Origin of the sequence: Streptomyces sp. S063, assembly GCF_002832675.1 — a bacterium.
In the GTDB taxonomy this organism is placed as follows: domain Bacteria; phylum Actinomycetota; class Actinomycetes; order Streptomycetales; family Streptomycetaceae; genus Streptomyces; species Streptomyces sindenensis.
The window spans coordinates 3978098-4035047 of sequence record NZ_CP021707.1; the positions used below are offsets into that span (position 1 = coordinate 3978098).

Here is a 56950-nt window from a genome sequence, read left to right on the forward strand (position 1 = left end):
TCGATCGCGGTCTGCGCCTGCCCCTGCGCCCACTCCACGGTCCCGGCGAAGGAGTCGAGCGCGGCGGCGGCCTTCTCGAAGGCGTCGGCGGCCTTGAACCACTTGGGCGGCTCGATCGACACGGAGTCCCGGAAGGCGTCGGCCGCCTGCCCCTTGATCGCGGAAGAGTCCACGCCCTTGAGCCCGCCGCCGACCTGGTCGAACGACCCCTGCAACTTCCGCAGATGGGTGGCGGAGGCCCGGATCGTGGACGGGCTGCCGTAGATGAGCTTGGTCTTGTCCTCGGTCTGCCCGAGGTCCATCTCGTCGACCTCGGCGCCCATCCGGTTCGCGACGGACCGGGACTTCTCCCGGACCCAGTCCGCCCCGGACTCCCAGCCGGCGTCATCCAGCCGGTCACCGGCCCAGTTCCCGGCGTCCTCGACCCGGTCACCGGCCCACTCGACACCGTCCTCGACCGCGTCCTCGACGACATCGGGCGTGATGTCGCTGACGAAATCCTTGAACCCCATGTCCTAGTTCCCCCCGCCACCCTGCTGCTGTCGGGCCCGCTCCTCGGGCGATGGCCCGAACATGTCGTCCACGGACCGGTCGAACGCCTCCTGGTCCACGCCGAACAGCTCGTTCAGCTGCTCCGCCTGACGCCCGCCGTTCCCCTCGGTCACCAGCGCCCGCCCGGTGTCCTTCCAGGTCTGCCCGGCCTCGTCCGCCGCCCGCTCGAACGACTCACGGCTGTAGTCGGGGCTCAGATAGTCCGGGGTGAGCACATCGCCCCACCCCTGCTTGACGATCTCGTCCTCCGAGGCATGCGGATTCCCCACGCCCGCGTTCACGGCGATCTTCAGCGTGCCCTGGACGTACTGGTCCTCCTCCCACACGATCCCCGCCGCCAGCCCGAGCTTGGCCGCGATCGCGTTGGCGTCCTGGACGAGCGCTCGCACCCCCCACTCCCACCGCTCGCAGAAGTCCTCGAAGTCCACGGACAGCCCGTGATGCCCGGCCTCCATCCCGGTCATCGACAGCTCGGACAGCCCTTTGCCCAGCACCGCACCCGTGCCGTCGCCGATCTCCTTCAACTCGGCCACGGCCCCGCGCAGCCCGGAGGTGATCTTCTGAACGCTGACCGGATCGACGTTGAGGTCTTCAGCCCCCGTACCGCTCACAGCTCCCGCCCCCCGCCGGGTACGCCGCCATCGACGGCGACGGCATCCGGCACGATCCCCACGACCGGCGGGAACAGCATCGACCCGTCCGGATCGGCCACGTTCACCGCGACCCCGGCCGGCACCCCCATCGCCGGAATGACCTCATCCAGCAGCCGGGCCCCGCGAAACGCCGCGTACTCCCAACTCCCGGAGGCCGCCCCGGCAGTCCCCTCCACCACCGCCCGCTCCTCGGCGAACCGCGCCAACGCCGCCTCATCGGTGAACCCGCACACCCACCGGATCCCCCCGAACTCCGCGGTCCACAACCCGCCCCGGTCGTACGGCACGAGCACGAGAGCCCGCCGCAGCTCACCCACCAGAGCCCCCGGATCCCCGACCCCGGCCCGCCGCTCGGCTATCCGATCCACCAGCGCTGCCCCGTCACCCACTGGAAGCCCTCCCCGCACGTGAGCTCTCGCCCTTCACTACTGCACACGCTAGGACACCACGCACAGCGGGGACCAACGGTTCCGTCCGCCTCACGTCGGCGGCGGTCGGAGGCGGGAGCCGTACGGCGGCACAGGTCGAAGGGGTAGGGGGCGGCGTCGGGCTGTTGTGTCACGTGGCCTGGCCTGCTCCCGGAAGAAGGCTGCCGTTCGTGAATCACTCCGACCTCGAGCCCGGCTCCCGGCTCCCGGCCCCCGGCGCTTCGACCTCGACCCGGCGGGCTGCCCCGGCGGAGGTGATCAGGGGCAGCCTCCGGCTCAGGGGAAGAGGGCGCGGGCGGCCGTGCGGAAAGCCTCTTGCGTCATCGGCGTGAGATCGGAGAAGTCGACCAGTCCGCCGTCGCGCAACGCCGGGTCGTGCGGGATGCGCACCGTGGTCCGTACGCGGCTGCCGAGTCGGCCCTCCGCTTCGGTGAGACCGGACCGCCCTTCGGCCGTTCCCGTCACGTCGGACAGGACGAGGACGGCCTCGGAGACGAGCCGGGCGTGTCCGTGCTGGTCGAGCCAGGTCAGCTCCGCCGCGGTGTCCGCCAGCTGGCCGGGGTCTCCGGAGCAGGCGACCACGAGCCGGTCGACGTCACCGAAGGTCCCGCGCAGGGACGGCCCGGGCGGCGCGAAGCCGCCTGCGTAGTCGATCACGAGGGTGCCCAGCCCGCGCATGCGGGACAGGATGTCCCGGTGCTGCCGGGGCGGGGGCGGTGGCTGTCCGGCGGGAGCGTACTGGTGCACGAAGTCCGCGCCGTTGGAGTCCTTGAGCGTCACCCAGCCCCCCGAGGGGGAGAGGGCCAGGGCGTCGGGGGAGATGGTCGCCGCCACCCGGGGGCCGGGGGAGACCTGCCGGTACCCGACGGCCGTCTCGTCGGTCGCCATGCGGTATCCGATGACGTTCGCCGCGGGACGGAACGGCAGCATCAGTACGGGGGGACGCCCGGGAGCGGGTTCGGCCTCGGCGACGGCGGAGGCGAGCTGCACGGCGACGGTGGACCGCCCGCAACCGGTTCCCCCGCCGAAGATCAGGGCGAGACGGCCCTGGTGGCCCGTTCCGCTGTCGGCCGGCCGGATGACCGCCCGCGCGCCCGCCCTCCTGCGGCGGAGGAGACCACGGCGAGGGACCTGCTCGGGGCGGCCCGGCAACCGGAACCACTTCGTGAGCTGCCGTCCGCGCCGCCCGGGCTCATGGACGTCCGTGTCCTCGTCGTCCGTGGCGAGTTCCCTCCCCGGGACGAGAGGGACTTCGGCCTCGGGCGGCAGCGGCACCGGGTGCAGGAGGTGCGGATCCGGCGCGGCCCGGGAGGACAGGTCGAGCCGGGCGTCGTCGATGAGGACCCTGGTGCTCTCGGGGAGCCACCAGGAGAACGGCTGCAGGAACGCGTCCCGGGGGACGCGGTCCCGGAAGGCGGCCAGCAGGGACTCCGCCGACATCGCCCTGTCACGCGCGGGCAGCGTCAGGAACGGGCGCAGGACGGCGGCCAGGCACGGGTCCGTGATCTCCTCGGCAAGCTCGTGACCCACCGCCTGTGCCCGTGCGTCGTCGTCCCCGGTCAGCAGGGGGGCAAAGTGCTCCCCGCTCGTCGGGTGCCAGTCCGTACGGGCCCCGAGCAGCCCGAGCAGAGCGGCGAGCGCGCGCACGTCCGCCCCCGTCCGGCCGGGTGCGGGGGCGGTCCCCGGGTCGGCGATCCGGGAGCGGTGCCAGCCGACGAGCAGCGGTCCGTCGAGGGTGAGCAGCACGCGGTCCGCCGACAGATGGCCGTGCACGACTCCCGCGTGGTGGCTGTGATCGAGTGCCGAGGCGAGCCGCTGACCGAGCACCAGGATCAGGTCCGTGCCGAAGCTCTCGTGGAGCCGGAGCCCCCGGGCGAGGGTGCGCAGTGTCGGTGCGCCCTGCCCGAGCCGGGTGAGCGCGCCGGTGGCGGCGGCCCAGGGGCCCTTGGCGCCCAGATCGGCGTCGAGGAGCGAGGGGAGGCAGGGGTGATCGAACCGGGCGAGGGCGAGGGCTTCCCGGCGGACCACGGACGCGCCGCGCGCCGTGCTCGCACGGATCACCGCGGTGTGCCGGCCGTCGGTTCCGGCGTAGAGGGAGGGCCCGCCCGGTTGCCTGGCCTGCCAGGTGAGCCGGTAGTCACCGAGGGACTGGACGCCGTCGGTGGCTGACCAGGTGGTGTTCGTCTGCGAGTAGCCCACCATCGGGAACTGCGGGTAGATGCTCCCCGGGGGACTGAACCGGATCTCCCGTGGCAGCGTGGGCTCTTTCGCCCACTCCTGTGCCGAGAGTCCGCTCAGCCCGAGCCGGTCCTGGAGCGCGGGGCTCAGCCAGGCGAAGGCCGTGGTGTCGTCGGCCAGCCGGCTCGTGCCGTCGGGGCGGCTCAGCCACGCGGGGAAGTCCGGTGACCGGCCCACCAGTTCGGCGATGTGCTCGGACACCCGACGGGTGGAGGCGAGCACTTCGGTGGTGGGGACGGCGTCCAGAAGGATGTCCCGGGACCGGCTGGTGAACGCGAAGACCCGCTGCTGGGGCAGGACCGCGGCGGCGGGTGATCCGGGTCCGGCCTCGGCCGGACGGAGCATGCCGCTCAGGAACACCTCGGCCAGATGGGCCGTGGTGACCGGGCGGGGCAGGGAGCGGGCCACCAGCCGCATCACCGGGATCGTCAGCGGTGACACCGCCGCCAGGTGGGCGGCCAGGCGGTAGGCCTCGGGGGAGACGGCGCGGCGGAACCGCTGCACCTGTGCGTCGGGCCGGACGCGGCGAGCCCGCCCCTTCGTGCGCGAGGAGGCCCCGGCCCCGGGCGGACGCTGTTGCTCCGCCGCGTCGGCGTCCCACAGGGCGAGCACCCTGCTGGAGCCTCCGGACGCGGTGACCACGGCCCACTCGGCGAACGCCTCGGGCGACGGCGTCAGGACCGGGACGGGGGTCATGCCGAACGGCGCGAGCGCCTCGGGCAGGACCGGATGACGCACCCGCCAGGTGGCGTTGGCGGCCCCCGGCCCCGGTGACTGCACCGACCAGCGCCGGGTGGGCAGTCCGGAACCGCGCCACATCCGGGGCGGCAGCGTGTGGATCACCGCGGTCGGGCCGCAGGCGGCCCAGCGCGAAAGTACGGCGCGCATGGCACCGGTGCGCCATCCGGGTCCGGCCCCGTCGGAGATCACCAGGGTCATGGTGCGGCCCGACGGGTCGGTGAGGACCTCGGCGGACACGGTCGGCGCGTCGGGGACGAACGGCCGGGAGCTCAGCCGGGGCATCCGGCCGGGCCGCAGCCGCAGTCCGTAGGTGCGGATCTGGCGGAAGGCGCCGAGGTGGGCGAGCAGCGAGTTGAGCTCCGAACACAGCTGCTGCCACAACAGCATCGAGACACCGTCGTCGACGACCACGGTGAGGTCCAGCCAGCGGTCGCGGGCGGGGCGCGTCACCACGTCGAGGAGGCCCGAGTGGGCGATCTGCGCGGCGGTCCCGGCTTCGTCCAGCCGCTCGGCCGAGGGGTGCGGGCGGTACTGCTTCAGGGGGCGCAGCGCGCGTGCCGTCCGTAACGGGAGGGCGAGTGCGTGCGGGTGGGGGATGCGTACGGGCAGGGCGCGGCTCCGGTCCTCCTCGGGCCGCTCGTTCTCCGCCGCCGCCCCGGGATCCGGGGCGTCGGATCCGTCATCGGGGCTCCGGCCCCCCGTGATGCGGTCGTCGGGGCCGGTTCCGTCGCTTCCGTCGGCCGGGGCCGGTTCCGCGGGCGCGGCCTCGGCGGCGTGCAGTTCGGCTCGCGGAGGTCCCGCCGCCGGCGACTCCGCCCGACCGGCCCTCCCCTTCGTCTCCGGCCACGTCGTCACCGGCGGAGCACCGGGTTCCCCGGCGGTGCCGGGCGAACGGGCGTCCCCGCCCAGGAGGCCGGCGGCCAGCGCCAGAGGCGCGTCGGCGGGCATCCGCTCGGCCAGCCACAGGCAGTCGACCAGCTCCTCGGCCGTGACGTCGAAGCCGACGTCCCGCAGCAGGGAGAGCAGACGGTCGGGCATGCCTACAGAGCACCCCCCAGCCGGTGCAGCACCGCTTCCAGCAGTCCTTCGGCGTCCAGATCGACCCCGCCCAGCCGAAGGAACGCGGCGTTCAGCAGTTGGTCCGTGGCCAGCTCGCCGGGGGCCCGCTTGGCCAGGAACGCCCGTACCAGATCGTCGACCTGGGGCAGCGCGTCCGCGCCCAGATGGGCCGCCACGATGGCGCGCAGCCGCTCCTCGTCGGGGTCCGGCAGGTCCAGCCGCAGGCAACGGCGCAGGAAGGCGGGAGGGAACTCCCTCTCGCCGTTGCTCGTGATGACGACGACCGGGAACTCCTGGCAGCGCACGACACCCCGGTGGACGGTCACGGTGTCGCCGCCCCGCGCGCTGTGGACCTCGATGTCGTCCTCGCCGGGCGGGAGCCGGGAGAGTTCGGGGATCTCGAACTCGCCCTCCTCGAAGACCGTCAGGAGGTCGTTGGGCAGATCGACGTCTCCCTTGTCGAGCTCGTCCACGAGCAGTACGCGGGGAAGCCCGTCCGACACCAGCGCGGTGCCCAGCGGCCCGAGCCTGATGAAGTAGCCGATGCCGGGGGCGTCGCCGTCCCCCTGCCGCCGGAGGTTCGTCTCGCGCAGCCTGCCCACCGCGTCGTAGTGGTACAGCGCATCGGCCAGCGTGGACCGGCTGTTCACCGGCCACCGCAGGACGGGCCCCAGGGAGAGCTCGTGGGCCACCGCATGGGCCAGTGACGACTTGCCGGTGCCCGGGTGGCCGGTGACCAGCAGCGGCCTGCGCAGGTGCAGGGCGGCGTTGACGATGTCCCGCTGGGCGGGCCCGATCAGATAGGGGCGGGGGTCCCCGGGGGCGGTCGTTCCGAGGGCCCCGGTGTGCTGCCGCTCGCCGAACCGCCGCCAGGGCGGCGCCGCCGGCATGTCCACCCGGCGCGGTGGTCCTTCGCCGCGGAACAGCCGCCAGCTGCCGGGGTCCTGCGGAGGGGTGCGTTCTGCTGCCGTCATGAGGTCGCGTCCTCCCAGGACGGGTCGCTCCAGTAGGGCTCGGGCGGGGTGCGGGACGCGTCGTCCCACACGAGTACGGGGGCGACCGCTTCCTCCCCGGCGCTGCCCGGCGTCCGCGCGCGGTGCGCCCGGACCCGTTCGGGCAGGCTGCGGGGGTGACCGTTGAGCATGAGTGCGGTGAGCTGGTCGATCCGGCGCGGTGAGTCGTTGCGGTCCCACAGCGCGACGGGTATCCCCTGCGCCAGGCAGACGACCTGGAGCCGGGGGCGGTGCTCCGGCGAGCAGCCGATGGCGAGCCGGCCCGTCTGCTGGTCCTGGTGCAGGAGCCGGTACACGTGCTCCGGCTCGCTGTGCTCCGGCATGAGCCGGGTGAACGCTCCCGCGGGGAAGCCCACGGACCGCGCCTCCCAGGCCCTGAGCCTCTTCAGCGACTGCGTGCGCAGCTCCGGGCACCGTACGACGACGGCGTACTCCACCCCGAGGACGGAAGGGAAGCCGCCGTCCGCGTCGCCGTCGTCCCAGCGGTCCACCGGGAGGTCGAGGTCCTCCGGTTCGACCACGAACTCGACCAGAGGGGACCTGCGTGCCCGCACGGCGGCGGGGACCTCCCGCAGGAGGACGTCCTGGACCAGCCGGGCCACCTCCTGTGGACCACGCGGCTCGTCGTCCGCCAGCACCTGCCGCACCACACCGTCCTCGCCGGTGCCGGGGTCGTACCAGACGGTGCAGAGGTGACCGCCCGACGGGGACCTGGTCAGCTGCACGGTCAGACGCGGTTCGGCGGGTGTCGTACGGGCCCTTCTGACGTGGGCCCAGTCCTCCGCGTCGGTGCGCCGGGACAGCAGGACCGACTCGTGCACGCCGATCCTCGCGGCCACCGCCGCGACCCACTCCCGCAGCTCGTCCCGTTGCGCGGTGGCCGTCAGGGCGGCGACGTACTCCACCGCCGTGAGCAGGGCGGGCACCCGGTGCGGGGTGTCGGTGGATCCGCTGTCGCCCCAGTAGTTCTCCAGGGCGAGCACGAGACGGCGCACGGCGTCGTCCGGTTCGCCGCGGCGCGCTTCGAGCGGCTCGTCCCAGAAGGTGGTGTTGACCAGTGCGTCGCGCGCCGCCTCTTCGAGCAGCCGGCCGGGCTCCCCCTCCAGAAGGGCCAGCAGGGAGGCGAGTTCCAGTGGTGTGAGGATGCCCGGGACCAGAGCGCCGCGGCACAGCGAGAGCAGCTTCAGCGCCGTCTCGCGCAGGGCGCGGGGCAGTTCGTCGGTGAGGACGGCGGCGGCGCGGGGCTGGGTCAGTACGAGCTCCACCAGCGAGGCGACCGACGCGTCGGCCCTGGAGCCGCCCGGCAGCCCGAGAGCCGAGAGGACCCGGTGGGTGTGGCGCAGCCGCTGGTCCTCGTCCGGCAGGAGGTTCAGGACCACGGTGTGGAGTTTGTGCCGCAGCACCGGGGCGACCGCGCCGGACGGCCTTCGGGTGTCGCCGTGCGCCGGGCCGGCGGGGATCTCCGTGGCGTCCAGGAACCGTTCGACGGCCTGCCACGGGGCGACGATGGCCCGGCGCAGCACGTTCTCGCCGCGGAAGGGACCGTCCGGCGGTGACATCACCCCCAGCACGAGCCCGACCGACGCCTGTTCCTTGTCGCACCACAGGGGGCCTCCGCTGTAGCCGGGGCCGATCGCGGCGCCACGCGGCGCACCGTCCACGAATCCGTGGTCGTGCTGGACCGAGCCGACGCTGCTGTCCGCGTACGTGAACGAGGAGCCGTCCCCGTACCACGCGCGGACCTCCTGACCACGGTCCATGTACCGCCAGGACGCGGCGGCAGCGGGAGCCGCGGGCTCCACCGCCAGCTCCAGCACGGCCAGGTCGCCGCCCCAGAGGGGCTCGCCCAGCACCACGGGAATGTCGGGAGCTCCCGCGCGGTGCGCGGCTTTCCACGCCACGAGCCGTGCGGGGAGCGCGGGCCCGTCGGGCAGGCAGGGGAAGCGCACCCGCAGGGAGGTGTCCTCCGGGGCCCGCCGCGCGAACATGGTGCGGCCCAGCGCCTCGTTGACCACATGGGCGCAGGTCAGCAGCTGCCGTCGGCCCAGGTAGACGCCGCTTCCCACGACCCGGGCCGTGCCGGAGCTCAGGACCGACACCAGGGACAGCCGTGCGGCGTCGCGATCGGACGCGTCACGATCGCCCCGTCCGCGCATCTCAGCGGTCCGTGGCGGTCTGCTGTCCCAGGTGCCAGTTCGCGGTGACGGTCAGCGTCGCCTCGCCCGCCACGCCGACGACGCCCAGCTTGAGGTCGTTCCCGATCCTGACCCCGAAGCTGACGGATATCTCGTCGGGAGCATCGGGCACGGAGGCGGCGGTGTCACGGATCTGCTGAAGGAGGGGGATCAAGGGGGACAGCACCCCCCGCAACGCGGTTCCGGCGACGGCTCCCAGCCGCGATCCTCTCGCCACGGGTACGGACGTGCCGAAACCGGGCGCCGAGGTCTCGTCGGGGGCGGCTGCCGGGAAGACCTGAAGCGCCAGCGACGACCCGTCTTCGAACGCGAATTCCATGAAGTCTGACACGGAGCAATCTTCTCCCAACTGGCCGATCGATAGGCGCGATCAGGCAAAAAAGATCGGCTGGGAGAACGGCCGCGAGGGCGCTCGCCGGAGCCGTCACGGCTGGGGCTCGTACAACCAACCGACCTCCTCCGTGGTCTTGCTCGACGACGCCCGATGATCGACATCGGCCGCCGGACAGGACTGAAGGACTTGATGAACCCAGCCAGACGCATGACCGCCACCGCCCTGGTTCTGACCACGGCCGGCGGAGTGCTCTACACCACCGCCGTACCCGCCTCCGCGGCGGTGAGCTGCACCTCCCCCGTCTTCAAGAGGCAGTTCTTCGCGAACACGACGTTCTCGGGTACGCCGAAGAAGACGGACTGCGATTCCGCGGTCGACCAGAACTGGGGCACGGGCGCGCCCGCCTCCGGCGTACCGTCCGACAACTTCGGCGTGCGCTGGTCGGTGACGCGCGACTTCGGCTCCGGCGGCCCCTTCACGTTCACGGCCTCCGCCCGGGACGGCATGCGGGTCTACCTCGACGGCGTCCGCAAGATCGACGTCTGGAAGAACGGCTCCGCGACCGTCAAGAAGACGGTCAACGTGACGATCCCCCAGGGCAAGCACACGCTCCGCTTCGACTACGTCAACTGGACGGGGGCCGCGAACGTCTCGTTCGCCTACACACCGCGCACCTCCGCCACGTATGACAAGGTCAAGCCCCTCGCCCCCACGGGCACGGCCGTCTCGTACAACTCCTCCACCGGCGCGGCCAAGGTCACCTGGAGCAGGAACCAGGAGATGGACCTGGCGAACTACCGGGTCTACCGGCGGCTGAAGGGCACGCCGTACGGAAGCAAGCAGCTCGCGACGACCACCGCCAGGTCGTACACCGACAGCACGCTGCCCAGGACGGGCGCGACCTACTACTACGAGGTGCGGGCCGTCGACAAGGCGGGCCACGTCTCCGTTGGCAGCGCCGACAAGCCCGTCACCACGATCGACAGGACGCCGCCCGCCGCGCCCTTCCTCGAATGGGACTCCTGCCCGGCCGACCAGCCGTACGCGGCACCGCAGTTGGTCACCACCCCGAAGAACGCGGCCGACATCGCCCGGTACGAGATGCAGCGGCTCGACGCCGCGACGAAGAGCTGGAGCACGATCTACTCCGGCACCAAGGGGGCGATCTGCGACACCGGCTACCGTGCCGACGGCAGCAAGGTCACCTACCGGGGCCGGGCCCGGGACGCCGCCGGGAACTGGTCGGCGTACTCGGCCGCCACCACGTTCACCACCCCCGACCTGACCCCGCCCGCCGCCGTCACGGGGCTCCGCGCCGAGTACCGGTCGGGCGTGCCGCATCTCGTGTGGTCGCCCGTCACCGACGCCGCTTCGTACCAGGTCCTCCAGTACGACCCGGCGACCGGCGGCTACAGCGACGCCCGCCCCGCGGGGACCCCCGGCACCCGGACGGACGTGGTGCCGCGCCAGTCGGCAGCCGTCGCCGACAGCTACCGCTACGCGGTGCGCGCCGTGGACGCCAAGGGCAACGCCGCCGCGCCGGTCGAGATCACGCTGAAGATGGCCGACCGGCCGGAGGCGATCCCCGCGTTCAAGACCACGGCGACCAGGTTCGACGAGGGCGTGATGGTCGCGTGGAGCGGCGTCGACCCGTGGACCGTCGACGAACGCCCCCTCCCGACCTACAAGATCATCCGGACCGACACCGCGACCGGCGAGACCGCCGTCGTCGACCAGTGCAAGCCGTTCACCTCGGTCGACCAGCCGTTGACCGCCCCGGACACGTACTGGACCTGGGCGGACGACGACGCTCCGCTGTCCGCCCGCAAGCAGGTCAACGGCAGCTGCTGGGACGTCAGGGGGAAGTCGGAGACGACGTACGAATACCGAGTCGTGACGACCGACCGCTACGGGAAGGCATCACAGCCCGGCCCGCAGGCCAAGGCGACCACCCCGGACACCCGGCGCCCCGCCCCGGTCGAGAACCTCACCGCGGAACGGGTCCCGCTCGGCGTCCGGCTGACCTGGACGCCGCCGGCCGACACCGACGTACGCGGCTACCACGTATGGCAGGGCGTCACCGACCCGGAGAGCGGTGAGACGGTCTGGAAGGAGAACTGCTGGTTCGGCAGCTCCCTGGCCGAGACGGAGATCCTCTGCCCGACGGTCGCCGACGGCGCCACCCACGTCTACAAGGTGGCAGCCACGGACGACCGCCTGCTCCACGACGACAACCCCCTCGACGTCCTCCATCCCGCCGAGGTCTCGGTCACCCTGCCCGACACCCGCCCGCCGGGCTGGACGGAGACCGACGTCCGCGAGGGCCAGTACCCGAATCTGTACGTCGGCTGCTCCGAAAGCTCCGGCCTGGGGGACTGCTCCCGCTTCACGAACTACCGCGTGGAACGCTGGGACCCCGCCACCGCCTCGTACGCGACCCTGACGGAGGGCACGACGGGCGACGCGGCGTTCTTCATGGACACGACGGTGCACGAGGACCGTCTCGGTCTGTACTACTACCGCGTCGTACGCCTGGATGCGGCGGGCGCCGAGGCCGCGACGCGGTCGACGGCGTACGGCATCTGGGACTCCTGGCTCTGACCGGGCGGGGGCAGGGGAGGGGACCGAAGGCTTCTTCGGTCCCCTCCCCACGCGGCGGACGACGAGAGGCGGGACCGACCCGCAGGACTTCGGCCCGGGCGCGGCCTCCCGCCGCCGTCGGCCGATCGGCGTCCGGATCAGGTGCTCGGCCCTGGCCACCTCGCAGGCCATGGGCCGACGCGGCGGTCGGTCGACGATCACCGGGCGGCGTCGCTGTTCCCGAGCCTGCCGAGTTGAGCCTTCGTCCGATCGGCGTAGCGTGGAACCGGACCGATCCAAGCGGCGGACGGGTCGCGGAGCGGCCGGAAGCGTCGCATCCCGACCGGTGTCGAGGGCCCGCCCTTCCGGAACGCGTGGCAATGGCGCGCAAGGAGTGAGACAGATGGGCAGCTCATCGATCGGAAGTCTGCGGGAACGTGTACGGGGCCCGGTGGTCACCGCTGACAGCGAGGGCTACGACGAGGCGCGCAAGGTTTACAACGCCATGATCGACCGTCGGCCGGCTGCCGTCGTGCAGTGCGCCCACGCGGGCGATGTCATGGCGACGGTCGACTTCGCCCGCGAAAACGAACTGGATCTCGCGGTGCGCGGCGGAGGGCACAGTGTGCCCGGCTTCGGGACCTGCGACGACGGTGTGGTGGCCGACCTCTCCGGCATGCGGGGCGTCCGGGTCGATCCCCGGCGGCGGACCGTGCGTGTGGAGGGCGGAGCGACCTGGGGCGACTTCAACGCGGCGACACACGCGTTCGGTCTGGCGACCACGGGCGGGATCGTCTCCACGACCGGGGTCGGGGGACTCACTCTCGGTGGCGGCATCGGATACCTCGCCCGCGGCCTGGGCCTGAGCTGCGACAACCTGATCTCCGCAGACGTGGTGACAGCGGACGGCACGCTCCTCGTCGCGAGCGAGGACGAACATGACGACTTGTTCTGGGCCCTCCGCGGTGGCGGCGGCAACTTCGGCGCGGTCACATCGTTCGAGTTTCGGCTCAGCCCCGTCGAGGACGTCTACGGCGGGCCCTTGGTCTACGAGCTGGAGGATGCCGGCACCGTTCTGCGCTCGTTCAGCGAACTCATCTCCGATGCCCCGGAGCAACTCGGCGGCTTCCCCGCCTTCCAGATCGCCCCGCCGCTGCCGTTCATCCCGGAGAACCGGCACGGCGACACGTTCATCCTGATCGTGGCGTGCTGGGCCGGGCCGATGGACGAGGGAGAGCGAGCCGTCCAGCGGTTCCGCGATATCGCGCCGGTGGTCGCCGAGCACGTCGGCCCGATGCCGTATCCCGCGCTCAACAGCGCGTTCGACGCACTCGTACCGCCCGGCCTGCAGCACTACTGGAAGGCCAACTTCGTGACGGAGCTCAGTGATGCCGCGATCTCGGCGCACCTCGAGCACGGGCCTCGGGTACCCGCCGTGAATTCGACGGTGCACATCTACCCGATCAACGGAGCCTGCCACCGGGTGGCACCGGAGGACACGGCCTTCGCCTACCGGGACGCCACGTTCGCCACCGTCATCGCCGGAATGTGGCCGGACCCCGCCGACAACGAGGCCAACACCGCCTGGGTGCGCGACTACTACCGGGCCACCGCTCCCCACTCGGAGGAGGGCGGGTACGTCAACTTCATGGCCGAGGACGACCAGGACCGCATCAGGGCCAACTACCGGGGTAACTACGAACGCCTCGTCGAAGTCAAGAGGACGTACGATCCTGGCAACCTGTTCCACGTGAACCAGAACATCACGCCGTAGCAGGGGCAGGCGTCGGCATGGCGCGCGGATGGACGGGCCGGGCGGCGGCCCGACCCGCGCTGCGGGGCGGGTGACGGGAAGCGAACTCGCCCTCCGGGCATGGCAGTCACCGTGGCTCCGGCCGTCAGTATCTCCTCCGGGCTGCGCACACGGATGGCGGCGGTCCGCGCCGCCTCGACGCCCCGCGCGCTGTCTTCGACGACCACGGTCGGGGCGGGGTCGGCTCCCATGCGGGCGTCGGCCTGGGCGCGTGGTGTATCGGGGAGCGCTTGGTTGTCCATCGAATCCGTGCTCCAGGCCGCGGGTGAAGGGGGCCACAGCACATCCGAGTGTCTGGACCCGGCCACTGTCCGGGCCGGTGCCACCTGATCTGACCTGGAGTTTCGGTGGGCCGCGGCCGACGGTCTCGAAGGGCTGGAGGCCTTCCGGGACGAGCGCTTCGACCTCCTGATTCTGGACGTGATGCTGCCCGGACTGGACGGGATCGGTCTGTGCCGCAGAGTCCGGGAGACCAGCTTGGTGCCCGTTCTGATGATGTCCGCCCGTGGCGACGGGCTCGACGTCGTCGCCGGGCTTGAGGCCGGAGCGGACGACTACGTGGTCAAGCCCGTGAACACGTACGTACTGGTGGCGCGTATCCGTTCCCTGCTGCGGCGGGCGACCTACGCGCCCGCACCGGGGGCCGGGCGGGCCGGGGACGAGCTGCCGCCCTCCGAGGGGGACGTGCTGGTGTTCGGGGAGTCGGAACGACAACAGCAACTGACCTGTACTTGGCTGTGACGCCATGCCATCGGCTGACAAGGTTCGGCCGGGCGGGTGACAGCGGCCTCCACAAGCCGCTGCCGGACGAACCGGTGTCCCAAGATCGGTGCCGCCGCCGTCTCCGGCGACATCTGCTCTCCACCGCGCCCGTGCCGTGTGATCGGATCGACCACGGCTGTTCGAGGAGTCTCTCCCCATGCGTTCACGCGTCATCGCCGTGACGGCCGCCGCGCTCGCGGCCACCGCGGTACTCGCGCAACCCGCCCACGCCGCTCCGCTCCCCGACGGGGTCTACCGGTTCGCGGCCCTCTCGGACGGCAAGTGCCTGGTCTGGCCCAAGACACACTCGAATATGGGCGTGGTGTCGCTGGGCGACTGTACGGAGAACGCGTCCACCTCGGCGAACTGGCAGGTGCTGCGCCGCCCCGACGGAATGATGGAGGTCTCTCCGTCGGGCGCGGACCCGCGCACCTGCCTGAGGGTGACGTCGCAGCACAGCGTGTCGGTCGCCGGCTGCGGGGACAGGTACACCGAGTGGACCGTCTCCTACGGCTCCGCCGGGCCCGGCAGCGTGGTGTGGGCCGACATCGAGCACACGCCCGGCGACTTCTCCCCCTCGTACGGGAAGATCGTGGACGATCCCGGCGTGACCGGCCGGATCGTGGTCAGGCGGGCCTCCATCGAACCGCACTACTGGGCACTGCAGCCGGCCGGATAGCAGTCGTCGGGCCGATCGCTGTCCTGGATACCCACTCCCCTTGCCGCCTCGTGCCGCAGGTGGCGCTGCACCCGGTACACCGTCCTGCGGCGGAGCCTCTGGCCGCTGGTCAGCAGCTCCCCGCAGGGCTTCAGCGGCGTCCACCTCCGGCCGGCACCCGGCAGTTCGGGCGACGGCCTCGTGGAGATCCGGCGGCGGGTGCGCCGAGCCCCGCCCCACTTCCGGGTGGGGCTGGGTGTCTCCGCGACGAGCCGTGCCCCGGAGGGCGGGCGGTGGGGCCCTCCGCCCGCGCCTCACCGGGCATGCTGCCATCGCGGTCGCTCCGTCTCCTGTGGGAGAACGGCGGTGAGGGCCCGTGGCAAGCCCGAGCAACTGCGGCGACTGTCATACCGACCCCGAGCGGCGGGTAAACCCGCCGGTCAGCGCGCTTCACCAGAGCCGCTACCACCGTCCAAGGCCGGCGGCGTCCACGACGCATGCTCGTCGGCTCTGGTGAAGCGCGCCTCAACTGTTGCGACGGCGACTGCGGCAGAGACGGCCACGAGGCCGACTAGGAGCGGCAGTCTGACGTTCGCGCCTGTCAGGGAGCCGGCCAACGCCGTTCCGGCGGATCCGGACGTGATCTTCAGTGCCGCGACCCAGATGAAGACCTGGCTACGCGCGCCGCGCGGTGCGTACTCCGTGCGGGCGGCGAGGGTGGAGGCGAAGAAGCAGGAGTTGAGGATTCCGGTGAGCGCGTAGGCCGCGATGGTCGCCGTGAGGGTGGGGCCCGCGGCGACGGCAAGGAGGCTGACGGCGACGCCCAGGGCGAGGCGACGCATCAGCCGGTCCGGACTACCGGTGAGGGGGAGGAACATGACGGCTAGGGAACCGGTGAGATTGCCGAGGCCGTAGGACGCGGTCAGTGCGGCCGCGGTGGCCGGCTCGCCGCCGAGGATGTGCGTCATGTGGACTGCGGTGACGGGCAGTGCGGCGACGCTCAGGGCGACGACCATTGTCAGGTATACGGTGCGCCGGAGGTGGCCGGTGCGGGCTATCAGTGCGAGGGTTGCTCCCGGTTTGAGGATCGTTGTCCTGTCGCCACCGTGGGACGGCGCGGTGAACGGCAGAAGCAGGACGCCGCCTGCCGCCGTGGCCGCCACCGCCGCGAGTGCCAGAGCCGCCGCGGTCGGTGAGACCCACGCTGACAGGGCGGCCACCAGGGAGGGGCCGACGGTGCCGCCGACGCCGTAGGTGGCCACGTCCCAGCCCTGGGCCCGCCGCTGCGTGCGCAGTCGAGGTCCGACGATGGCGGGCAGTCTGCTGCTGATGCCGCCGGTCAGCAACGGACCGCACGTGCCCGCTGTGGCGAGCAGGAGCCCGGTCAGCACGGCGGGGACGTGACCGTAGGCCAGTACTCCTGCGGTCAGCGCGGTGGCGTACAGCAGGCAGGCCGCCGCGATGACCTTCCGGCCGTCCTGGGCGAGGTCCAGCGACCGGGCGACGAAGGGACCGAGCAGGTGCGGGGCGGTGATGCACGCACCGAGTACCCCGGCGAGCGTTCCGGAGCCACCGGACGAGGTGACGAGCAGAACGACGGCGACCACGGCTCCGCCGTCGGCGGTACGGGCGAGGGCCGCGGCGACGACGTAGCGTGCCAGGCCGCCCCTGTTCCTTCCGGGCGGGGGCGGGGCTTTCGCTTTCCTCGGCGTGCTCGCTGTGTGCTGTTGGCTCATGGTGTACGTGTTCAGAAGGTGAGCTGGAGGGCGTCCAGTGCGGCGGCGACCCGGCGGCGTGCGGTCTCGTCCAGTGCACGCAGGGGGCGCGGCAGGTTCGTTGCCTCCGTCAGGCCGAGGTGGGAGGCGGCGGCGGACATGACGCGCAGGCTGCCGTGCTGCCGGAAGAGGGCCCACAGCGGTTCGAGGCCTTCGGACAGTTCCGTGGCCTTGAGTGCGTGGCCGGCCTGTGCGGCGCGGGTGAGGGCGAGGGCTGCCTGCGGGAAGGTGCCGCCGATGACCGAGTACCAGACGTCGCACCCGGCGGTCAGGCCGCGGGCGGCCATCCAGTCGCCGCTTATCCCGATGGTGACGGTGTCGGGTATCAGCGCGCGCAGCGCGTCGACGCGGAGCTCGGCCGCGGACGGATCGTCGGGCACGCTGGGGATCTTGATCGATGCGACGTTCGGCAACTGCGCAATGCGGCCGTGCAGTTCGTCCGTGAAGTGAACGTGTGTGGTGGCCGGGTTGTCGTACACGCACAACGGTACGGAAAGTTCGCGGGTGACGTCCTCGTACAGCCCGAACACCTCGTCCTCGGTGAGCGGCTGATACGTCATCGGGGCGAGCAGCAGCGCCGAGGCGCCGGCCTTCTGCGCATCCTCTGCCAGCTGAAGCACGTGCGAGGTGCGCAGCGCGCCGATGCCGACGATGACGGGTACCCCGCCGGCGGCCTCGACCGCGATCTGCGCTGCGTGAGCGCGCTGCTCTCGGGTCAGGTAGGCGTAGCTGCCGGTGGAGCCGAGCGCGCCGATGGAGTCCACCCCCGTGGTGGCGAGACGGGTGACGAGCGCGGTGTACGCCGCGGTGTCGATGCGCTGCTCTGTGGTGGGGGTGAGAGGGAAGGCGCTCAGGCCGTGGAACACGATGACTCCTCGTGGTGGGTGGGAAGGGTGATGGTCAGGTGGTCGTCGCGCGCAGTTCCGCTACGACCGCGGCGAGTTCGGCCGCGAACGCCCCGGCCTGCGACTCGGTGAGGGTGGCGGTGGTGACCCGGACAGCGCCCCGGTGGGCGGCCGGGTCCGGTGCGAAGAGGTGACCCGGGCGAACCGCCCACCCCCGCTGGGCCAGCGCCTCGACCGCGGCCCCGGCATCGACGTCGAGTTCGACCCAGACGTTCAGCCCGTCCGGACGGTGCGAGACCTCGATGCCATGGTCGTGCAGCCGCTCGACGAGCAGGCCGCTGCGCCGGGCGTAGACCTCACGGGCCCGCTCATGGAGTTCGTGGACGCTCGGATCGAGCAGCAGCTGGCGGGCGGCGTGTTGCAGCAGGCGGCTGACCCACGTGGTGCCGGCACTCAACCGCGCCTCCAGGTGCGCGGTGCTCTCGGCGTCGGCGGCAACGAGCGCGAGACGCAGATCCGGTCCGAGGAACTTGGACACGGACCGCACCAGCGCCCAGCGCGAGCTGCCCGGTGGCGTGATCCGGTGGTACGGCCGGGCGGAGACCGCTGAGAAGTGGTCGTCCTCGATCACGAGGACCTGGGGGTGCTCCGCCAGGATCGCCCGCAGGTCGGCCGCCCGTTCCTCGGTGAGACTCGCGCCGGTCGGATTGTGGGCCCGGGGCGTGCAGACGACCGCACGGGCACCTGCCTCCAAGGCGGCCCGCAGAGCGTCGGGGCGCATGCCGGCGGCGTCGACCCCGACAGGTGCGGAGCGGTAACCGTTCAGGCGCAGGGTGCCGATGCTCGCCAGGAAGCAGGGGTCCTCGATCGCCACCAGATCCCCACGGGTCAGGTGAGCATTCAACAGCCGCTCGGTGGCATCCACGGCTCCGGAGGTCACCAGCGTGCGAAACGAATGATCGATGTCCTCGGCGAAATCGGCACGCGCCCAGGCGTCCAGCCCGGCGTCCACGGCCGGCGCGCCGTACAAGGGCTGGTTGTAGTCCCCGCGCCGGGCGGCGGCCAGAATGTCGGGCAACAGGCTCGGGTCGGGGTTGCCGCTGGCCAGGTCGATGCAGTCGTCACAGGTGCCGACGCCTTCGCGCGCGAGCTGCGGTACCGCCGCGACCACCGTGCCACCGCGGCCCCGCGTCTCGGCCACCCCCGCCTCGACGAGCCGCCGGTATGCGAGGGCAACCGTGTTCCGGTTGACTCCCAGCTCAGCTGCGAGCACGCGCACGGGGGGCAGACTCGTCCGCGGTGCCAGAACACCCGAAGCGACCTGATCGCGCACGCTCCCCGCGATCTCGGCCGCGGTGGCGCCCTTGATGCCCACGTGATCACCTCTTCCCAAACTCAAGATACGTCCTATGCCAAAGATTGTCCTATGCCAATATAGAGTGCAAGTGGCGGAGGCACCCGCATCGCCCACAGGGCTCTGCCGCCGGTCGCCCGACCGCGGGCCGGGCGAGCTCCTGCAGGGCCGTGGCCAGGGCGCCAGCGGCCAGGCCGAGGGAGCACCGGCGGCTGCGGCCTCACCCCAGATCGCCCATGGCCGCCACGCCCCGAGGACCGAGGATCATGGTCGCGGCCGATCACCGACATCGAGGAGGAAAGCCGAGGATGAACGGAATAGTCACGGCCGTCAGCAGCAACGGCGAGTACACGTTCACCAAGCCGAACCGGGACAGCATCACACTGCTCGCCGGGCTTGGCGTGGAGGGCGACGTACATGCCGGCGTGACGGTCAAGCACCGCTCCCGAGTCGCACAGGACCCCACCCGGCCGAACCTGCGCCAAGTGCACCTCATCCATGAAGAACTCTTCACCGAGGTCGGCTCCGCGGGGTTCAAGGTGGTGCCCGGTGACCTCGGCGAGAACATCACCACCAGGGGTATCGAACTGCTCGGCCTGCCGGTCGGCACGCTGCTGCGCATCGGTGACGATGCCGTGCTGGAGGTGACCGGCCTGCGCAATCCCTGCCTGCAGATCGACAACTTCCAGGAGGGGCTTCTGAAGCGGGTCGTCGGCCGTGACGAGCTCGGGAACGTCGTACGCAAGGCAGGAATCATGAGCATCGTGAAACAGGGCGGCGTGGTCCGCCCGGGCGACACGGTCAAAGCGGAGCTCCCCGGCGGGCCGCACCGGCCGCTGGAACGAGTCTGACGTTTCCGCCAGGCGAGGGGGGGCTGGAACGATGTACAGTCCCCGCCTCGGGCCGGCGTGCGCTTCATCCGCCGCCTCGTCTGTGGGCGACGCATCCGGTACGTCAAGCTCGGCAAGCACGTCCGTATCGCCGAGAGCGTCCTGACCGCGGACGTCGAGGATCGGACTGGGGAACCCGTCCGTGGCCGACGTGTCGGCATTGGGCCGGTGGCGTGATGGCGCGGCCCCGCAAGAAGGGGCTGCGCCGCAGCTTCGGGGCGATCCGCAAGCTGGGCCGGATCGACGAGCGCGGCGTCGCCGCCACCACCGAGGAGCTGTGCCGGCGACTGCCTCGCCGCCACCCGGCGCCGGCCTTCGGCGAGCAGCACGTCAACGCCATCAGCCCGGCCATGGGGAGGAGGTGGCGCGCGGAACGGCGCAAGGCGACGGTGCCACAGCGACGGCGAAGACCTGCCGGCTGCTGAAGGCCATCATGCAGACGGCTGTCGAAGACGAGCTGATCCGCCTAAACCCCTGTGCCATCCGCGGTGCGGGGCGCGAGAATGCGGACGAGCGGCCGGTGGCCACCGTCGCGCAGGTCTTCGCTCTCGCCGGGGCCCATCGGGATTCGATGGCGGCTGACGGTCCTCCTCGGTGCTTTCGCCTCCATGAGGCCAGAGGAGCCCGCCGAGCCACGTATCTCGGCATTCGAGCCGCCCTCGCGCGGAGTTGCTCCGAGTGGCGACGTGGCGGCCGACCTGACGCCCCGTGAGGGTGCCTACGGCGCGCGCGAGCCCCGAGAGGCATGTTGTGGCACGGCGTCCCTTCGAAGGGGCGGGCAGGCGCGCTCCCTCAGCCCGGGCGGGGCCGCAGGCCGTCGTGCCTGCGGCCCCGCCCGGGCGTCGGGGTCAGGACGGGTCGCCGTACTGGAGGCCGCGTCCGTTGGTGCCGACATAGACGCGCCCGTAGGTGTCGGGAGCACGATTTCTGGACGCTCGCGGACGCGGCGGTGGACGGGTGACGCGTCAGCGGACCCGGAGACCGAGCGCCAGCGTCAGTTCGAGGACCCGGTGTGGTGATGCGAGATCGGGAAACAGCTCCCGCAGCTGCGCCATCCGGTATCGGACCGTCTGGGGATGGACGAACAGAGCCGCCGCGACCTCGTCCCGCCTGCCCTGGTGCAGCAGCCACTCCCGCAACGTCTCCTCCAGCCGTCGTGCGGTTGCGGCAGGCAGGGCCTGCAACGGTGCGAGGGCCCGGGCGCGCAGGTCTGCGAACGCGTCCGCGTCGGCGCTGAGCACCAGGTCGGGCAGGTGGTCCTCGGTGTCGCGAATGTCGGAGGAGAGGGAGCGCGCGCGTAGGGCTCGTGCGTACGAGGCGGACGCGTGGATCCATGGCCGGGCCGGGCCGACCACGGCGGCGCGGTCGGTCAGCTGCCGTAGGAGACGTGACCGGTCGGCATCGGGGACGAGGAGCACACCGGTGGCATCCGGCAGATCGTCGAGGACGAGGGTGCTCGGGTCGAGTGTCCGATAGGCAGGCCGGGCCTGGGCGGCGGGCAGCAGGACGGCGGTCAGCGAAACCGGAGGCTGCCACCTGGCCCGTTGGCGGGAGGCCAGCAGCACGTCCGGGCTCGCGCCGGCGAGGAGGTCGCGGGCCAGGTGTTCCAGGTGGCGCTCGTGGGCTCTGCCCCGGGCGGCCAGTTCGTCGGCGTGGCCCGCGGCGCTCGCGGCGGAGAGCTCGTCGATGTAGGCGAAGGTCAGCTCGGCGAACTTCGCGACCTCGGCGGCGGGCAGACCCGCGGGTACGGCCCCCGCTGCCAGACACCGCCAGGCCACCCGGGCGCCGACGCGGTAGGCGCTGAGCAGGGCGTCCATCGAACGGCCGTCGCGCACCTCGCCGCGGCCCAGCTCGTAGGCGGCGTCCCCGGCGTCGCCGCCTGTGGCGTTCCCGCTCGCAAGGTCCAGGTAGTGCCCCAGGGCGGTGCGGACGGCTCTGCGGATGGTGGCGCCCATGCGGCCCGACAAGGCACGGGCGTAGGGAGGAACCTCGTCGATGATCGCCTGGACGACTTCGTCCGCGGTGGTCTTCAGTGCGGCTCGGAGGGCGGTGATCGTCGTCTCGTCCAGGGTCAGTTCGCTGGCTCTCCGGATTGCATAGCTCATTTTTTGTTCCCTGCGAACAATTCAGCCGACCAGATTTACGTCCTGTGGTCAGGACTTTACGCCTGGAGGCGCAGCAAGCTGGAGTCATGACGAGTACAGCCCTCCGCGGCAGGGCGTGGAAACTGCTGGAGATGGTCACGACGCCGCTGCTGCCGTCGGACTACCTCGACCTGGTCAGCCCGCTCCGTACGGGCGCTGACCTACGGGGGCGCATCGAGGCCGTGCACCCCGAGACGAGTGACGCCGCGACAGTCGTGATCAGGCCGGGACGGGCGTGGCGCGGCCACACAGCCGGTCAGTACGTGCGGATAGGGGTCGACGTCGACGGAGTGCGCCTGTGGCGTGCCTACTCCATCACCTCGCCGGCAGACCGCCGGGACGGCCGCATCACGATCACCGTGAAGGCGATCCCGGACGGCAAGGTCAGCAACCACCTGGTCCGCAGGGCGAAACCGGGCACGCTGATCCAGCTCGACCAGGCGACCGGTGAATTCGTCCTGCCGCGGGCCAAGCCCGCCAAGGTGCTATACCTGACGGCCGGCAGCGGCATCACGCCGGTGATGGGCATGCTGCGCGACACCGAACTCGACGACGTCGTCATGGTCCACTGTGCGCCACGGCCGCAGGACGTGATCTTCCGCAAGGAACTGCACAGCCTGGTCGTGGACAAGAAGCTCCGGCTCACCGAGGTGCACACCGACGCCGATGGCAAGCTCGACATCGCCCGTCTCCAGGAACTCGTGCCCGACTGGGCCGAGCGCGAGACATGGGCCTGCGGCCCCGCGGGTCTGCTCGACGCCGCCGAAGAGCACTGGACCGAACAGGGCGTCCAGGAACGCCTGCACACCGAACGGTTCCGCCCCGGCGTCATCGTCGCCGGCGAGGGCGGCGAGGTCACGTTCAGCACCACCGGCAAGACCATCGACGCGGACGGCGGCACGCCGCTGCTCGACGTCGGCGAGGAAGCCGGCGTGCTCATGCCCTCCGGGTGCCGTATGGGCATCTGCTTCGGCTGCGTCACGCCACTCAGGGCCGGCGCTGTCCGCGACCTGCGTACCGGTGAGATCACCGAGGCCGAACCGGGCGTCCTCATCCAGACCTGTGTGTCCGCCGCGGCGGGCCCCTGCGACATCGAACGGTAGGAGCAACTTGACCGCCATCGACCCCACCGCCCACCTGACCGCGGAGCAGATCGAGGAACTGGGCCGCGAGCTGGACGCCATCCGCGACGAGGTGATCGCCGACCGCGGCGAGAAGGACGCCGCCTACATCCGCCGGGTCATCTCGGCGCAGCGCAAGCTGGAGCTGGTCAGCAGGGGTGTGCTGCTGTTCTCGATCTTCCCGCCCGCGTGGCTGATCGGCACCGCCGGGCTGTCGGTGGCGAAGATCATGGACAACATGGAGATCGGCCACAACGTCCTGCACGGCCAGTGGGACTGGATGCGCGACCCGAAGATCCACTCCACCACCTGGGAGTGGGATCACGTCTCGCCGTCCGATCAGTGGAAGCACTCGCACAACGAGCTGCACCACACGTACACCAACGTGATCGGCAAGGACAACGACCTCGGCTACGGCATCATGCGCGTCGACGAGGACCAGAAGTGGCACCCCTTCCACCTCGGCCAGCCGCTGTGGAACTTCCTCAACGCCTGCTTCTTCGAGTACGGCATCGCGGCGTACGACCTGGAGCTCGGCAAGAACCTCACCAAGCGCCGCCGCAAGAACCCGGAGTTCCGCGCGCGGGCCAAGGCCGTGGGCCGCAAGATCCGCAAGCAGGTGCTCAAGGACTACGTGATCCACCCGCTGCTGTCGGGCCCGTCCTTCCTCACCACACTCGCCGCCACGTTCACCGCGAACCTGGTCCGCAACCTCTGGACCCACTCGGTGATCATGTGCGGGCACTTCCCCGAGGGTGTACAGGTCTTCGAGCGCCGGTCGATCACGGGCGAGACGCGCGGCCAGTGGTACCTGCGCCAGATGATGGGCTCGGCGAACATCAGCGGCAGCAAGGCCATGCACTTCATGACCGGCAACCTGTCGCATCAGATCGAGCACCACCTGTTCCCGGACCTGCCGAGCAACCGGTACGCCGAGGTCGCGGTGAAGGTGCGCGCGCTGTTCGAGAAGTACGAGCTGGAGTACGTCACCGGCCCGCTGCCCAAGCAGGTGTTCTCCGCGTGGCACAAGGTCTTCCGGCTCGCACTGCCGAACAAGCGGCCCAAGGCCGGAACGCCGGACCGTGAGCATGACCTCATCGCCGCCTGACTCCCCGGGCCGCACCTCAAGCCCTTGGGCGCCGTCACTGCTGCGACCCGTACCTGACCGTGACCGCTGTTGTCCGCTCCGCCGGGCACGGATGGGGCACAGCCGCTGAGGTAGAGAGGCAAACGCAAGACCCGTCCCGCTCACCCGTTCTCGTAGTCCTCGATCAGCCGGGTCACGAGGCGGTGGAGCGCTGCTGCCCTGTTCAGGTCCTCCCGCTGTTCGCGCAGGGCCCGCTCAGTCGTCCGGAGCCGGTGCCAGGCGTCCGGTTCCTTGTCCATCACGGCGTCCACCAAGGGCCGGGTGATCAGCGCGAGGCACTCGGCCAGCCGCAGCCTGGTGGATGGCGCCGCCGGCGCTGGGTCGGCGACGGCGTACCCGGTCGTCAGATACTGGACCGGATCGGTCAGACTCCAGCCCACGACCTCCCCCACCTGGACCACGAGAGCCAGGCCGGGGGCGATGCCGAGCCGGGCGTCCAGCGAATCGTCGAGGACCGCGAGATCCCGCAGGCAGGTCAATTCCGTCGCTTCGGGGTCGCAGTACAGCACCGTTGTCTGCGCGAGGGAGAAATCGCGAACCTCCTGGGCGCGGAGGCCGCTGCGGACGGGCCGAGGCTCGGCGGGCAGGCGGACGCCGACGTGTGGAGGGGCTGACGCGGCGGGCAGATGCAGCCCCACGCCGACCAACTCGCGGCTGCCGTTGTCGAACAGAAGGTCGTCGTTCTCCGACCCCAACCACTCCTGGCTTCCGAAGGTGCGGGGGAGCAGCCGCTCGAATCCCGCTTGGTCGGTGAACTCGCCCAGAATCAACTGGGGGATGTCCAGGGCGAGGCGCGGGCGGGATGTGAGCGTCGTGTCCGTCACCACGGCTCGAAGGGTGTTCAGAGCTATTTCCACAGGAGTGCCCCCTCACCGGATCTGCTCGACGGGCACCATCGTGCCGCCCCGGCGTGCGGAACGTTGCCGTTCGCAACATCGTCATGGGCCACTGGCAGGCCGGGGTCGTCGGCCGAGCCACTGAACGCCTTGGCGCCGCCTTCTCTCTCTGATTCCCGACGGACCGTACGCGGTGAGGGCATCGCCCGCGCCTGCCCCCGGCCACTTGGAGATCACGACGTCTTCCAGGAGTGCTCGGGGTGGGCCGGCGGGCAGAGACAGATGATGCGGACCTGGTTGCCGCAGAGTTTGGTCATCTCGTCGCTTTCGGTGGTCAGGAGGGCGACGCATTTCGGCTGCCGCAGAGCGACTTCGGTGATAGTGGCTGACGGGTACACGATGAGAGGTGGCGGTTCGGGTGCCGAAGCGGCCGCTCAGAGACGACCTTCCAGGAACCGCCGTACCTCGTCGATGGTCATGGGCCCGGCGGCGTGTGCCACCGCCTCTTCCTCCTTCAGCAGGAGGCAGGACGGGGCTCCGGTGATTCCATATCGCTCGGTTGCCGCCGGGCAACGCGAGATGTCGACACGGACGACCGTCAGGCGGCCCGTGTAGTCGGCGGCGATGTCGCCCACGACGAGATCCATGACCCGGCAGGGTTCGAGCGCCTTGGGCCATGCCCCGGTGAAGTACGCGAGGACCGGAACCGCGCTTCTTCCGAGGATGAATCTGAACTCCGCGTCCTCACGGGGCCGGTGAACCAGCTTTGCCATGGAAGCTCCTGACCTCACGTCTTGTATGCCGACCCATGATCCCTCGCGATGTGCCGGGTCGGCCCCGATCGGCCGTCCGGCCGGTCTGGAGAGAGGAAGGCACGGGGCGGTCGCTGAACGGCCTTGGTCCCTGGGGCGAGCGGCCCGGTTCCTCGTACCTGGCGCCCCGGGCCTGCCCGCCCTGACCTGCAGTAAAGCGCTCTGTTGACACTCGTCCCGCAGACCCGTGGGCACCGGTGTCGACCGCTGCTGTCCGTCCTGAAGGGCACGGCTGGGGTGCGAGGTGCGGGTTGCCCGCGGGCCGGATCGTGGGCGTTGCGTACATGAACCACGCGGCGATCGCATGAAGGAGGGCCGGCGTCGGGACCGCGCTGATCCACCTGAGGCAGTCGTCGTCACCGGCCGCTACAGCGGCGTCGGGCCGATCGACACCTCCTGGTGCTGCTCGGAGCTGTCATGGCCGCTACGGGAGAAGAGCGATGAACAACCGCCCCGGGACCAGGTACAGGGTGGCGGCGGCGCTCAGGGTGAAGACCGGCAGCGCGACCAGAACGGCGACGGGCAGCCCCAGAACGGCCCAGGGGCCCAGCACCTTGCCCCCGTCCTCGCGTCCCGGGACGTACCAGACGCGCCGATGCGGCAGGGGCTTCACGGTGGGACCGCTCACCTTCCGTACGTGCTCGTACCGTCGTCCGGAGACGTCGGTGACGACGTGGACATGCTTGTGCTCCGACGAGGTCTTCTCCGAGCGGTCGAAGGCCGCTTCGGTCAGGTGGCCCCGGCGGGTCAACGCCCACAGCGCGGACGCCGACGAGAAGAGCGCGATGCCCGACAGAAGTGCGAAGCTCGCCGGGACGTGGCCCGCAGCGAGGTAGACGACGGCCCACCCCGCGTCGCCGACGGCGAACAGGGCGAGGGCGTACCCGAGGAATGCGGCGATGATTCCCGGCACGGCCAGCTTGTTCCAGTCGGCACGGTCACGCAGCGCGAGCGACGGCGTCGGGGTGGCCGGACGTCGTGCGGGGTGGCCGCTGGCGATCGGAAGCGAGCCCTCGCGCAGGCGTACCTCGTCCGCCGCGCACACCGGGACCCGGCGCGGCGTGCCATCCGGCGGCGTCCACGACACTTCGGCGGTCGACGGCCCGTGCCGAGGGTCGAAGAAGCAGAGCGGGAGCCGCATGGGCAACGGCCCACCCGTCAGGCGGGACTCCAGGCAGCCCATGGCGTGCATGCCGTCGTCCAGATGCCGGAGGACGTCCTCGCGGCCGTCGCGGCGCAGGGCCCGGCCGGCCGCCTCGTACGCGTCGAGGGCGCGTGCCCAGTCCGCTACCGCCTCCGGCGGCGTTCCAGGAGTCCCAGGCTGGAAGGGGTACACGGCCAGCAGCTCACCGAAGGCCGTCACCTCGGCCGCGAGTTCGGGACCCCGCCCTCCCTTGTGCTTCCTGCTGTATCGCACGATCCCTCCCGCGGTCGGTGCGGCACGACGTGCGGTCCGGGACGAGGCCGGAGGGCCGCACTGCGCTCCTGGCCAGCCGGTGTCTCGCCTCCGCGCCGGTCCCCCGCGCTGCTCCTCATGCTCCCCGAGCCCCCGAAAGCACACCATGCCGTCGACCGGCAGGATTCAACCGCTTTCGTTGCCGGAACGGCCGAGGCTGCAGCTCCGCGCAACACCGGACAACACGGAAGCGCCAGGTATCCGACCTGCGCTTTCCTGCGAGAAAGCCCGGTTCGCCATGATCTCTGGATGCACCTGTCCGTTGGTGTCCGCTTTGCTGGGATGGGGCACGGTCGTGGCAGTACTCAAACGGTTGCGGACGGCGGAGACACCTTGTCCAGCACCCTGCGGGTGGTGGTCCCGCGCTGCGCGGCGCGCAGGGCCGCGTAGCCGAGGAGGCCGCCGATGGTGTTGGCGATCAGGTCGTTGACATCGACGGCGCGACCGTTGGCGAAGACGATGTACTGGATCAGTTGTACGGCCTCGATGCCCAGGCTGATGAGCGCGCTGACCAGGACGGTGCGGCTGCGGTCGAGCCGGGGGAGGAGCAGCGGCAGGATGAAGCCGAGCGGCATGAACATGATTACGTTGGGGACCATGGTGAGGTCGGCCATGATCAAGGGGATCGGCTGAATCTGCCCGACCCATTCCGCCTGGTTCCGATAGTCCCCGCCGTAGATCCACAGAGGGAAGAAGGTGAGTGAGGCGACCGCTGCGGCGTAGAGCGCGGTGACGACGCGCAGCACCACCGAGCCGCCTTGCCAGCCCGGGAGGCCGCGTCGGTGGCGTACCCAGGCCACGAGGGCGAAGACGGCGAGCGCGGGCCCGAGAATCGCAGCGGTGGGGATGTGGATCTGAAAGGTCATGGTGCTCCTCAGGCTCGCGTACCGATCGTCTTGAGCGATGGTCGTCCGCTCAGGCGTCGTGGCGGATCTGCCGAAGGACGGAGCCTGCGCGGAGCACTATGACTTTCGGCGGAGGGGCTCCCGGTCCCGGATACGTACGCTGCCCGTATGGATTCCCCGCACTTCGGCAGAGGCTCTTCCCTGATGCGTCGTGTCCTGTTCCGCCTCGGCATCATGCTTGTCGGGGCGGTCTTGGTGCTGGCGCTTGCCGCCGACTACCGCACCGGGGTTTACCGGTCCGTCCTCGCACCCCAGGCACTCCTCTCAGCGGTCGCACCCGTTCTCGCGCTCACGATCGGGGCGGTGCGCCGGTGGCGACGTGATCCGCGGCTCGTCGCGGGGGCCGGCGCCCTGACAGGGGCCGTATCCCTCGGGTGCAGTGCGTGGATGCATGTCGCCGTCGGGTCGCCGGAGGCGACGGCGCGGCACGCCGACGCCTACACCCTGTTCGAGATCACAGCACTCATCGTGGTGCTGGTCCTCACTGTCCGGTACGGTGCCGCTCGGCCTGCAGCGGTGGCGTCTCTCCTCTTGTGCCCGGCCGCGGTTCTGCGCCCGGTAGCGGTGGAGACGACGGAGAACGGCCTTGTCCTGGCGCTGCTCTGCACATTCGCCATCTGTGCCGGATCGACCGGGGCGATCGTCGCCCGGCTGGCAGCCGCCGATCGGCGGCGTCACGCTGAGCAGGTCCGTCTGGAGCAGCGGCTCACCTTCGCCCGGGACCTGCACGACTTCGTCGCACATCATGTGACAGGCATCGTCGTGCAGGCCCAGGGGGCACAGGTGGTCGCGGCATCCGACCCCCAGAGGACGGTTTCGGCTCTGGGACAGATCGAAGGGGCGGCCTCGGAGGCACTCCGGGCCTTGCGGCACATGGTCAGTGGGCTCCGGACGGAGGCACCGCTCGTACCGGCGGGCGAAGCGGAACACCTGCGAGCTCTGGTGGCGACCTTCGCGCTACGAACCGGCCGACCTGCCCGGCTCGAGGAGGAGGGCCCCGTCGACAGTGTGCCGACAGCGCCCATGGCGGCCGTGCACCGGGTAGCCCTGGAGTCCCTGACGAACGTTCGTAAGCACGCGCCGGAATCCCGTCACGTCTCCGTGATGCTGCGAGCCCTCCCCCGGTCCGTGGAGATCGACATCACCAACGATCTGTCCGTGGCCGGAGCAGCGACGGCGGTGGGGTACGGTCTCGTCGGACTTGAGGAACGCGTCACTGCCGAAGGCGGCGTCTTCCAGGCGGGTCCCGATGGCAGCGGACGCTGGCGGGTGTACGCCCGAATCCCCTTGGAGAGCGCGTGGAGGGACGGCCCGTGATCCGGGTGCTGCTCGCCGACGACCAGGAGATCGTCCGCACAGGCATGTCCATGATTCTCTCTGCCGAGGACGACATCCACGTCGTCGCCCAGGCCCAGGACGGCCTCCAAGCCCTGGAGATGGCCGAACTGCACCGACCGGACGTCGTGCTGATGGACATCCGGATGCCCCGCCTGGACGGTCTGGACGCCCTGCGCCACCTCACCCGGCCCCATGCCGCGCACCGGCCTCAGGTCGTTATGGTGACGACCTTCGACGACGAGGACTACCTGGCCCGCGCGGTGGAAGCGGGGGCCAGCGGATTCATCCTCAAAGACTCCGGCCCGCGCCTGCTGGCCGAGGCGGTCCGTGCGGCTGCGGGCGGTGACTCGCTGGTCAGCCCTTCGATCACCGTGCGGCTCCTGAAGCAGCTCCGAACGGCGCCCCGCGGTCCGGAACCTGCCACCAAGCTCTCGCCGCGAGAGAAGCAGGTAGTCGTGTTGCTGGCCGAAGGCATGACGAACGCCGAGATCGCCGCCGACCTGTCCATCACCGTGGGAACGGTCAAGACACACCTGACCAATGTGCAGTCCAAGCTCGGGGCAAGAAACCGCGTGGAGATCGCGGCCTGGGCCTGGCGCAGCGGGCTGATCGGACGCGGGGTTTGAGCGGTCGGCTCTTCGCGCGGTGTGCAGGTGTGTTCGGGCAGGTAAAGAGCCCCGGTGGCTGACCGGGGCTTTTTCATGGAGCGGTGACGAGAATCGAACTCGCGCTCTGAGCTTGGGAATCAGCGGTGCTTAGGCCGTTGAATGGGATCTGACCTGCAACTTCGTGCCAGAAGAGGTGTATGGCTACGGTCTCGGGGAGCCGTACCTGACCGCCGTTGTCCGCTCCGCTGGGCACGAATGGGGCACGTCAATGGCGGGTCATCAGTTCGACGTTCTGTGCTGGAGCGGGTGAGGAGAAACGGAACAGAGGCCAACTATTCCTGCAGACGCTCCGGTGGCGCAGTCGTCAGCCCAGAAGGCTTCGGTGACGATGATCTGTGGGTCGGCGTGGCGCTGCATGAAGGTGTAGATGAGCCAGCCGCGTCCACCGGCCAGGTCCACGATGTGGGGGCCGCCGGGGCTTGTAGAGGCCAGAGGCCAGAGGTCGGATGGTCATGCAGTGCGGGAGCGAGGCATCGGCGTCGATCCCCCGGAAGTAAGGGTCTTCGGCCGTGATCAGTTCCGCACGGGCGCTCATACTCAGGTCACTGCCTTCGGCGGGCATGTTCTGGAACCACGCTACCGCCACGTGATCAGCCGCGCATAGGGATGCATCCTTGCTCCCGACGGTGTAATCACAGATCGTCAGGGGTGCCGTCGACGGCAGGCCCGCAACCGTCGGGAAGGCTGGCGGCGACCAACGCGTAGGCCTCTTCGACGGTGTCGACCACGCCGAGGAGGGACTTGTCGGACTTGCGACGCACTCGGTATCCACCCTCGACCAGCGGGTAGGCCGTACCGACATCGTTCGTCCAGGGCCACCGGGTGCATCGGCTCAGATACAGAACGCCGTGGCTGACCATGGGCCAGAGCTCGCGCAGCGACGGGTGCTGGTAAGCAGCTCGGGGAACGGCCGGATTGATGAGGTCTGTCTCGTAGGACAGGACATCAGACCACTCCGCCGCGACTATCGCGGCCGCGTTTCGGGGCTCTTCGCTACTAGCCGGTGTGTTCACAGGTCGTGAACAGACCCGTCGATGGCCGGCCCGCAGCCTTCGGGAAGGTTGGCAACGATGAGGGCCACCGCCTGCTCCACCGTGTCGGGCTCCCCCAGAACCGTGCCGTCGGACTGGCGGATCACCATGAACCCGCCACCGCCGCGTCGGAACAGGGCGCCCACGTCTCGGGTCCACGGAGAACGGATGCATCGGCTGAAATACAGGGCACCGTGGCTGACGATGGGGAATAGTTCACGCAGGCGCTGGTCCGCATATGCTGCCCGGGGCATGGCGGGATTGATCAAGTTGGCTTCGGAGTCGAGGATGGTTCTCCACTTCTCCGCGACAAGCTCCGCAGCTCGCTCAAGGTCTTCGTTGTTCGTCATTCTGTGCATCATCCCTTCCTGGGCTTGGGAGGCTGTATCTCGGGAATATCAGGCTTCGGGACATCGATTTTCTCATTACCTGAGTACCAGCGGATCTCCTCCCAGGGGCGCCCGAGCGGATCGGACTCGTTGAACATCACATCTGACTCGTACATGCGCACACTCCGCGCGACGACGCTCATTTCCCATGCCGTCCCCAAACCTGGACCCGGCAGGTTACCGGGCATCGGGCTGAACGGCTGCCCGTTCCGTGCGGCGGTCTGGAATGCATCCACGATCGTCTCCGGGGTATTCCAGTTGCCGTACTCGCCTCTACTGTTCGGCATCCCGTCGAGCGTGATGGACAACGTGGTGTTGCGGTCGCCCACTGCGGCCATGACGTTCGTCATCCAGACGGGTCCGCTCTGCTCGACTTCGGCGTAGTCGTCCCCGTTATAGGTGTGAGCTCCTGGATCACCGTTGGCGCGGAGATGCTCGGCCAGTGAGTTCGAGGCGTTGGTGGGCTCCTGATTCACCCCCAGTACCACACTGTGCTTGTGCTCCGCGCTCCGGTGCGGGCACCCCGCAAGACCCAGAGGGTCGATCCACCGCGTCGGGTCGTCGACATAGGTGACCGCGTTCGGGGCCGGGGTCAGACCGAGCGGGTCGGGGGAGAGGTAGCGGCCCGACTCGGGGTCATAGTGGCGGTGACGGTTGTAGTGGAGGCCCGATTCCGGGTCGAAGTACTGGCCGGGGAAGCGCAGGGGGGTGTACGCGTCGGCGTCGCGGTTCCACGACGTGGCTCCCCACAGGGCGGTACGGGTGCGCCACGCCACCTCGCCCTGTTCGTCGACCAGTTCGCGAGGCGTGCCGATGAGGTCGGTGATGATCGCGAAGAAGCGGCTGTCGACTTCCGCCCGGTCCACGAGCCGGCGTTCCACCTGGGTCACCGGCTTCACGCCGTCGTGGTCCCAGGTGAGGGCGACGGAATCCGGGGAGCCCGTCGTGGACGTGGTCTGTTCGCAGAGAGTGTCGCCGTCCCAGGTGAAGGTCGCCTCCTCGACCACCGTCGCCCCGTCCTCGGCAAGGCGCTGCTTGGCCGAGCGCCGTCCCAGGGCGTCGTAGAGGTAGCGCCAGCGCGTACCGTCCGGCGTGGTGACCGAGACGAGGCGGTCCTCCGCGTCCCAGCCGTAGCGCCAGGTCTCGGGCTTGCGGGAGAGGCGGGTCCTCTGACGCAGAATCACCCGGCCTTGGGCGTCGTGCTCGTACCGGACACGGCCCGCACGGGTGATGCGCGTTCCGGCGTACTCGCGCGGGCCGGAGGCGTCGCCCGCACCGGGCCAGGAGGCACTGGTCTGGTTCCCGGCCTCGTCGTAGGCGTACCGCTCCGACCAGTTCTCCGCCGTGACACCGGTGACCCGGCCATCACGGGAGACCTCCAGTCGCTTGCGGCTCCCGGTCAGCTCTTCGGCGGAGGCGAGATGGCCGTCGGGGCGGTACGTGTACGTGCGGCGCTGGAGGACCCGGTCACCGGTCGTCCGGACGAGCTGGTCGATCAGGCGCCCCGCCGGGTCGTACGCGAGGTCGACGGTCAGCGCGTCACCGATCCGGCGGCCGGTCTCGCGACCCGTCTCGTCGAAGTGGAAGCCCAGCCGGTGGCCGGAGGCGGTCAGCTCGGCGGTGCGACCGGCCGGGAAGGACCAGGAGCTGACGGCACCGGACGGGGTCACGCGACGGGTGCGCCGCCCGGTCTCGTCGTAGGTGTTGACCAGTTCGCGGCCGCCGCACACCTCCCGGAGGACCCTGCCCGAGCTGTCGCGGACGAAGGAGAGGTCAGTGTCCGGCCCCGTCGCCGAGGCGAGGCGGCCGTGGATGTCGTAGGCGAAGCGGGTGACGCTCCCGTCGGCGTCCTTGGCGGTGACCCGGCCCGCGATGTCGCGTTCGTAGCGGACCGTCTGACCGAGTCCGTTCGTACGGGAGAGGAGTTGGCCGCAGGCGTCGTGGGAGTAGCGGAGGGTGCGGCCGTCGTAGTCGGTCTCCGCGCTGGTGCGGCCTGCCGCGTCATAGGTGTAGTCCCAGGTCAGACCCTGGGGGTTGGTGACCCGGGTGAGGCGCAGTTCGGTGTCATGGGTGAACTCCTGGCGCGCGCCGCCTGGTGTGGTGCGGGCGGCGACAAGATCGAAGTGGGTGTACTCGAAGCGGGTCTCGCCGCCCGTCGCGTCGGTGTGCACGAGGCAGTTGCCCTCGCCGTCGTACGTCCACGACTGCTGCGATCCGTCGGGGTCCGTCCGGCGGGCGAGCTTGCCCTCGACCGTCCACTCCAGGTCGGTGGTGCGGCCCTGCGGGTCGGTGATGCGCACCGGGCGTCCGAATGCGTCCCGGACGTAGCGGGTGACCGTACCGAGTGGCCCGCGCACCGCCAGCGGCAGACCGGCCGCGTCACAGCGCAGTCGGTCCAGCGCGCCCAGGGAGTCGTCGACTCCGAGGAGCTGGCCCTGCGGGCCGTGGGTGAGCCGGGTGGTGGACCCGTCCGGCCGGGTGAAGCGCGTCGGGTTGCCCCGGTCGTCGTACTCCTGTCGCGATGTCGCGCCGTCGGGGCCGGTGACGGTGGCGAGCTGGTTCAGCTCGTTGTACTCGATCCGGGCGATGGTGCCGTCGGGGTGCTCGACCCGGACCGGGTTTCCGCGCTCGTCGTAGGTGTACGTGGTGGTACGCCCGAGGGGGTCGGTCCGGGACAGCAGCCGGTCGTACCGGTCGAAGCTGCGGTGGGTGACGCCGCCCAGCGCATCGATCTCCGCGACGGCCTGGAGCCGGTCGTTGAACTGGTGGACCTTGGTCGCACCGAGGGAGTCCGTGTACCGGGTGACGCGGTCGCCCGTCTCCGGATGGACGTCGTAGGCGAACGTCGACGACAGATAGCCGTCCGGGCCGACCGTGCGGACCACGCGGCCCTCATCGTCGTACACATAGCGGAACGTGGAGTCGTTACGGTCGGTCCACGAGGTGATCCGGTCGTCGGGGTCGTACGTGAAACGCAGCGGCAGGCCGGACGAGTTGATGACGGCGTCGAGGTTGCCGCGAGGGTCGTAGCCGTAGCGCATGACGGTGACGGGGCCGTCCGGCGTACGCAAGGACAGCTCCCGTATGCGGGAGTCCTCGACGGCCAGGGCGACCCGGTAGCCCCCGGAGTGGACGACGGCGGTCGGACTGCCGTCCCCGAGGCGGGCGAAGTCGATCCGGTTGAGGTTGCGGTCCTCGATCTCCCGGAGCCAGTAGGCGGAGGACGCGCTGTACGGGCCGCCGCGGAAGGAACGCGTCAGCCCTGAACGGGGGTCGGAGACGAGATAGGTGGTTTCGCCGTTGCCCTGGCCTCCGTGCCGGAGCGGCAGCCGGGGGCCTTCCACGGGGAGCACCCCGTCGTCGTCCTCGGGCAGGGGCAACCGCGGATAGACGAGGAGCGAACCGTCCTCCCGGGACCACACCGCGCCCCCGCCGAGGGGGTCCAGCTCGATCCGCTCGTCCAGCGTGGAGGCCCAACTACGCCCGAAAAACTGGCCGTAGCGGTAGCCGGAGAGATGGGTCCGGCGAAGGACCAGAGGAAGAACTCCGGGCAGGGCCAGATCGGTCTGCGGGAGGGTCATCTCGCCGGTGGCGACGTCCACCGGGTCGTTCTCGCAGGTCTTCTTCTCCAGCGAGATGGCGTTACGGCGCGGCTCGTCCTTGGCGTTCTTCAGAGCGTCGGCCTTGGTGCGGGCGGAGTTCCGGGGCGCATCGGGGCGCGGGCCGTCTTCCTTGTCGCCCTTCTGCACCTTGACGCCCTTGGACATCATCTCCTTGATGTCCAGTTCGATCTTCTTCTGGTTGTCGGAGATCTCCTTGACTGCCTTCGGCAGTGCCTTGCCGACGTGGTCGCCCATGGCCTTGTTGGCCTTGCCGAGCGCTTTCATGGCCTTGTCGATCACGGGGTCCAGGGCGCCGGCGATGTCATCCTTGCCGCGGGTGCGTCCGTGGGACGTCCTGGCCTTGGAGAGCTTGCCCGCGGTCCTGCCGTGCACGTTGACGCTGACGAGGTTCAGCTGGGTACCGGCGCGCGTGTGCTCCGCGTGCTCGATGTGCACGCCCTTGCCGGGCGCGGGGCCGGGACCGGAGCCGTCGGCCGAAGCGAGTTGGAGGGAATCCTTGGCTCCCGCCACCCCTTCGTTGAAGCCTTCCTTGCCCGATTGGCCGACCTGGTTCATGTCGACGCCGTCCTGGAGGCCGAGCGCGTTGGCTCCGACCTGTACGGCGAGGTCCGCGGCCATGTTCTCCAGCGCGGCGACGGCCGGCTCGGTCAGGGCGGAGACGATATAACCGACGACCTCCTCCATGCACTCCTTGATGATCCGGCGAATGGCCTGCTGGGCGACGGCGATCGCCGCCCCGCCGATGAGCATGGAGAGCCCGCCGGTCACCGGTATCAGCGCCATGGAGATGCCGGCCTTGCCTGCCAGCACGCCGAGGTGGACGAGTGCGGCGTACTTCATGGCCTCGATCGCCGTGGCCGCGTTGTCCAAGGCGCCGGCGATCGTCCGCGCACCGCCGGCCAGGTCCTTCACGTGCTTTTTCTGAACCTTGCCCCAGTGGCCCTTGAGCGCGTCGAGAGCTTCGCCGCTTCCGGAGGACAGCAAACGTTGCACGTGCTGGTTGGCAAGGTGACCGTCGTCCTCGACGTCGTCGGCGAACTCTCGGAGAGCGTCGGCCATGTCCCGGTACGCGTCTTCGTCGACGTTCGGCCAGTTGATCCCGATGAGGTCAAGCATGGTGTCGGCCCAATCGGGCACGGTGACAGCCACAGTGCGAAATCCCCCCGTACAAAGCTGCGTTCATTGAACGCACGTGCGAACAGGATCTCATTTCCGGGCCGCGTTACCAAGATCGTTCACGGTCGGCGGGCACGGACGAGCGGGCAGCGCGAGGTGAGACCGTGGCTGCCCGGAGCCTGGGCTATCGCAGCGAGATATGGCGGCGCTGGGCGGCGAGGCGGTGGGAGGGAGCCCCGTGGGCGGCTGCGGGGGCGCCCACGGTCGAGGTGAGCTGCCTGGAGGGTCGCCCGGTGGTTGTTCGAGTCACACGAGGGCGCACTGCCTGCCCCGGATCTGGCGCGCGACACCTGGAGTGGACCAGACAACAAACAAGGCCCGGGTCGATGACCTGGGCCTCAGTCGTGGAGCGGGTGACGAGAATCGAACTCGCGCTCTGAGCTTGGGAATCAGCGGTTCCTGGGCTGGTAGAGGGGCTCTGAACTGGGGCTTTGCAGCGGGCAGCGGATGCTCCCCGGGGTCTCTGAGACCGTATCCGACCGCTGATATCCGCTCTGCTGGGCACGGATGGGGCACAGTCGGCGTGGGCTGAGCGCGTCCGGCCTCCATGCGGCCTTCAGTCTTCGTGCGGAGTCTCCAGCTCTTGGAGCCGTTCGCCGATGTCGGTGGCCCATGCCTGTGCCCACTGACGCAGCCCGGTGATCGCTAGTTCGTCGAGTCCGTAGGCGGCAAATTCCGTGTCATCGATCCAATCGGCTCCACCCAGTCGCGCTTGCAGCTCGCTCAGGTCGAAGGAGTCGCGGGCGTGGCGCCGACCGAGTTCTTCGAGTTCGACATGGCTCCAGCGGTTCGCGGCAGCCTGCACGTCGATCAGGTCCCTGGCGAGTCCGCGGTCGAAGAGTGCGCGGACTTTGGTTCCGACGACATCTTCGAGGGACAGCACCAGGCCGTGCTCGGTGTGTACGGGCGGTCGCCAGAGCGCTTCCTTGAGGATGTCGACCTCGCACTCTTCGTGACTGACGGGATCGGTGACGATCAGGCGTGCGGAGAGGGGGTCTGTTTCCAGCGCGCTGACCTGCCACCCGTGTTGTTCCAGGCCGGCGCGCACGGCAGTAGCGATGTCCTCCATGCGACCGGGGTTCTCGGTCGCTACGTCGAGGTCCTGGCTGAGCCGGTCGACCAGGCCGTGTGCCTGAACTGCGTAGCCGCCGGCTAGGGCCAGAGGGTAGGCACCGCCCACGGCGAGTACATCCGCCAGCAGGCGACGGTGCAGGTCGGTGAGGTTCACGCAGCAGCCTGGGTGCTGTGAGCGAGCTCCTCGAAAGAGTGTTCCCAGACTTCACGTACATCACGGCTGATCAGTGTGCGCAGTGTGGGCCACAAGCTGACGAGTAGGCCGCGATTGAGGAACCGGACCAGGTCGTCGTGCTGGCCCTCGGCCAACACGATGCGGTAATAGCTCATCCGCAGCCGGGGCTGGTCGAGGTCGAACGTGGTCAGCCCCGACCATGCCAGGTGAAGGGGCAGGCGCACCGTGCCGTGCTCGGGGCCGACAAGCTCGGAGAGTGCCCTGGGCAGGCGCCGGGCGAACTTGGCACGGCGGAGATCGGAAAGACTGGGCTGTGATGCCATACGTCGATTATCCAGGGAGAGGCCACCGAAGCCGACCGGACGCATCCGAGGTGGTGACCCGAACGAAGAAGCCCCGGGCCGCTGGCCTGGGGCTTTGATGTGGAGCGGGTGACGAGAATCGAACTCGCGCTCTGAGCTTGGGAATCAGCGGTGCTTGAGTTCCAGAAGGGCCCTGACCTGCATTTTCCTGCGAGGAAGCTGGGGTCGCCATGGTCTCTGGAGGCTTTATCCGACCGCTGTTGTCCGCTCTGCTGGGCACGGATGGGGCACGAGGGCTGCGATGAGGCGGACCTTGCCTGGGGGGCTCGGGGTGGGCCGGCGGGTCAGAGAGGGATGATGCGGACCTTGTTGCCGCAGAGCTGGGTCATGTCGTCGCTGTCTGAGGTCAGGAGGGCGACGGGTTTCGGCTGGCGCAGGGCGACTTCGGCGACCGTGGCGTCAATGGCGTACTTGTGCCCGTGCAGTCCGGCACCCTTGAGCAGTTCTGCAGCTGCTTTCGCCGCCTGTTCGGTGACGGGCTCCACCTTGACGCGGGACAGGGCCCAGTTCAGGCGGGGCATGTTGGTGCGGGAGTGAGTCACTTCCACGATGGTGTTGGCCCCGATCACCAGGTCCGCCCCCATGTCATGGAAGACCTGAAGCATCGCGAGCAGCTTGCGGTCCTGCGCGATCCAGGCGGAGAGCCCTTCCGAGTCCAGGACGACGGTCTCGATGCGCTCGCTCACGCGGCATCCGCGCCCGTGGAGGTACCGGCGGAGCCAAAGATCTTCTCGCGCGCCTCGGCGAGCTCCTCGTCGCTGAAGGGTCCGTGCTCCTCCTCGTGACGGCGGAGGTCGTCGCCCAGGAGCTGGTGCCGGATCTGGCGGGCTACGGCTTCCGCCACGTAGCCGGAGACGTTGTCCGTGAGCTTGCGGAGCTCCGCCACCTGGTCGCTGGGTAGCGTGACGGTGATGCGAGTCGTTGAGGACATGAACCCAGCATACTGGAGTATGCACAATTTGGTTCAGGTCACTGCCTCGCCTTGACGACCGCATCCGGATGCTCGGTGTGGAGGCATGAGCAGCGGTCGCTTCCGGCTTCTCACTGCAGGGTGAGGGCCCGGGCCGCTGCCGCTGGTCGGCAAGCCAAAGCCCCCGGCCACCGACCAGGATCTTCATTCATGAAGCGGTGACGAGAATCGAACTCGTGCTCTGATTAGGAATCACCGGTCGGCACACTGCCCCGAGTTTCTGACGTGAGACGAACTGACCACGCCCCAGGAAGAGCGTGGTCGGCGCAGCCTGATTTAGCAAGATTATGAATCTCGCATAGGCGGTCTACGTACTAGCAGCCTTGTTTAGGTTATCTAGCGAAGCGTTTAGACATAGCGAGTGCTTCACTGGTCGTCATCTTACGCAGATCCTCTCCGTTCCGGACATAGTAGTCATCATTGTAACTTGAGAGTTCCGCCTGCTGGGGAACTCTGATGACGACGTACGATCTCCCAGAGTAAGAGATTGTGTCGACATTGGCCAATACCGCCCCTTTGAGAGGGTCGCTGAGAGGAGACCCTTGGATTGCTTGAAGAATCTTTCTTGCGTATTCGCTCAACTGAATTCCCAAGGATCGACATTCGCGGTCGACTCCAACAAGTAGTTGACTACCCATTCGGAGAGGCACTACAGAGTCAATTTGCTGAATCCTATCTGCGTCCATTTCTGTGTCTGCGACGCCAAACACGATGTAGCCGTCTGCTTCTGGCCCGACATTGGCGATGGCCGAGATAATCTTGGGCAGCTTTTCGAGGAACCTTCGATTAATGGCCCGCTTGCCATCCAGAGAGGCGATTCCCTGTTTGAACTCGTACCGTGCGCTCTCGATGGGGGCGCGCCTGATAATATTGGGGAATTCGATCTCCATTGCGGGTCCGTGCGACAGTGAGGGCCGCGGTGCGCTGGCAAAGTGTTTCTCGAGGAGTCCGCGGGCAATGTCGATATTTTCTTGACGCTGCTGCTCGGTCGTGGTGTTTCTACTTGGGGTCAGCTTCGCTGAGATCTTCCGGATAGCGCTGAATGCAGCCTTCGGGGCTACGAGCTGCTTCTGCTGTCTAATCATTAGATCATAGAAAGCCATGAATACGGCATAGAAGGGTGTTTTTGCGGAAGTGAAACTGCTAGTGCTCACATGGGACCTAAACGCCCCGCTGACCCCCGGACGCTCCGATTCAACCATTGTCTTCATGGCGCCGAGTACATCTTTTACGTCTGTAGAGAGAGAATCCGTTCCATAAGCGTTTAGGTCAATATTGAGCGAGTTGCTTTCAGGTGTGGTGAGATCAAAATATTTATCAAGCACATCGGAGCTAACGCTAAATGTGTTACCTCTGACCACGGAAATGCAAATATCCGATAGAAGTTGCTCGTCCTCGCTCTGCTGTAGTTGGCGGGGATTCAGTACTCCCAGACTGCACCAGAAAGTCTCTTCAGCAGCGATTCCGTACCCAAGTCTTTCGCGGGCGGAGTCGATTGATACTACTGGCATCTTGGTGAGGGGGAGAATGTCAGGCGACCCGTCATATCTGAAGTCGGAAGCTAGCCGCCTTACCATTTTTACAAAATCACTTACAACTCCTGCCTGCCGCTTTTCTTGTGCACTAAGTTGACGTCCGCCTGAGTTGATTCGCCGAAACACTTCTGTCACCTGCGTCTCTTCCTTGGAATCGAAGATGGTGACAGCTAGTTGATAGTCGAGCAAATCGGCGCACTCGGTCGCCGAGATTAGGTCGACATCTTCGGGTGCTCTCTCGAAGGCCCCAGCTTCCGAAAATTGACGTGCGCGAGAGAACTCCTGCAAGTCAAAGAATTCCCTTTTATCGCCCCTCGGGATTGCGTACTTGTGCTCAATAAAACCAAAGATGGCGTCTAGTCGCTGCATGCCGTCGATGATTTCAAAATTCCCATCCACCGTTTCCGCGAGGAGGAATAGCGGGATCGGGAAGCCTTTAAGGATGCTATCGATCAGGTGGACCTTTTCGTCAACCCCCCAAACAAGTTTTCTCTGATAGTTCCTATTTACTATCATCTTTTCGCTTCGATACAAGCTGTAGGCTTCTTGAATGGACATACCGCGAGGGGTGATGGACATGGGTGCCCTTTCTCCTGCTGATTGATTTGCGAACCAACGGAGTGTCATCTTCGCAGGGCGCCGAATGACGGATGGCCGGTGTGTGTTCTTGTGGCATTTTGTGAATATGTGGGAGAGAGGTCGATCGCCCTAGCCGCAGCGGGTCCCTCCCCGCCATGGTGCTAGTTCCAGTCGCGTGACTGGCTTAGCCGGGACCAAGACGGGCCAGAGGTAGGAACGGTGGGACCCGGCGGCGCGCGGCGAGCGGAGCGAGTCGCCTTGATGGAGTAGAGAAAGTTCTGCCGCGCTGGGAGCAGGTGCCTGCCGCAGCTTGTGTGTCGGACGTTGCCGTCGATCGCGCTCACCTGAAGCGGTCGACGGCAACGTCTGGAGCCCGTCAGGCTGCCGCAGCGGCCTCACGGCCCCTTCGCGTCCGACGGTGCAGGATGTCATCGAAGGTGGCGTGGGCGCCCATGGGGTCGATGTAGTGCATGGCCAGGAGCGCTGCAATGACGGCGCCGACCAGGTCGTTCTGGACCTCGGACCAGGTGTGGTCGTCGCCGCAGGTGGTGAGGCCCTTCAAGCCGTGGAGGGCGTGCATGGCCTCGCCGGCCTCCTCGGCGACCTTGCCGACCTGGAGGGCTTTGAGCTCCTCGTCGGGGAGGTGGGCGCCGGCTGCTCGGCAGACGGCGGAGAGCTTCTCGATGTTGTCCCACAGGGTGTCCACGTCGGACCTCCGATCGATGGGTTCGGCTATTCCTGTGCGGGTCGTCCGAGCTGGCGTACAGTCCATCCGGCCATGCGCCAGGCGTCGGCGTCGATGAGGTTGCGGAGGTCGACGAGGACCTGGTCCGCGACCAGTGGGGCGAGTGCCTTGGGATCCGCCTCGCGGAAGTGGGGCCATTCGGTGGCCAGGACGATCAGCTCGGCTGCCGCGAGGGAGTCTTCGAGGTCTTCGCAGTAGTCGAGTTCGGGGTGGCGGCGCAGTGCTGTGGGGACGGCGTGCGGGTCGTGGACGGTGACGGTCGCGCCGCGCTGGTGCATGAGCGCGGCGATCGCCAGGGCCGGGGATTCGCGGACGTCGTCGGTACCGGCCTTGAAGGAAGCGCCCCAGACGGTGATGCGTACGCCGTCGACGAGGCGGCCGAGCGTCTGCTCGATGAGCTTCAGTGCGGCGGTGGGGCGGGACTCGTTGACCTCCTCTGCCGCGCGCAGCATGGTCGCTGCCTCAGCGGCGCCCAGGGTGCGCGCGGAGGCGGTGAAGGCGCGGACGTCCTTGGGGAGGCAGCCGCCGCCGTAGCCGGGGCCGGCGTTCAGGCCGCCGCGGCCGATGCGGGGGTCCAGGCCGATGGCCTCGGTGAGCTGCTGGACGTCGGCTCCGGCGGCGGTGCACATGTCGGCGACGCCGTTGATGAAGGAGATCTTCATGCCGAGGTAGGCGTTGGCGGCGCCCTTGATGAGTTCGGCGGTGGCAGGGTCGGTCACGAACAGCGGGATGCCGTTCGCGAGCAGTGGTGCGTAGACCTGGCGTACCGCGTCCTCGGCGCGGGCCGAGGGGACGCCGACAACGATCCGGTCGGGGCGCAGGGTGTCGTCGATGGCGTGGCCCTCGCGCAGGAACTCGGGGTTCCAGACCACCTCCACGTCCTCACCGGCCGGGGAGAGCCGGGCGAGAAGAGCACCGAGGTCGCGGGAGGTGCCGACGGTCACCGTGGACTTGCCGACGATGACGGTCGGGCGGGTCAGGTGCGGGGCGAGGGCGCGGGCGGCGCCGAAGACCTGCCCGGTGTCATAGCTCCGTCCGTCCGCGTCGATCGGCGTGCCCACGGCGAGGAAGTGGACGTCGGCGAACTCGGCCGCCTCTGCGAGGCTGGTGGTGAACCGCAGGCGTCCGGTGGCGGTGTGGGTGCTGAGGAGTTCGGGCAGGCCGTCCTCGTAGATGGGGCACTCACCGGCGTTGAGGCGGTCGATCTTCGCCTGGTCCAGGTCCACGCCGATGACCTCGTGGCCGATCTCGGCCATGGCAGCGGCGTGGGGGATGCCCAGGTGACCACAGCCGATGACGGATACGCGCATGGGTCGACGCTCCTTTCCTTATCCCTCGCCCGCCCAGGGGAGTCCGGGCCGGCCGGGTGCGTCACGCTAGCGCCAACACCCGGCGCGACCCTCTTCGTGCAGGTGGATCAACCAGCGTGCTGTTTGAGCAGGTTGACGAGGGCGGGCAGTGCCTCGGCGGCGGTCGCCCGGCACACCAGGTCGCCGTCCTGGGGGCCTTCCAGCGGGTACGGCATGAACTGGCCGTCGTGCCAGAAGCCCTCCGGGTCCAGGTAGACGACCTGCATGCCGCGAGCGCGGGCGCGGGCCTGGACCTTGCGGCGGTCGGCGTGCAGGCCGACGACGAGAAGGGCCTTGGCGCCGTCCACCCACTCGACGTCGGGTACGGCCTGGTCGTAGCGGCGCATGAAGCACTCGTCGAGCCCGGCGCGCGCCGCGAGCACGTCGAAGTTGTTGGTGATGACCGGGCCGACGAGGTGACCGGCGTCCTTCAGTTCCTTCAGCGCCCACATCGCCGGAGTCGGTTCGGCCAGGAAGCAGGCGCGGAACATCTCCACGAATTCCGCAGTCTTCTCCTCCGGCTCCGTCAGCACCTCGTGGAGGAGCGTGTTCGCTGTCGGGGAGAGAGTGAAGCGGTGTTCCCGAGGCTCGTGGCCCTGGCGGTCGGTCACCCGGTAGATCTCGTGGAGCCGGTGCAGGGGCGGGATACCCGCCTCGACCGACGTACCGCAGCCGATCTCCACCTGGAACGGCAGCAGGTCCGTGAGGACGGACAGGTCTGGGACGCGGGTCGGCGTACCCGGGCGGTCCTTGCACCTGATCCCGGTGGAGAGGACGTTCCACGGCAGTTGCCGGACAGCGGGCGGCGGTGCGTAGGACACCGAGGCGATCTGCACGTCGAGGCTCCGGTAGCCGACGGGGAGGGTACGGCCCGCCGCCGCGTCCTGGGGGTGGGCGTCGTGCTCGGTGATCCGGCACTTCAGATCCCGGCGTGTCCATAAGAATCCGCCAGGAGCCTCCTTCCAGCCGCCGGTGGCGAGCGAGTCCCACAGGGCGTCGTGGTGCGCGTCGATCTCATCCGCTGGAGCGGTAGCGGAGTGGTAGAGGTACAGGTCGGTCAGGCCGATGGCCGGCGCGGCAGTGGTGGGGACCAGGCCGTACCGGTAGCGGTAGTGGATGATCCGCCGCCGAGCGTCGTCGGCGGCCGTCCAGCCGCTCTGTTCGGCCGTGGCCTTCTCCTGCGTACGACGCCAGATGCCTTCCTCGATGTAGCGGGGTCGGTCGGCGTCGCCGAAGTAGGTCTTCCAGACCTGCTGTTGGTCGGGGGTGAGCTGGTCGATGACGATGTACGGGATGTCCACGATCTCTCCCTGGAGAATCACGGATGTTCCGGGTGCATGGCAGGCTCCGTTTGCTGGGAACGTGGGGTGAACGTCCCGGACAGCGGAGCGGAGTCAGTGGTCGGAGGGCGAGCTCGCGTCCGCCGAGACGGCGGCGGGCTGATGACCGAGGCCGTTGAGGAGCGGGTCGGCCTGCTCACGCAGTGCCCAGGCCGGGCCCACCAGGCCGGCGACCGCCAGAAGCGTGAGCGCGATGCCTCCGCCTGCGGGGCGTACGGAGCGCGGCGCGGCTTTTCGGGCGTGGCGTCGCCGAGCCCCATTCACGGGGTGCCGCCGAGGGCCCGTCCGTGTGCGTCGACGAGGCGGCTGGTCTGCTGGTGCAGCCACTCCAGCTCGACAGAGGTGAGGATGAGCGCGCCATCGAGGGTCGAGCCGTCATCCAAGTGGAACTCGATGGGAACCGATCCCTGCCGGGCACGCGGGTCGTAGACCGCGTCCCGTCCGGCCGAGAGCGTGGCGTGGGTGGCCCTCACCGGCACGGGACTGAGCGTCGTCCCGTCAGCGGGCGCGGACCACGGGGCCCCGCCCCCGGGCGGACGCAGGTGGTACGTCGTAGCGGAGCCCTCACCGGGGAGAGCGACCACGACCCCGACACGGCCATCGCGAGCGCTGTCCGTCGCGAGGTCGCCGAGCCGTGGAACGAACGGTGCTGCCGTACCTAACTCGGCTCCCTGCGCGGGAAGATGAGAAAAGCGTCGTCGCGTCATGCCCCGAAGTTAGGGACAGGACGGGCCTCGAATATGAGCCGGAGGAATACGACCCCTATCCGTCCAGGTGAAAGCGGTCGGACATGTGCCGCAGCTTCTCCCTCGTGGCTGCTCGTTCCGCGTAGACGATGCTGCGAAGCGTTGAACGGGCGATGGGATGGTTCCGCACGAGCTGCGGCGCGATCCGCTCAGCCGCCTCCAGCTCGGTGAGGGCCTTTGCCCGGTTTCCGTCCCACAGCCAGGCCCGCGCCACGTCCATGTGGTGGTGGCCCTGACGTGAGTTTGGCAGTGCCCCGACCAGGCTCGGGCTGGTGCGGCGGTTTATCTCCAGAGCTTTGCCCTGCTTGCCCATTTCCAGGGCCACGCTGATCGCGTGGATCTGCACGTTCCCGGCGGAGAACGTCAGCGAATGTCGGTCGTACACCGGTGCCCCGACGTACGCGTCCATGCGTTCCGCCGCGTCCTTCGCGTGCCCGATCCGGTCCTCCGCTTCCGACGGGCGGTTGGCCCGAGCAGCGGAGATGGCCGCCCGAAGCTGAAGCGTGCCCCAAGCCCGCACGGCCAGCGGGTCACCCTGCTCGTACGGCTCAGCTCACGGCCGAAGCCGAGATCATGATCTCCGCGATCCTCTCCGACCCCGATTACCTGCCGAGCGTGGCAGCCAGGGCCTGGCGCTGGGCGCCGGAGATGGAAGAGATCGCCGATACGCTCCGCGCGGCTGACCTGCCCACGGACATGGCCGAGGCCACGGCTCGGGTACTCGCTTTCTGGGAGCAGGACAAGGACCAGTACGGCTTGTCGGTCGTGCACGCCCTCGCTCAGCTTCGGTCAGGGAGGCGCACCTAGACAGGTCCAGACAACAAACAAGGCCCGGGTCGATGACCTGGGCCTTAGTCGTGGAGCGGGTGACGAGAATCGAACTCGCGCTCTGAGCTTGGGAATCACTGATCGGTTGAGAATGAAGAGGGCCCTGAACTGGGGAAACGACTCAATCTAACGTGAGCTGAGTAGTGCCTGAGTGGCTCGTGGTGACCGCTGTTGACCGGTCATTCTGGTGCCAATCTGGTGCGCTACGGTTCGTCCTCGACGGGCTTGGGAGGGGGGCGGTCATGGACGTCGTGGAGCTGATGGAGTGGTTGGCCGAGCAAGGATGCTCGGTGGTCTTCAAGGCTGATGGTGAGCGCACACAAGGGCAGCGTTGGATGGTGATCGTCTCCGGCGGCGCTCTGGGGGCGGAGGGGTTCTTCCGGGTTGACCTGTCGTCCGCCGATGCGTGCGTTAAAGCCACCCTTGAGCACTTGGCGGGACGGCGGATCTCACCCTTCGCCTGAGCTTGGAAAGCCGCAGCACCCTGAGGAGGCTTGCTGGAGTGCTGGACCGGGCAAAACTCGGGCGACGGAAGGCTGCCGTGACACTAGTGTGCGGCGATGATGAATGAGGGAGCACGCCTTGGCGCGGAGGCCGCGCGTCGCCTGGCACAGACAAACCTCTATGAGTTCGAGCCGGGGTTGACGGACGCTGAGTTTGCGCGGATCGAGCGGGAGTACGGGTTCCAGTTCGCGGACGATCACCGAGCATTCCTCGCGGCGGGCCTTCCGATCAACGTTGCTCCCGAGGATGGCCAGACCTGGCACAAGCCTTGGCCCGAGTGGCGCAGCGGCGATCCGGACAGGTTGCGCGATCAGTTGGGCTGGCCCGTTGAGGGTGTTCTCCTCGACATCGAGCACAACGATTTCTGGTACCGGCCATGGGGCGAGCGACCGGGCGATGATCTAGCCGCCCTGGCCACAGCGCGGCGCCGTCTTGCAGAAGTGCCGGTGCTGGTGCCCGTGTACGCCCACCGGTACCTTCCCGCCGGCCAGGGAAGCTTCGGGCATCCCGTGCTCTCGATGTGGCAGACCGACATCATTTACTACGGGCAGGACCTGGTCGATTACATGCACCAGGAGTTCAACGAGGCACGGGGCGACGTCGACGAGAGTTGGAACCCGAGAGCGACCGCCACATTCTGGCGGGACTTTCTCTGACTCCTGGCGCTCACGGAGCGGGCGGGCGCTCTGAGCTTGGGAATCACTGGTGATTCAGCCTCGGGCCGGTGATTTGGGTTAATGGAGGCCGTCCCCCCTCCCCCACCGGGCAGCCCGGCGATGGCCCTTGTCTGACCGCTGCGCACCCCACGACGTGACACGGTTCCTCACTGAACGAGGGAAAGTCGTGGCCTTTCAGTCTCAAGATACCCCGAGTCGCGCTTTTCTCCGCTTCGGATGGTGAAAACTAGGCCGAATACCCAACTGCTCAACTCTTCGGCGTTTACATGCAGCTCTTGGGCCAGATCGCGAAGATTAGTATTCTTGGCCTGAGTTAGTCTGAAAACTTTTTCGAGGAGTTGAGATTTTTCCCTAGCGGGAAGCCCGTTTGGCTCGCCCGTGCGGAACCCCCGCTTTCCGAGGTCGATGCAAGTTCGCCTGTAATGCCAGTCCGACAACATTTCGAGTTCGTGCAACCTGTAGGTCAACGCCATGGCGGAGACCATCCAGATGCTCTTTGCCTTCACGATTTGTGAGACCATCGGTGTCTTTGGCATCCTTGCCACGATGCTCGATTTAGGCATAAGGAATGCGCTGGCGAAGGCGTTCGCATCCCTCTCGGCTTGTGGGCCTACCAGGGAGTGCTCCTCCCCATGTAGGACCAAGTGCGCCAGCTCATGAGCGGCATCGAACCTGCCGCGCTCCGGGGTCTTTAGAGTGTTGAGAAATACGAAAGGGGTGCCATCTCGCCACATCGAGAAGGCGTCCACGTCCTTGTATTCCGGTGGCAAAGAAAAGACTCGGACGCCATGGGCTTCTAGTAGGTGGATCATGTTTGAAATAGGGGCACTGTCGAGCCCCCATCGCGCGCGCAAGACCTCGGACGCGGTTTCCGGATCGAATTGCCCCAAGCTGGGAAGCTTATTCTCTGGCAGCTTGTATCGCTGCTCTATCCAGTTATTAAGTTCTAGGGCTAGCCGACTTGCGGCGAGCGCTCCGTCCCTAGGTCCGGCGCTTAGCTTGCTTCGCGCCCGAAAGGAGACATTTTCGGGCGGGATGAAATCAATTTCTGGCGCCCGGAAGAATGATTCCGGGAACCTCAATGCCGACGACAGGCGGGACAGAGTCTCGTTAGTGGGCTCTGTCCGCCCTCGCTCATAGTTTGAAAGACTTTGGACGCTTACATCTGCCAGGTCGCCAAGCTCCGCAAGCGTGAGCCCTCTCCTCTTTCGGGCGACCGCGATGCGCGAGGATGAGATCATGTTGCCCTCGCCATCCTTGTAAGTGGTCGTTTGTCCTATTTCACCATTCCTCGACTGGCACGTCGAAGTCGGTGGCACCGTCAGCGTAGTCGAACACCTTTTTGAATCGGATGGTGGGCAGAAGGATCCTCTGCTTCCAGTCGTCGATCTTGCCGCGCGGGCCAATGCTACTGGGCAGGGAGAGTTCGCTTCGGACCTCAACGGTGCCGCGCTCGCGCGCCTCGTAGCGGTAGGTGAGGAGGTACCAGGTTGCCAAACGGGCGTACTCATCGTCATTGAGCCGGACCTCGCCTCGCCTCGGGGGCTCCGGCGGGAGCGGGAAGAGCGCAAGGTCCTGGTTTCGGGCCACGAGCGCTTCCTTGGCTACTCCCGCCGGCCGGTGGCTACGGGGCTGCGGGTTGCCGGGAAGGCCGGTGCGAGCGTCACCCAACAGGACCCCGATCGCGACCGTCTTGTCCGGGTTCACGGACAGAGGTGACTGTTGCGGATCGTGCCGAAGCCAGCCTTCCTCGGTCCGAAGGGTTTCCCGCAGTGTCCTTACGCGGGCGAGGTAGTCAAGCGTCCCTGGCGCGTTGTTGGCGTCATCCTGGGTTGCTCCGTCTCGAGCGTCCTCCCCAAGACGAACGGTGCGGTCGAAGTACTCAGCTCTAAGGCCTAGTTCGGCGAGCTGCTGGACGTGATTACCCTGCTCGTCATGCCTGAACGGGACGACCTGGGACACGTACGCCTCCTGCGCGGCTTATAAGAAGGGCTCCTCAAGTGAGGGGCCGTTTTTATAAGAGTAGCGTCCGGCGCTGACAACCAGGCTTGGAAACACCGCTGTTGCTGCGCGGCGTGTCGTGAGCGCACGCCACCAGCCCAACCGGCAGCTCACCCCCAGCTCCCATCCCGTCCGCCTTCGACCCACACACCGTGGAGCGGGCGTGGTGCAGGGCGTCAAGGTGGAGCGCGCCACTGTACGAACGACCTTGACGCCCTGGGCCACGACTGCTCGGCTCTGCCTGGGTCGAAGGTGGTCGGGATGGGAGCCCCCACCACGCTCACCACGAATCCGCCGGCACCCGCAAACGGCGCCCCTCCCATCCCGGAGTCTGAGCGCCCCCGCCGGAGGCATGTCCTTGAGCCGCGGAGGTCTTCCTCGCTTCCGCCCGCCGCACGTAGCGCGCCGCCGGGCGCGGCCAGCCGGGGCGAAGACAGAGGCAGGCCGCGCCGCTGAGGCGGCGCGCGCCCGCGCCGTGCGCGGGTCTTGATGAAGTAGAGAAACTCTTACCGCACGGTGTCTTGCTCGGCGTCGTCGCGTTCGGCGCGGAACTCGTCCAAGAGGCTGAAGAACATGTCCAGGGGCGGGGTGCCAGCTGTTTCAGCTGCCCGCCTGATCTCGACCTCCCAGCCGAGGCTCGAGTGCTGCATGCCAAGGCGCGGCCAGAGCCACTCGCTGAACGGCCCGAGCTGATCGAAGTCTGTCACCGCCGGAACCCCGTGGATCTTGCAGGCGACGCTGTACCCGTACAGGATCGAAGAGAGGTCCAAGATCGAGCGGTTTCGCAAGTACATGCCTGGCCATAGGCGCACGTCGTCAAGGAAGTCGTGCACCGTGTCCAGCTCATGTAGTGGCCTGGGTCTGGGGAGTTCACTCTTCCCGGTCATGCCCACTCGCCCTGGATGTGTCGGCCGTCGTGGCTCCTGACGTGAGGACCTGCTCCGTCCAACGCGTCGAGCAGGCGGACCGCGTAGACCTCGGCCATTCGCTCGCGGACCTCTTCGGGCGTTAGCCAGTCAACTGCCGTCGACTCTGCAGATGTTCGCTCCAGGCCACCTGATGGCTTGCACCGGAACACCAGGGCGACGATGCCGCGCGTTGTGTTCTTGTAGACGCCCGTGAGCTCGTCGACCTCGACGTGAATGCCGGTCTCTTCCCAGACCTCGCGGCTGACGCCCTGCTCCGGGGACTCCTCCAGCTCCAGCACTCCGCCCGGCAGCTCCCATGTCCCGTTGTCCGCGCGGCGAATCGCCAGGAGTCGGCCGTCCTCGCGCACGACAGCCCCCGCCACGGACACACTGTGCTTCGGCGTTGACGGGGCTTCTTGGGCGCTGTTACTCATGTACAGGAGCATAGGAGAGTGAGTAGGTCGATGGGAACAGCAGTAGGAGGTGGCAGGGCCGTACCTCGGTACGTTCAGATCGCCGACGAGATCGTTCAGCAGATCCGGGCAGGTGTCCTCAAGCCTGGTGACATGGTGCCGAGTGAGTCCGAGTTGGTCGACCGCTACGGCGTATCCGGCGGCACGATCCGCAAGGCCATGGTGGAGGTCCGCGCGAGTGGCCTGGTCGAGACCCGGCACGGCAAGGGGTCCTTGGTAAAGGCTCGGCCTCCGGTACGTCATCGGTCTTCGGACCGGTTCCGGCGCTCGCACCGCAAGGGTGGCAAGGCCGCCTACCTCGCGGAGTCGGAGCAGGCCGGGGCGACTGCCAAGGTAAGCGTGCTGTTCATCGGCCCGGCCGACGCGCCCGACGACGTCGCGGAACGCCTTAGCGTGGATCCTGGAGCCAAGGTGCTGGCCCGTCGCCGCCTCTACTTCCGCAACGGCACGCCGGTCGAGACTGCTACGTCCTACCTGCCGTGGGACGTCGTGAAGGACATCCCGGAACTGTTCTCTGAGAACCCAGGCCCCGGTGGGATCTACGCCCGACTTGAAGACGACGGCCATGTCTTCGCAGAGTTTGTCGAGACTCTCCAGGCGCGGCCGGCCTCGAAGGCGGAGTCCTCCGAACTCGCTTTGAGCCCCGGATCCCCGGTCGTTCACCTCATCCGAGATGCCGTGACCGAAGAGGGCCGCGTGGTCGAGGTCTGCGACACCCTCATGGCCGCTGACCAGTTCGTCTTCAGCTACAGGATCCCCGCCACCGACTGACGCGCACTCAACTCACCTCAGCCCGCTGCGATTTCTTCTTCGCAGCGGGTTGACTCATGTACAGGAGTGCTGCACTCTTCTTCATGTCACTCATGTACATGAGTGACAGAGTTGGGCACCTACAGAGGAGTGATCTGCTGTGCGTCAGATTCCCGTCGACACCACGAACGCGACCGTGATGGTCGCCAAGGCCCCGCAGCCGAAGGTCAAGGACCGCCGTACCGGTGAGATCGCGCTGGACAAGGACGGCGTGACGCTGATGACGGTGGAGGTCATGTTCTCCACGCCGGACGAGGTGGAGATCCTCAAGCTCACCGTCCCCCAGCCGGGCGTCTCCGAGGACCTGGCCATGGGCACCCCGGTCGCGCTGACGGGGCTGGTCGCCTCGGCGTGGGAGAACGAGTTCAACGGGCAGAAGCGGCACGGGATCGCGTTCCGCGCGGTCGCGGTCACCTCGCTCGCCAACGCGGCTTCGGCCTCGAAGGCGGCCTGATCATGACCGGCTTCACGGTCGCCCTGGTGCTGGTTGTCGCTGCCGCAGTGATCCTGCGGTGGCGGCGCCCCGCCTCGTACTGGCTGGCCTTCGGCGCGGTCCTCGCCGCTGTGCGGGTTCTGGTCCGCTACGTCTCCGTGATGGACGCGTGCGGACTGACCGTCCCGCCCTCCCGCTGGCGCCTGGCCTTAGCCCGGATGACCAACCGGCCCGTGCCGGAGTCCCGCGCCCCGCGCATCCTGCGCGTCCACCCCACCCGCACCGGCCTGGTGCTCCGCCTCAAGCTCCGCCCCGGTCAGGACGCCTTCGACGTCTCCGCCGCCTCGGACCGGCTGCGGCACTCGTTCGGCATGTACGGCGTGACCTCCCGCGAACTGCGCTCAGGCGTCGTCGAAGTACGCATGACCGGCTACGACGTCCTCAAGCGGGTACAGATGCCCGCGAAGATCGACCCGGCACCGATGCGGGTCCCGGTCGCCCTACGCGAGGACGGTGCAGTCCACTACCGCGACTACCGTGCCGTGCCGCACGGGCTCACCCTCGGTGCCACCGAGTCGGGGAAGTCCGTCTATCAGCGCAACCTGGTGGCCGGCCTCGCGCCGATGGACGTCGCGCTGGTCGGGATCGACTGCAAGCAGGGGGTCGAGCTCTTTCCGCTGGCTCGCCGGTTCTCCGCGCTCGCCGACAACCCTGACACCGCCTTGGACCTCCTCGATGCGCTCGTCTTGCACATGGAGGACGTCTACCAACTGATCCGGGCTGAACAGCGGATCACGGTGAACGTGCCGGACGCGGCAATAGCCGCTGACATCTGGGACCTGCCCGAACACCTGCGCCCGGTGCCGGTCGTGGTCCTGGTGGACGAGGTCGCCGAACTGGCCCTGTTCGCGTCCAAGGACGAAGAGAAGCGGCGGGACCGGATCATCACCGCGCTGGTCCGCCTCGCCCAGCTCGGCCGTGCTGCCGGGATCTACCTGGAGATCTGCGGACAGCGCTTCGGCTCCGAACTCGGCAAGGGCATCACCATGCTCCGCGCCCAGCTCACCGGCCGCACCGCACACCGCGTGAATGACGAGTCCTCCGCCAACATGGCCTTCGGCGATATCGCCCCGGACGCTGTCCTGGCCGCTATCCAGATCCCCACCGAGACACCCGGCATCGCCGTCACCGGCGACTCCTCCGGCGGCTGGGCCCGCATCCGCGCCCCGCACACCTCGCTCCGTACGGCCGTGAACGTCTGCAACCGGTACGCCGACCGCACCCCGGACCTGCCCGTCCTCGCGGCTTTCCGGCCCGTCGTGGGTGCCCTGGCCCCGGCCTCCGAGCCGCTCGCCAAGCCTGCCTCCGTCACAGCCTGACGTCTCCCCGCACCGCCGGTTGGCGCGACCGCATCGCGCCAGGTCCCTACCCGCTCCATGCCTCAAGGAAGGGAGAGCGAATCCCATGTGTGAGCACATCGAGGACTTCCACCGCACCGTGCTGATGCTCGGCGCCCTGGCCCTGTACGCCGAGATCCCCGGCGCCGATGACGACTTCATCGACACCATCGGCCCGTCCCTGGCCGTATCGCTTCCGGAGCCGCCGCCGGGCATGTTCCCGCCCGGATACGACCCCATCGGCGGCGTCTGATGGCCCGCCCCGCCTTCCGCGTGGACGCCGTCCTGGTCCAGGCCGTCATCGCAGGTGCCCTGTCCTTCGCCCACCTCCACGACCTCGCAGCCGCCGCCGGACAGGACGGCTGGAAAGCCTGGGCCTACCCCATCTCGGTGGACCTGCTCCTGGTCGCCGCCTGGCGACGCCTGCGCAGTGAGGGCCCGTCCCGGCTGGCCTGGTGCTGGTTCCTGATCGCGCTGTTCGCCTCGCTCGGCGCGAACGTCGCGACCGCCGGATTCCTCGACCTCGCCCACCCGCCGGCCTGGCTGCGGTTCGGCATCGCGGGATGGCCCGCCCTCGCCTTCCTCGGCGGCACCCTCCTCGCCCACTCCCACACCACCGAGGAGCCGGAGCCCGAGCCGGTTCCGCCGGCACCCGCAGCCCCGGAGCCCACTCCGGAAGTCGAGCGAGAGACCGCCCCCGCTCTGCGACCGGAGCCTGAGCCCATCGCCGCGGCTGCCGAGGACGTCCCGGCACTCGCTCCCGCTCCCGTCGCTCCGGCTGGTCCGTCGGTCCCGGCCGCGCTGGTCGACCACGCCCGCAAGCTCGCCGACGACCACCACGCCCGCACCGGTGCCCGGATCGACACCGACACCCTGCGCGCCCGCCTCGGCGTCCCGCCCCAGCTCGCCGAGACCATCGCCGCCCAACTCGCCTGACCAGAAGGGAGAACCTCCGCCATGCCCGCTCGTGACCACTTCCACTCCGTGATGCGGATCGGCCCCGTGCAGATCGGCACCCACCGCGACCGCCACGGCCACACCAAACACGCCGCCGTCTGCAGCGCCGACCGCTGCGGCTGGTCCGCCGACTACTCCAGCCAAAGCGCCGCCCAGCTCGCCGCCCGCACCCACCGCTGCACCGCCCGATAGGAGACCCACCCGTGGATGTCCCGCTCTGGCTCGCCCTGATCGTCGTCGGCGCTCTCGGCATCAAGCTCATCCGCCCGCCGCTGTGGCTCGTCGCCGTCCTGCTCTTGGGCGGCTACCTCCTCGCGGACAGCTTCCTCGCCCCCGCCATCGACACCGTCACCAAGTAACCGTCCGCGAAGGGAGATCCACCATGTTCAAGCCCGAGGTCCCCACCATGCCCCAGCCCACCGGCCTCATCACCCCGCCGGCCCTCATCGAGCCGACCACCGTGCTCCAGCACACCCCGCAGAGCCCCACCCCGCTGGCTACCCAGCCCCCTACGACTCGGCCGACCGTCCAGCTAACGCCCGGCTCCGTCCTCGCCCTCGTGGGTGGTGGGGCGGCTGTCGTCCTGGTCGTCGGCGCGGTCCTGGTCTCGATGCTCCTCGCGGTCGCCATCACCGGCGCATCCGTCGCCATCTGCGCCCTGGTCATCCGCTCGCTCATCGCCTCCGACAACCAGCACCGCTGACCGGCCTCCGGGCGGTGCCACAAGCCGCCAAGCATCGCCACTGCCCGGACGGCCCACGCACTCCCTTCCAACCGCATCGAAGGAGAACCGTGGACACGCAAGCGCTCGCCCTCGCCTTACCGCTCATCGGCTGGGCCTCGCACACCGCCCTGCTCACCCACCGGCTCGCCACCGCCCGCCGGGACCCCCTCACCGGCCTGCGCACCCGCGCCGGATGGACCGCCCTCGCCGAGCGCATCATCCGCCGGCACCGGGACGCCGTCGTCCTGCTGCTCGACCTCGACGACTTCAAGAACCTCAACGATTCCCACGGCCACGCCGCCGGGGACTTCGCCCTGGTCGTCACCGCTGAACGCCTCGCCGCCTGGTGCGGCCGCAACGGCATCGCCGGACGCCTCGGCGGAGACGAATTGGTCGCCATCGCCCGCCAGGCCCCCGACCTGGACCTAGAGAGCCTCCACCGCGCCCTGAACCAACCCGTGGCCTACGCCGGGCGTCGGCTCCCGGTCTCCGTATCGGTCGGCTCCTGCCACGTGAAAGACCTGCCGGTCCGCAGCCTCTCCGACGCGCTCGCCACCGCCGACAGCGCGATGTACGCGGCCAAGGGAACGTCAGGCCGACGCGGCCCCCGCACGCTCAACCGCTGATCTCAGCACTCTGACCGGCCTCCGGACGGCGCACAAGCCGCCAAGCATCGCCGCCGCCCGGACGGTCCGGCCCCTTCCAACCGCAATCGAAAGGACCACCATCATGGCCCAGCACACCCTTGTCCCGACGCGCATCTGCCCGGACTGCGACGGCTTCCCCGCCGTCGCCATCGACACCGGCACCCTGCTCGACGACGGCACCCGCGCCACCCTCACCGTCACCTGCCGCCCCTGCCACGGCACCGGCACCACCCGCACCACCGCGGCCCCGGCTCCGGTCGTCCAGCGGGAGCACGCGTGACGGACACGATCCTCACGGGCCTGGACCCGGCCACCCTCGGCGACCTGCTGCGGGTGGCCGGGTCCACCGGCTACGACCGCTGGCAGGACCAGATCCGCCGCACCGGCGGCTGCTCCAACCCCATCCACCTCTCCGGCTGGACCCTTACCAAGGACCGCACCACCGGCCAGACCCTGCACCGCTACTCCACCGACACCGAGCCCGGCGGACGGCTCCGCGTCGCCTGCGGCAACCGCCGTGCCTCCCGCTGCCCGGCCTGCGCCTGGATCTACTCCGCCGACACCTACCATCTGATCCGCGCTGGACTCGCGGGCGACCAGGACAAGGGCGTCCCCGCCACCGTTCGCGACCATCCCCGCGTCTTCGCCACGCTCACCGCCCCGTCGTTCGGCCCGGTCCACAACCGCCCCGACACCGGCCGCTGCCGCTGCGGCACTACCCACCGCCCCGACGACGACACCCTCGGCACCCCGCTCGACCCCGACACGTACGACTACGCGGGAGCGGTCCTCTTCAACAACCACGCCGGGAACCTGTGGCAGCGCTTCACCAACCGCCTCCGCCGCGAGATCGCCGCCCGCGCCGGCCTCACCCAACGCGAACTCAAAGAAACCGCACGCGTCTCCTATGGCAAGGTCGCCGAGTTCCAGAAGCGCGGCGCCGTCCACTTCCACGCCGTCATACGCCTCGACGGCCCGGACGGACCCGACAGCCCGCCACCCTCCTGGGCCTCCGTGCAGCTGCTCGACGACTCCATCCGCGCCGCCGCCGCGCATGCCTACACGACCATCACCGTCCCGGCCGCCGCCGGCCAACCCACCCGCCCACTGCGCTGGGGAACCCAGCTCGACATCCGCCCCATCCGCGCCTTCGACGCCGGGACCGATATCACCGAACAGG

The 56950-nt window shown here is 68.9% G+C and carries 54 protein-coding genes and 4 pseudogenes (2 of these 58 cut by a window edge); 25 read left to right on the forward strand and 33 right to left on the reverse strand.

Annotated elements, in window-relative coordinates; all coding sequences use genetic code 11:
• The 7 genes from CCZ36_RS36525 to CCZ36_RS18310 all read right to left on the reverse strand — a co-directional run.
• A protein-coding gene (locus CCZ36_RS36525) for a putative T7SS-secreted protein (protein WP_128818126.1) crosses the window boundary here: on the reverse strand, positions 1 to 512 show its 5' portion. The gene continues 4264 nt to the left of window position 1, outside the view; only the first 512 of its 4776 coding nucleotides appear in the window; it begins with the start codon at positions 510 to 512; its stop codon lies off the left edge, out of view.
• Positions 513 to 515: 3 nt separating this feature from the next.
• A complete protein-coding gene (locus CCZ36_RS18285) occupies positions 516 to 1163 on the reverse strand; it encodes a hypothetical protein (RefSeq protein WP_128818127.1) in 648 nt (215 codons plus the stop codon).
• Positions 1160 to 1594 (reverse strand): hypothetical protein, encoded by a 435-nt coding sequence (locus CCZ36_RS18290; RefSeq protein WP_128818128.1) that lies wholly within the window; start codon positions 1592 to 1594, stop codon positions 1160 to 1162. The genes CCZ36_RS18285 and CCZ36_RS18290 overlap by 4 nt, the downstream gene beginning before the upstream one ends.
• Positions 1595 to 1909: 315 nt before the next feature.
• Entirely contained in the window at positions 1910 to 5650 is a 3741-nt protein-coding gene (locus tag CCZ36_RS18295; RefSeq protein WP_128818129.1) for an SAV_2336 N-terminal domain-related protein, read from the reverse strand.
• Between the two features lie 2 nt (positions 5651 to 5652).
• Complete coding sequence (locus CCZ36_RS18300; protein ID WP_128818130.1) at positions 5653 to 6645, reverse strand: AAA family ATPase; 993 nt, start codon at positions 6643 to 6645, stop codon at positions 5653 to 5655.
• On the reverse strand, positions 6642 to 8840 hold the full coding sequence (locus CCZ36_RS18305) for a VMAP-C domain-containing protein (RefSeq protein ID WP_128818131.1): 2199 nt from the start codon (positions 8838 to 8840) through the stop codon (positions 6642 to 6644). The genes CCZ36_RS18300 and CCZ36_RS18305 overlap by 4 nt, the downstream gene beginning before the upstream one ends.
• Position 8841: 1 nt before the next feature.
• Positions 8842 to 9210 (reverse strand): CU044_2847 family protein, encoded by a 369-nt coding sequence (locus CCZ36_RS18310; RefSeq protein ID WP_234427871.1) that lies wholly within the window; start codon positions 9208 to 9210, stop codon positions 8842 to 8844.
• 192 nt (positions 9211 to 9402) lie between these two features.
• Here CCZ36_RS18310 and CCZ36_RS18315 point away from each other — a divergent pair, with 192 nt between their 5' ends.
• The 4 genes and pseudogenes from CCZ36_RS18315 (at position 9403) to CCZ36_RS18330 (ending at position 15047) form a co-directional block, all read left to right on the forward strand.
• Entirely contained in the window at positions 9403 to 11814 is a 2412-nt protein-coding gene (locus CCZ36_RS18315) for a PA14 domain-containing protein (protein ID WP_128818132.1), read from the forward strand.
• A 382-nt stretch (positions 11815 to 12196) separates the two neighbouring features.
• A complete protein-coding gene (locus CCZ36_RS18320) occupies positions 12197 to 13567 on the forward strand; it encodes an FAD-binding oxidoreductase (RefSeq protein ID WP_128818133.1) in 1371 nt (456 codons plus the stop codon).
• Positions 13568 to 13957: 390 nt separating this feature from the next.
• Positions 13958 to 14308: pseudogene (locus CCZ36_RS18325) on the forward strand (response regulator transcription factor); the annotation flags it as partial.
• Positions 14309 to 14525: 217 nt separating this feature from the next.
• On the forward strand, positions 14526 to 15047 hold the full coding sequence (locus CCZ36_RS18330; RefSeq protein WP_069737632.1) for a hypothetical protein: 522 nt from the start codon (positions 14526 to 14528) through the stop codon (positions 15045 to 15047).
• Positions 15048 to 15466: 419 nt separating this feature from the next.
• Here CCZ36_RS18330 and CCZ36_RS18335 read toward each other — a convergent pair whose 3' ends face one another.
• The 3 genes from CCZ36_RS18335 to CCZ36_RS18345 are packed head-to-tail and all read right to left on the reverse strand — an operon-like array spanning position 15467 to position 19021.
• Positions 15467 to 16762, reverse strand: coding sequence for an MFS transporter (locus tag CCZ36_RS18335; RefSeq protein WP_128818134.1), 1296 nt, complete (start codon positions 16760 to 16762; stop codon positions 15467 to 15469).
• A gap of 11 nt (positions 16763 to 16773) precedes the next feature.
• Complete coding sequence (locus CCZ36_RS18340; protein WP_128818135.1) at positions 16774 to 17667, reverse strand: dihydrodipicolinate synthase family protein; 894 nt, start codon at positions 17665 to 17667, stop codon at positions 16774 to 16776.
• A 34-nt stretch (positions 17668 to 17701) separates the two neighbouring features.
• The gene (locus CCZ36_RS18345; RefSeq protein ID WP_128818136.1) at positions 17702 to 19021 is read right to left on the reverse strand and encodes an aminotransferase class I/II-fold pyridoxal phosphate-dependent enzyme; all 1320 of its coding nucleotides are present in this window, start codon (positions 19019 to 19021) and stop codon (positions 17702 to 17704) included.
• Positions 19022 to 19308: 287 nt separating this feature from the next.
• Here CCZ36_RS18345 and CCZ36_RS18350 point away from each other — a divergent pair, with 287 nt between their 5' ends.
• From CCZ36_RS18350 to CCZ36_RS35820, 3 genes and pseudogenes are all read left to right on the forward strand, one after another.
• Positions 19309 to 19851 (forward strand): MOSC domain-containing protein, encoded by a 543-nt coding sequence (locus CCZ36_RS18350; RefSeq protein WP_069737629.1) that lies wholly within the window; start codon positions 19309 to 19311, stop codon positions 19849 to 19851.
• 57 nt (positions 19852 to 19908) lie between these two features.
• On the forward strand, positions 19909 to 20067 hold the full coding sequence (locus CCZ36_RS35815) for an excisionase (RefSeq protein WP_128818137.1): 159 nt from the start codon (positions 19909 to 19911) through the stop codon (positions 20065 to 20067).
• A gap of 62 nt (positions 20068 to 20129) precedes the next feature.
• A pseudogene (locus CCZ36_RS35820) lies at positions 20130 to 20528 on the forward strand (tyrosine-type recombinase/integrase); the annotation flags it as partial.
• Between the two features lie 327 nt (positions 20529 to 20855).
• On the opposite strand, the gene CCZ36_RS18365 reads toward CCZ36_RS35820, so the two are convergent.
• Entirely contained in the window at positions 20856 to 21995 is a 1140-nt protein-coding gene (locus tag CCZ36_RS18365; RefSeq protein ID WP_069740770.1) for a PucR family transcriptional regulator, read from the reverse strand.
• 86 nt (positions 21996 to 22081) lie between these two features.
• Between CCZ36_RS18365 and CCZ36_RS18370 the strand changes: the two genes are divergently transcribed.
• Together CCZ36_RS18370 and CCZ36_RS18375 are read left to right on the forward strand one after the other, a co-directional pair.
• Positions 22082 to 23137 (forward strand): ferredoxin reductase, encoded by a 1056-nt coding sequence (locus CCZ36_RS18370; RefSeq protein ID WP_128818138.1) that lies wholly within the window; start codon positions 22082 to 22084, stop codon positions 23135 to 23137.
• 7 nt (positions 23138 to 23144) lie between these two features.
• Entirely contained in the window at positions 23145 to 24263 is a 1119-nt protein-coding gene (locus CCZ36_RS18375) for a fatty acid desaturase family protein (protein WP_069737626.1), read from the forward strand.
• A gap of 140 nt (positions 24264 to 24403) precedes the next feature.
• Here CCZ36_RS18375 and CCZ36_RS18380 read toward each other — a convergent pair whose 3' ends face one another.
• The 5 genes from CCZ36_RS18380 to CCZ36_RS18395 form a co-directional block, all read right to left on the reverse strand.
• Positions 24404 to 25129 (reverse strand): hypothetical protein, encoded by a 726-nt coding sequence (locus CCZ36_RS18380; RefSeq protein ID WP_128818139.1) that lies wholly within the window; start codon positions 25127 to 25129, stop codon positions 24404 to 24406.
• A gap of 242 nt (positions 25130 to 25371) precedes the next feature.
• Entirely contained in the window at positions 25372 to 25536 is a 165-nt protein-coding gene (locus tag CCZ36_RS34800) for a hypothetical protein (protein WP_164873452.1), read from the reverse strand.
• A gap of 36 nt (positions 25537 to 25572) precedes the next feature.
• A complete protein-coding gene (locus CCZ36_RS18385; protein ID WP_128818140.1) occupies positions 25573 to 25911 on the reverse strand; it encodes a thioredoxin family protein in 339 nt (112 codons plus the stop codon).
• Between the two features lie 463 nt (positions 25912 to 26374).
• The gene (locus CCZ36_RS18390; RefSeq protein WP_128818141.1) at positions 26375 to 27367 is read right to left on the reverse strand and encodes a hypothetical protein; all 993 of its coding nucleotides are present in this window, start codon (positions 27365 to 27367) and stop codon (positions 26375 to 26377) included.
• A gap of 344 nt (positions 27368 to 27711) precedes the next feature.
• Positions 27712 to 28272, reverse strand: a complete 561-nt coding sequence (locus CCZ36_RS18395; RefSeq protein ID WP_128818142.1) for a VanZ family protein — start codon at positions 28270 to 28272, stop codon at positions 27712 to 27714.
• Positions 28273 to 28419: 147 nt separating this feature from the next.
• Between CCZ36_RS18395 and CCZ36_RS18400 the strand changes: the two genes are divergently transcribed.
• A complete protein-coding gene (locus tag CCZ36_RS18400) occupies positions 28420 to 29628 on the forward strand; it encodes a sensor histidine kinase (RefSeq protein WP_128818143.1) in 1209 nt (402 codons plus the stop codon).
• Positions 29610 to 30275: a response regulator gene (locus tag CCZ36_RS18405; protein WP_206515745.1), complete on the forward strand. Its 666-nt coding sequence runs from the start codon at positions 29610 to 29612 to the stop codon at positions 30273 to 30275. Before CCZ36_RS18400 ends, CCZ36_RS18405 begins: the two co-directional genes overlap by 19 nt.
• 674 nt (positions 30276 to 30949) lie before the next feature.
• Here CCZ36_RS18405 and CCZ36_RS18415 read toward each other — a convergent pair.
• The 13 genes and pseudogenes from CCZ36_RS18415 to CCZ36_RS18480 all read right to left on the reverse strand — a co-directional run.
• The gene (locus CCZ36_RS18415; protein WP_128818144.1) at positions 30950 to 31330 is read right to left on the reverse strand and encodes a DUF6193 family natural product biosynthesis protein; all 381 of its coding nucleotides are present in this window, start codon (positions 31328 to 31330) and stop codon (positions 30950 to 30952) included.
• The gene (locus tag CCZ36_RS18420; protein ID WP_308432622.1) at positions 31327 to 31698 is read right to left on the reverse strand and encodes a DUF6193 family natural product biosynthesis protein; all 372 of its coding nucleotides are present in this window, start codon (positions 31696 to 31698) and stop codon (positions 31327 to 31329) included. The genes CCZ36_RS18415 and CCZ36_RS18420 overlap by 4 nt, the downstream gene beginning before the upstream one ends.
• An 8-nt stretch (positions 31699 to 31706) precedes the next feature.
• On the reverse strand, positions 31707 to 36509 hold the full coding sequence (locus CCZ36_RS18425; protein ID WP_237302691.1) for an RHS repeat-associated core domain-containing protein: 4803 nt from the start codon (positions 36507 to 36509) through the stop codon (positions 31707 to 31709).
• 583 nt (positions 36510 to 37092) lie between these two features.
• Complete coding sequence (locus CCZ36_RS18430) at positions 37093 to 37764, reverse strand: nucleotidyl transferase AbiEii/AbiGii toxin family protein (protein WP_128818146.1); 672 nt, start codon at positions 37762 to 37764, stop codon at positions 37093 to 37095.
• Positions 37761 to 38108 carry a transcriptional regulator gene (locus CCZ36_RS18435; RefSeq protein WP_128818147.1) on the reverse strand — a complete coding sequence of 116 codons (348 nt, stop codon included), beginning with the start codon at positions 38106 to 38108 and terminating at the stop codon, positions 37761 to 37763. Before CCZ36_RS18435 ends, CCZ36_RS18430 begins: the two co-directional genes overlap by 4 nt.
• Before the next feature lie 323 nt (positions 38109 to 38431).
• Entirely contained in the window at positions 38432 to 38833 is a 402-nt protein-coding gene (locus CCZ36_RS18440; RefSeq protein WP_128818148.1) for a DNA-binding protein, read from the reverse strand.
• A complete protein-coding gene (locus tag CCZ36_RS18445; RefSeq protein ID WP_128818149.1) occupies positions 38830 to 39078 on the reverse strand; it encodes a type II toxin-antitoxin system CcdA family antitoxin in 249 nt (82 codons plus the stop codon). The genes CCZ36_RS18440 and CCZ36_RS18445 overlap by 4 nt, the downstream gene beginning before the upstream one ends.
• A 371-nt stretch (positions 39079 to 39449) precedes the next feature.
• Positions 39450 to 41231, reverse strand: coding sequence for a GmrSD restriction endonuclease domain-containing protein (locus CCZ36_RS18450; RefSeq protein WP_164873522.1), 1782 nt, complete (start codon positions 41229 to 41231; stop codon positions 39450 to 39452).
• Positions 41232 to 41607: 376 nt separating this feature from the next.
• Positions 41608 to 41937 carry a MazG-like family protein gene (locus tag CCZ36_RS18455; RefSeq protein ID WP_128818151.1) on the reverse strand — a complete coding sequence of 110 codons (330 nt, stop codon included), beginning with the start codon at positions 41935 to 41937 and terminating at the stop codon, positions 41608 to 41610.
• 26 nt (positions 41938 to 41963) lie between these two features.
• Positions 41964 to 43286 (reverse strand): UDP-glucose dehydrogenase family protein, encoded by a 1323-nt coding sequence (locus CCZ36_RS18460; RefSeq protein ID WP_128818152.1) that lies wholly within the window; start codon positions 43284 to 43286, stop codon positions 41964 to 41966.
• Between the two features lie 107 nt (positions 43287 to 43393).
• Positions 43394 to 44626, reverse strand: coding sequence for a hypothetical protein (locus CCZ36_RS18465; RefSeq protein WP_128819596.1), 1233 nt, complete (start codon positions 44624 to 44626; stop codon positions 43394 to 43396).
• A 299-nt stretch (positions 44627 to 44925) separates the two neighbouring features.
• The gene (locus CCZ36_RS18475; RefSeq protein WP_007457738.1) at positions 44926 to 45144 is read right to left on the reverse strand and encodes a hypothetical protein; all 219 of its coding nucleotides are present in this window, start codon (positions 45142 to 45144) and stop codon (positions 44926 to 44928) included.
• A 283-nt stretch (positions 45145 to 45427) separates the two neighbouring features.
• Positions 45428 to 45961, reverse strand: a pseudogene (locus CCZ36_RS18480) (helix-turn-helix domain-containing protein); the annotation flags it as partial.
• Between CCZ36_RS18480 and CCZ36_RS18485 the strand changes: the two are divergent.
• The 3 genes and pseudogenes from CCZ36_RS18485 to CCZ36_RS18495 form a co-directional block, all read left to right on the forward strand.
• Positions 45961 to 46218 (forward strand): annotated as a pseudogene (locus CCZ36_RS18485) (DUF1932 domain-containing protein); the annotation flags it as partial. The pseudogenes CCZ36_RS18480 and CCZ36_RS18485 overlap by 1 nt on opposite strands.
• 263 nt (positions 46219 to 46481) lie before the next feature.
• Positions 46482 to 46703 (forward strand): hypothetical protein, encoded by a 222-nt coding sequence (locus CCZ36_RS18490; RefSeq protein WP_128818154.1) that lies wholly within the window; start codon positions 46482 to 46484, stop codon positions 46701 to 46703.
• A 96-nt stretch (positions 46704 to 46799) separates the two neighbouring features.
• On the forward strand, positions 46800 to 47399 hold the full coding sequence (locus CCZ36_RS18495; RefSeq protein WP_128818155.1) for a hypothetical protein: 600 nt from the start codon (positions 46800 to 46802) through the stop codon (positions 47397 to 47399).
• Positions 47400 to 47566: 167 nt separating this feature from the next.
• Here CCZ36_RS18495 and CCZ36_RS18500 read toward each other — a convergent pair whose 3' ends face one another.
• The 4 genes from CCZ36_RS18500 to CCZ36_RS18515 form a co-directional block, all read right to left on the reverse strand.
• Entirely contained in the window at positions 47567 to 48661 is a 1095-nt protein-coding gene (locus tag CCZ36_RS18500; RefSeq protein ID WP_164873523.1) for a helix-turn-helix domain-containing protein, read from the reverse strand.
• A gap of 40 nt (positions 48662 to 48701) precedes the next feature.
• Positions 48702 to 49382 (reverse strand): hypothetical protein, encoded by a 681-nt coding sequence (locus tag CCZ36_RS34805; protein WP_164873524.1) that lies wholly within the window; start codon positions 49380 to 49382, stop codon positions 48702 to 48704.
• Between the two features lie 545 nt (positions 49383 to 49927).
• On the reverse strand, positions 49928 to 50254 hold the full coding sequence (locus CCZ36_RS18510) for a hypothetical protein (protein WP_128818158.1): 327 nt from the start codon (positions 50252 to 50254) through the stop codon (positions 49928 to 49930).
• Between the two features lie 50 nt (positions 50255 to 50304).
• Positions 50305 to 50775, reverse strand: coding sequence for an NUDIX hydrolase (locus tag CCZ36_RS18515; RefSeq protein ID WP_164873525.1), 471 nt, complete (start codon positions 50773 to 50775; stop codon positions 50305 to 50307).
• Between the two features lie 18 nt (positions 50776 to 50793).
• Here CCZ36_RS18515 and CCZ36_RS18520 point away from each other — a divergent pair, with 18 nt between their 5' ends.
• The 11 genes from CCZ36_RS18520 to repSA form a co-directional block, all read left to right on the forward strand.
• A complete protein-coding gene (locus CCZ36_RS18520) occupies positions 50794 to 51573 on the forward strand; it encodes a GntR family transcriptional regulator (RefSeq protein WP_128818159.1) in 780 nt (259 codons plus the stop codon).
• 139 nt (positions 51574 to 51712) lie between these two features.
• The gene (locus CCZ36_RS18525) at positions 51713 to 52066 is read left to right on the forward strand and encodes an SCO3933 family regulatory protein (RefSeq protein ID WP_030876223.1); all 354 of its coding nucleotides are present in this window, start codon (positions 51713 to 51715) and stop codon (positions 52064 to 52066) included.
• A 2-nt stretch (positions 52067 to 52068) separates the two neighbouring features.
• Positions 52069 to 53424, forward strand: coding sequence for an FtsK/SpoIIIE domain-containing protein (locus CCZ36_RS18530; RefSeq protein ID WP_128818160.1), 1356 nt, complete (start codon positions 52069 to 52071; stop codon positions 53422 to 53424).
• A gap of 85 nt (positions 53425 to 53509) precedes the next feature.
• Positions 53510 to 53695: a hypothetical protein gene (locus CCZ36_RS18535; RefSeq protein WP_030876218.1), complete on the forward strand. Its 186-nt coding sequence runs from the start codon at positions 53510 to 53512 to the stop codon at positions 53693 to 53695.
• The gene (locus CCZ36_RS18540) at positions 53695 to 54378 is read left to right on the forward strand and encodes a DUF2637 domain-containing protein (protein ID WP_128818161.1); all 684 of its coding nucleotides are present in this window, start codon (positions 53695 to 53697) and stop codon (positions 54376 to 54378) included. Before CCZ36_RS18535 ends, CCZ36_RS18540 begins: the two co-directional genes overlap by 1 nt.
• A gap of 21 nt (positions 54379 to 54399) precedes the next feature.
• On the forward strand, positions 54400 to 54591 hold the full coding sequence (locus tag CCZ36_RS18545) for a mobile element transfer protein (RefSeq protein ID WP_030876212.1): 192 nt from the start codon (positions 54400 to 54402) through the stop codon (positions 54589 to 54591).
• Positions 54592 to 54602: 11 nt separating this feature from the next.
• Entirely contained in the window at positions 54603 to 54758 is a 156-nt protein-coding gene (locus CCZ36_RS18550) for a hypothetical protein (protein WP_098899167.1), read from the forward strand.
• Positions 54759 to 54781: 23 nt separating this feature from the next.
• Positions 54782 to 55102 (forward strand): SpdD-like protein, encoded by a 321-nt coding sequence (locus CCZ36_RS18555; protein WP_128818162.1) that lies wholly within the window; start codon positions 54782 to 54784, stop codon positions 55100 to 55102.
• Positions 55103 to 55191: 89 nt separating this feature from the next.
• Complete coding sequence (locus CCZ36_RS18560; protein WP_128818163.1) at positions 55192 to 55749, forward strand: GGDEF domain-containing protein; 558 nt, start codon at positions 55192 to 55194, stop codon at positions 55747 to 55749.
• Positions 55750 to 55852: 103 nt separating this feature from the next.
• On the forward strand, positions 55853 to 56050 hold the full coding sequence (locus CCZ36_RS18565) for a hypothetical protein (protein ID WP_128818164.1): 198 nt from the start codon (positions 55853 to 55855) through the stop codon (positions 56048 to 56050).
• Positions 56047 to 56950: the 5' portion of a replication initiator protein RepSA gene (gene repSA, locus CCZ36_RS18570; protein ID WP_128818165.1), read on the forward strand. The gene runs 476 nt beyond the window's last position; only the first 904 of its 1380 coding nucleotides appear in the window; it begins with the start codon at positions 56047 to 56049; the stop codon falls past the right edge of the window. The genes CCZ36_RS18565 and repSA overlap by 4 nt, the downstream gene beginning before the upstream one ends.

Coding starts and splice junctions, on each gene's coding strand:
- CCZ36_RS18330 (WP_069737632.1), top strand. CDS start 14,526: ATGCGTTCACGCGTCATCGCCGTGACGGCCGCCGCGCTCGCGGCCACC.
- CCZ36_RS18365 (WP_069740770.1), bottom strand. CDS start 21,995: ATGAGCTATGCAATCCGGAGAGCCAGCGAACTGACCCTGGACGAGACG.
- CCZ36_RS18515 (WP_164873525.1), bottom strand. CDS start 50,775: ATGCTCCTGTACATGAGTAACAGCGCCCAAGAAGCCCCGTCAACGCCG.
- CCZ36_RS18445 (WP_128818149.1), bottom strand. CDS start 39,078: ATGTCCTCAACGACTCGCATCACCGTCACGCTACCCAGCGACCAGGTG.
- CCZ36_RS18400 (WP_128818143.1), top strand. CDS start 28,420: ATGGATTCCCCGCACTTCGGCAGAGGCTCTTCCCTGATGCGTCGTGTC.
- CCZ36_RS18315 (WP_128818132.1), top strand. CDS start 9,403: ATGAACCCAGCCAGACGCATGACCGCCACCGCCCTGGTTCTGACCACG.
- CCZ36_RS18320 (WP_128818133.1), top strand. CDS start 12,197: ATGGGCAGCTCATCGATCGGAAGTCTGCGGGAACGTGTACGGGGCCCG.
- CCZ36_RS18495 (WP_128818155.1), top strand. CDS start 46,800: ATGATGAATGAGGGAGCACGCCTTGGCGCGGAGGCCGCGCGTCGCCTG.
- CCZ36_RS18435 (WP_128818147.1), bottom strand. CDS start 38,108: ATGGCATCACAGCCCAGTCTTTCCGATCTCCGCCGTGCCAAGTTCGCC.
- CCZ36_RS18555 (WP_128818162.1), top strand. CDS start 54,782: ATGTTCAAGCCCGAGGTCCCCACCATGCCCCAGCCCACCGGCCTCATC.
- CCZ36_RS18395 (WP_128818142.1), bottom strand. CDS start 28,272: ATGACCTTTCAGATCCACATCCCCACCGCTGCGATTCTCGGGCCCGCG.
- CCZ36_RS18335 (WP_128818134.1), bottom strand. CDS start 16,762: ATGAGCCAACAGCACACAGCGAGCACGCCGAGGAAAGCGAAAGCCCCG.
- CCZ36_RS18535 (WP_030876218.1), top strand. CDS start 53,510: ATGTGTGAGCACATCGAGGACTTCCACCGCACCGTGCTGATGCTCGGC.
- CCZ36_RS18565 (WP_128818164.1), top strand. CDS start 55,853: ATGGCCCAGCACACCCTTGTCCCGACGCGCATCTGCCCGGACTGCGAC.
- CCZ36_RS18300 (WP_128818130.1), bottom strand. CDS start 6,645: ATGACGGCAGCAGAACGCACCCCTCCGCAGGACCCCGGCAGCTGGCGG.
- CCZ36_RS18530 (WP_128818160.1), top strand. CDS start 52,069: ATGACCGGCTTCACGGTCGCCCTGGTGCTGGTTGTCGCTGCCGCAGTG.
- CCZ36_RS18420 (WP_308432622.1), bottom strand. CDS start 31,698: ATGACGAACAACGAAGACCTTGAGCGAGCTGCGGAGCTTGTCGCGGAG.
- CCZ36_RS18545 (WP_030876212.1), top strand. CDS start 54,400: ATGCCCGCTCGTGACCACTTCCACTCCGTGATGCGGATCGGCCCCGTG.
- CCZ36_RS18540 (WP_128818161.1), top strand. CDS start 53,695: ATGGCCCGCCCCGCCTTCCGCGTGGACGCCGTCCTGGTCCAGGCCGTC.
- CCZ36_RS18460 (WP_128818152.1), bottom strand. CDS start 43,286: ATGCGCGTATCCGTCATCGGCTGTGGTCACCTGGGCATCCCCCACGCC.
- CCZ36_RS18370 (WP_128818138.1), top strand. CDS start 22,082: ATGACGAGTACAGCCCTCCGCGGCAGGGCGTGGAAACTGCTGGAGATG.
- CCZ36_RS18520 (WP_128818159.1), top strand. CDS start 50,794: ATGGGAACAGCAGTAGGAGGTGGCAGGGCCGTACCTCGGTACGTTCAG.
- CCZ36_RS18450 (WP_164873522.1), bottom strand. CDS start 41,231: ATGTCCATCACCCCTCGCGGTATGTCCATTCAAGAAGCCTACAGCTTG.
- CCZ36_RS18385 (WP_128818140.1), bottom strand. CDS start 25,911: ATGGCAAAGCTGGTTCACCGGCCCCGTGAGGACGCGGAGTTCAGATTC.
- CCZ36_RS18295 (WP_128818129.1), bottom strand. CDS start 5,650: ATGCCCGACCGTCTGCTCTCCCTGCTGCGGGACGTCGGCTTCGACGTC.
- CCZ36_RS18500 (WP_164873523.1), bottom strand. CDS start 48,661: ATGATCTCATCCTCGCGCATCGCGGTCGCCCGAAAGAGGAGAGGGCTC.
- CCZ36_RS18350 (WP_069737629.1), top strand. CDS start 19,309: ATGAACGGAATAGTCACGGCCGTCAGCAGCAACGGCGAGTACACGTTC.
- CCZ36_RS18490 (WP_128818154.1), top strand. CDS start 46,482: ATGGACGTCGTGGAGCTGATGGAGTGGTTGGCCGAGCAAGGATGCTCG.
- CCZ36_RS18305 (WP_128818131.1), bottom strand. CDS start 8,840: ATGCGCGGACGGGGCGATCGTGACGCGTCCGATCGCGACGCCGCACGG.